This window comes from Kitasatospora sp. NPDC058170, assembly GCF_042883905.1.
In the GTDB taxonomy this organism is placed as follows: Bacteria; Actinomycetota; Actinomycetes; order Streptomycetales; family Streptomycetaceae; genus Kitasatospora.
The window spans coordinates 49,735-106,474 of record NZ_JBHVUV010000012.1 but is presented as its reverse complement, the minus strand read 5'-3'; the positions used below and the strand labels follow the sequence as shown (position 1 = coordinate 106,474).

The window sequence follows — 56,740 nt, the reverse complement described above, 5'->3', positions numbered from 1 at the left end:
GTCCTATCGGGAGTGTGCCCGCCAGCCTGTGACGAGACGTCGTCAACGTCATACCCGCTCCGCGCGGTCGGGGGTGAGCCGGCGTGGAACATGCTGGTCCCGGATGTTCAGCCGTCTCTGCCCCGCACTGTCGGGGGTGCGAGCTTGGACGAACGAATCTCGCTGAGTCGGCATCAACACTCTTCACAGGACGAGGGCCGACGGTCACGAGGCTGTTCTTGAGGCCGAGACCTCGCCTCGCTCGTTCGGACCAGGTTGGACTGGTCTCAACGTGTGCGAATGCGCGATGAATCGATCACGGCGATCTGCTGGGTAACGGTGCCGTCGGGGTTGTAGCACTTGCGGTACGCAGTCGCCTGGCCGCTCTCCGGGGACTCGACGACAAACTGGTCCGCCACTTGGCGTCCGGTGTCGACAGCTCGTTGTCGGAGTTCCTGACAGATGCTGAGGGCCTGACTCAGTGTCGACCGATCGACGACGGGCCACGTTGCGCGCCCTTGGTGCCGCCGCGTCGGCCGCCATTCCCGTGTCCCATCGGACAGCTCACCACGCGGTACCAGCTGGTCGACCTCCTCGCGAAAGTCGCGGCGTCGACGCTCCGACTCGCACTGACCCTTGTGATGGCGCTTGGCGTGATCGTCGCCGTAGCGCTCCGCCTCGTCGTCCCGGGTGCCCAGAAAGCTCCTGTCCCGCGCTGCTCGGATCCAGCGGGATACCGAGGTGTGATCCGGGAGGTGGCCCCAATGCTCTGCAACGGTCCGGCTCGGCGGAAGCCCGAGCCGAAGAGCCTCCCGGTAGACCGCAGCCACGGCTGCGAGGTGCATGTCCGTACTACCTGGTCGACCGGAAGTCGACGGCTCTGGGCCATCGGCCGATTCTCGTGCGAGGACAAAGCCTGCCGTACCCAACGTCGGGAACCTGCTGGTGCCACTGGCCAACCGCATGAACCCGCCTATGGGAAAGATCTCCAGGAGGGCCGGCTCGACGAACGCGGTCCAGCCCGCGGGGTGGTCCAGGTTCGGCGCGATCTTGATCCAGGAGAAAGGGCGTCCCAAGTCGCCAGCCTGGATTTGCCACTGCCGCCAGCCATGAAGATCTCTGACTGTTGTGACCGGCCAACTCACCTCCATCTCCCCGGACGGCGGGAACGACGGCATCCCGGGAAGGGACCGGCCGTTGAGGTCGGGCGCTGGTGTACGGCACGGCGCAAGGATCGGTGTGCGACGCGTTGCCCGGGTCAATATGTGTCCGTGCTCTCGTGCTGCCGCTACCCATCGCGCCGCAGTGCTTGGTGAGCAGTTCCAGACCGATTGGATGGCTGGCCCTGTCTGGGTGCCGGCTCGAACCGCTTCGTTGTACACGGCAGCGACGGCTCGGCGATGTTCGGCTGTACCCTTCTTCGACCTGGCCAACAGCCCTGCGATTGACAACGCAGCCGGTGCTCCGAACAGCCGGGCGAAAACGGCGACTCGAAAGACCCCTGTCAGTCCCTTGCTGAAGGCGTCCTCGCTCAGGGACCCCGCCGGGTTGGCGGTCACAGTAACTGCGGCAGGCCGCACCAGCCCCGAGGCGGTTCCCCGTAGCCCGATGTCGAATCGGCGCCCGAGCCGCGGCGCAGCAACGGAAACCGACCCGAACTCACAGCCGGGCCCGGTGTCGGTTTCGTCCACCCGGATCTCCATCGCACGTCCCTAACTGTCATCTGTCACGAATCGGGGATATCCCCGGGCGCGAGGAGCCCTAGATGCTGGTTGGGCAGCCCGGTTCAGGGCTGACCTTCCGCCGGGTCACCGCAGGGTAGACCCATCACGCCGATCGGAGCCCCGGAATGCCCGAGTTCACCGGTGCCGTCTGTTCAGGATCGTCCTGCGACTGCTGCGCGGCTCGCCGAGCCCGCCTTCGCCGTATCGTTGTTCGCGGGCTCGTGTTCGCGGAAGCGGCGGGAGTGGTTACGGCACTGCTCCTCGCTGTGATCGCAGTCGTCAACCTGCTCCACGAGGACGCGGTCGGTGCTGTCCCGTGGGCCGTTGTGGCCGGCCCTCCACTAGCTCTCGCCGCAGCCGCGGAAAGGGCGAGGAAGAACGCCGTCGAGCACAGGGCTCAGGCGGCCAGCTGACTGCCGGTACCCATCGATGTCATACCTTGCTCTCGCATCGGGGACCGCACCCCACCCTTGGCCGCCTGGAGCGCGGGCAGCAGGTCGTCTCGGGTCATCCCGAGTCCTGGATAGACGTGGACCAGGCCTCCGTGTGGCCACCTCAGCGGTGCTGCCGGGTAGTCAGCTCGAATGTCGTCCGATGCCGCGGCCCCGACGCTGGCCTCGACGTAGTCGGCGAGGTCCGGCTGGCCGAGCTGTGTCACAAGGTTGCGCAGGAACAGGGTGCACGTCGCCGGGTCGACGGCATCCACATCGTCGGAGTCCAGGGTCAGGCCGATCCGCTGGTCGGCGTCCTCGTCGAAGAAGAGTCGAAGAAGAACTGGCCGAGCACCTCCGGGACACGGCCCACGGTCCACGCGAAGTCGCGGGTGTACAGGTGGACGCAGGGCAGCACGGTAGTGAACAGGTCGCGCAGCGGCTTGTCCATGTCGGTCGCCGTGCGGGTTGTCGGGCATGGCGCGCTGTGAGGGCAGGGGCAGCATCTGGGGGGTCAGCGGTGCCTCGGGCCGGGCGTGGTCGTGGTCCAGGCGAGCCGGGTGCCGGCGTCGGTGGGGGCGGCTTGGACGGTCCTCGGGGCGGTGCAGGCTCGGGCAGCCGCGGCCCGTTGAAGGTCGCCCGGGGTGGGAACCGGTGGGGTGATCGGCGTGATCGAGGCCGTTCGTCGGCTGAAGGGGCTGAGTTCGCTGCGGTAGCGCGCGATGGGGGCGGGGTCGAGCATGGCGGCGGATGCGGCGTCGAGAATCCGGGACGGTGTGCCGCTGCTGAACCGTCCGTACCAGCCCGTCCTGGACACGGTGCCGATGGTGTACCGGCCGTCCTGGCCCGCCTGTTCGGCGTCCTCGCGGGCGAGCGGGCGCAGGCTGTAGGTGACCTTGGCCAGGGTGTCGGGTGAGTGCAGGGTGAGCTGTCCGGTATCGACTTCGTGGGCGGTCCAGCCGGCTGCGGCGTAGGGTGCGATCCACTCCAGCGGGCCGGCGGTGCGCTCGGTGAGCCGTGCGTCCTCGCCTGGCCGGTAGAGGTCGGCGAGTTTCGTGGTGACGGCGGTGACGATCTCGGTCGGCGTGTCATCGGAGAAGCTCGCCACCCAGTGGGGATCGGCGAAGGGCCCCGGGGCGACGGCGAGCTGCCACAGGGTGTCCCAGTCCCGCTCCGGGATGAACCCGATACGGATCCGACCGTCGGCGGTGGTCAGGTAGAAGTTGCCGTGCTCGTCGTTGTGGGCCCGGGTGTCCGGTAGGTCGAGGAGCGGTCGGAGGGCGAAGTCTCCGGTGTAGCGGCTGCCTGCCAGGTAGACGGGGTGGACGTGGGTGTCTCCGTCGGTTTCGGTAGCCGCAGCCTGGGTGGTGGAGGTCAGATGGTTCTCCGTACTGGTCGGGGGCGGAGCCTTGGCGGTGGGCGGGGCCGGCCCCTACTCGGAGGCGCGGCAGAACCGGTGGTGGTCGTGTTGGTGGTCGTCCGCCGAGCGCAGTCACGGGTGCGGTGCTGGTGCCCGGTTCGGTACGACCGGCAGAAGAGCAGTGGTGCCCTCCCGCTCTGACACCGGCTCGGTCAGGACGCCGTCTCGCCTGTCTGCTGCCCGGCTCGGTGGAGCTTGCCCGCCAGTCGAGTTCGCCGACCGGCGACTCGTAGAAGGCGGTGCTCCAGCGCGGTCCGGTCGTCGCCTCGTGGCCCAGCTCGATCCTGGCGGTGAGCTGTTCGTGGACAGCGACCGAGGTCTCGTCGTTCGGACGGTAGCGCTGCCAGCCGGGGCAGCCCTGGAAGAACTCGGCAAAGCCCGCATCGGGGTCGGCCGGGACCAGCCAGGTGTCCCGAGGTGACGGTGGCGAGGGTCTCAGGGGCCAGGACCCGGCTTCCGGGAGGGCCGGGCCTCCGAGATGTGGTCATCGCTCACGGACGGGCCTGCGGACGGCGGCGGGCCACCGGGTGGGTGCGCAGGAGGGAGCGGTGGAGCATGGGGATCTGGGAGGCGCGGCGCTCGTAGCGGCCGGGTTCGGTGACGGTGCGCACCGCGGCGAGGAGGACGGCGGTCGGGGTGTAGCGGCTGAACTCGGCTCGCCACCAGTCGCCCTGGTGGCCGCGGGCCCCGGCGCGGAGGGTGAAGACGGTGTCGAGCGGGTCGCTGCCGGGGCCTTCGACGAATCGGTGGACGCGCACGGCGGCGGTACCGTCGGGGCTGTCGAGGGTGAGGGTGGTGCGCAGGTCGCCGACGCGGATCCAGTGGTGGGTGCGAGCGGTTTCGGCGTCGAGGGCGTCGACGGTGCCGACGGCCGGGTGGTCGTGTCCCCAGAGCTGCCTGTCGCGCTCGGCGTCGGTGCTCTGGGCGAGGGCGTAGGCGAGGCGGCGGGCCGCGGCCGTCACGACCTCGGCCGGGGTGCGGGCGTCGAACGTGGCGTGCCATTCGAGCTGGCCAGCGGGGCGGCTCAGGGAAGCCATCGTCCAGCGGGGCGTTCCGGCGTCCAGGTCGAGGGTCAGCAGGACCGGGTGCTGCTGGTGCGCGGCGACGAGCTGGTTGTCGACCGGCGTCAGCGTCCAGTCCTCGCGTCCCTTGGCGAACGTGTGCAGGGCGTGCGGGGCGTCGCCAGGGCCGGCGAGGTATCCCGGGTGGACAACCATCGGCATGTCGTGGGCGGGCGGCGGCGTCATGAGTGGCTCCAGAGGGCGGGGTGGGGGCGGCCCCGGTGTTCCGAGGCCGCCCGGGGTGCGGGTTCTACAGCAGGCCGGCGGCGCGTTCGGCCTTGAGGAGCGCGGCGATCTTGCGTGCCCGCTCAGTGCCGACGAGGATGCCGCGGGCGCGCACGCCGTCGGCCAGGGCCGTGGCCGAGGTGCACCCGGTCTCGGCAACGACCTCGCGGGCTGCGGCGATCAGGGTCTCCAGAGGCACGTTCGCACGGTCGCCGTGAGGGCAGTCGGCCCCCTCCGGTGCGAATGCGCAGGTGGGGTGCTCGTCGAGCGGGTGGCAGGCTGCGGCGATGAGGTGGGCGGGCGTTGCCGCGTCGAAGCGGGCGTGCCAGCGGTGTCCGTCGTCGTGCAGGCCCCACAGCCGCCACCCCGTTCTGGCGAGGTAGGTGCGGTCCAGGCCGACGGCCCGGGGGCAGCCGCACCAGGCGGGCGACGTCGCGCCGGGGCAGTGCCTGACCGAGGCCAGGAGGTCGTCCGGGTCCTCGACGGCCGGGCCGACGAGGGCGCGCTGCTGGTCGTAGCGGTCGGGCTACGCGAGGTCATGGGCGAGTGCGCACATCAGCGAGCCGATGACGGCGTCGGGGGCGGTGTCGTCGAAGCGGGCGCGCCACAGCGGCTCGCCGGTCGGCCCGTCGTAGGCAGCGACGGTGACGGCGCTGTCCCAGGCGGGTGTCGACGGGAAGTGCAGCCGCACCCGCTGGCAGGGGCTGGCGAACACCTCTCCGCCGTCCGGGAGCTGGTGCAGGCTCCAGCCGTCGAAGCAGTCCTCGTCCGGGGCTTCGGGCTCGGCGGCGGGCATGGCGCGGCAGTTGCTGGGCAGGTCGGCTCCAAGATCGGTATGGGGCGGTGCGCGGAGGAGCGGGGCGGGCTACGCGGGCTGCGCGGCGGCTTCCGCGGCAGCGAGCCTGGCCTCGGCGAGGCGCTGCTCGGCGATGTCGGCGTAGCGGTCGGTGAGTTCCACGCCGAGGAAGGAGCGGCCTTCGAGGAGGGCGGCGACCCCGGTGGAGCCGGATCCGGCGGTGAAGTCGAGGATCCGGCCGCCGGGCGGGCAGATCTGCACCAGCTCGCGCATCATCGCGACGGGCTTCTGAGTGATGTGCTGGCGCTTGGATCCGCTGGGCTGGCTGCCCTCCAGCAGGCCCTTGAGGTAGACCGGGTTGCGGTCGCCGTCCATCGCGCCCTTGGAGCCCCAGACCACGAACTCCGTATTCTGGGTGAAGCGCCCCTTCTGCGGGCGGGCGGCCGGCTTGTACCAGGGCACGATGCCGCGCCACAGCCAGCCGCCGGCCTGCATCGCGTCGGTGGTAGTCGGCAGTTGCCTCCAATCGGTGAAGATGCAGGCGGTGGCGCCGTCGACGCTGATCCGGTAGGCCTCGGCGAGCAGCTGGGACAGCCAGAAGCCGTACGACCGCTGGTCCTTGTTCTCGCCGGGGAAGTCCGGCAGGACCTTTTTGCTGCCCGCGGTCGTGTACTTGTCGCGGGCGGACCGGCCGACGCGCTCCTGGGTGGTGCGGCCGCCGCTGTTGTAGGGCGGGTCGCAGATCACGCAGTCGGCCGTGCCGCTCGGCAGCTCGGTCAGACGGGTCAGGGCATCGCCCCGGTAGAGGGTGTAGTCGGGCAAGGAACCTCGCAAGATGGGGGCCAATAGGCGACGCCATGGCCTTTCGGCGGCGCACAGAAAGGCCCGCGACGTGGTACGCCGGCGGGCCTGGAGAGACCATAGGTGCCGCAATATCTCCCGTGCAAGGAATTCACGGATACTCGCGAGTATCCGTGAATTCCTTGCACGGGAGATATGCGGGCCCTTAGCGTGTTCACCGACGACGAGAGCGCCTTGACCAGCACTGATGGAAGCGGGAACTTCCGCCGGTTACTGCGGGCGCCTATCTCTCGGTGTTATTCGACCCTCTCACCGCTGCGCCGGGACGCCTTTGGACGAGCCGCCCGCGCACCACATGATCGGAGTTCCACGTGACGGGAATCAACCTGTCCTTCTGCTCTTTCGCCCGCTCGCCGGGCACCGGCCGAAAGGGTGCGGCCGACCGGCGGGCCGCTTGAAGAAGGTCGCCGCCGGTCTCGGCGTCGCCGTTCTCCTGACCCCGTTCGCGCTGATCCTTCCCCTGGCGATCGTCACCGCCAAGGACGCCTCCGCCTCGTGCTCGGCTTCGGGCAGTCCACAGGCTGTGGATGCGGCGGCGGTCGAGGCGACTGTCAAGCAGATCCTGGGCGGCCAGGTCGGGCCGACCGCTCCGGTGCCGGGCCTGGACCTGCCGAGCGTGCAGATCCCGATGGCCAAGCAGATCGTCGCCTCCGGCGTGGCCCTGCAGGTCCCTTCCCGGGGCCAGGTGATCGCGCTGGCCACCGCCATGCAGGAGTCGCGGCTGCGGAACCTGAACGGCGGCGACCGCGACTCGCTCGGCCTCTTCCAGCAACGCCCGTCCCAGGGCTGGGGATCAACCGAGCAGATCATGGACCCGGTGTACGCGAGCACGTCCTTCTACAAAGCACTGCTCAAGGTGAAGGGCTGGCAAGAGATGCCGCTCACCGTCGCCGCGCAGGAGGTGCAACGCAGCGGATTCCCCGACGCCTACGCGCAGTGGGAAACGCTGGCCATCGCCCTGCAGCAGGCGGTCGGCGCTTCGATCGGCGCCCCGGCCACAGGCACCGCGCCCGCCGGCAGTGCCGGGTCGTGCACACCGCCGAGTACGGACACCGACTGGGGCTTGATCCCGGCGGGCGCTCTGCCGCCCGGCTACCAGATCCCCACCGATATGCCGCCAGCCGTCCAGTCCGCGATCCGCTGGGCGCTGGGCCAGTTGGGCACGCCGTACCAGTGGGGCGGGCTGTGCACCGACAGCCACGGCGCGGACCCGATGGGCCGCTGCGACTGCTCCAGCCTGATGCAGCAGGCGTACAAGGTCGGCGGTGCCGCCCTCGCCCGCGTCACCTACGACCAGGTCAAGCAGGGCTCCGTGGTCACGCTCGGCAACCTGCGGGCCGGGGACCTGCTGTTCACCGTGCCCGGCCCCAAGGGGCCCGAGCACGTGGGCATGTACATCGGTTCCGGCCTGGTCGTGCACGCCCCGCACACGGGTGACGTGGTGCGGATCGCCCAGTTCAGTGCGTGGAAATCCGGCGTGACCGACATCCGCCGCATCGTCCCCTGACCTTTCGCCTCCCCCCTTTTCTCTCGCGCCGCGACGGCGCCGCTCCGCGCTCTCGCGCGCCCAAAACGCCTTCTGGAGAACCCGTTTGTCGTCGCTCATCCTTGCCGCCGAGGCGGTCTCTCACCTCGCCTACGACCCGGGTGTCGCCCCGGCAGAGGGCGGCCTGCCAGGCCTCACGGTCCTCAAGCAGGTCGTGTCCTCGATCAACCTGTTCGCTGTAATCGCGACCGTCGGCGCGATGTGCGTCGCCGGCGTCGTCTGGGCCTGGGGCCACCACAGCGGCAGCCACGGAGCCGAACAGAAGGGCAAGCAGGGCGCGATGGTCGCCGGGGGAGTCGCCCTGCTCCTCGGCGCCGCCAACGGCCTGGTCGCCTTCTTCTCGGCGCTCGGGACGCAGGTCAAGTAAGTGTCCAAGCCCCTTTCCACCAGCGGCGGTTCGCCCTTGCGACACCGGCTGCTGATCGGACTGGGCGTGCTCCTGGTCGTCGGCCTGCTGGCCGGGCTCCTCGCCCGGCTGGCAGGCGGCGGTCACACCGCCCCTCCCCCGGCCAGCCCCTCCTCTACAGCCCGCCCTAATCCCACACCCACCTCACCGGTCGGACCGCCGGACACCCTGCCCGCGGAAGCGGGCCCCACCGTCGCCCGGCCGCCGCACAGCACCAGCCCGACCGACTTCGCCGCGGCGTTCGCCCAGACGCTGTGGACCTACGACGCCCGCGCGGTCACCCAGCAGGGCTTCGTCTCCGGCCTGCGGCTGTGGCTCACCCCAGAAATCGAGTACGCCGACGGCGCCAGCGTCGAGGGCCAGGTGCCGGACCCGGTGCTGTGGTCCCGGCTGCGCGACAACGCCCAGACCTCCACGGCCCGCGACGTCGAGGCCCACGTTCCGGCGACGTACGCCCAGGCCATCGCGAATGACCCGACCGCCCTCACCAGGGCGTACATCTACGCCGTCACCGTCACCGGCAAGGTCGACATCGCCTGGAGCGATGGCGGCCGGGGCGCCGAGGCCCGCGCGCTGACCCTCGCCGTCCAGTGCCCCCCGGGCAAGGACTGCGCGCTCGCCGCCATCGCCCCCGCCGTCTACCCCTGACCCCCGTCCCGCTCTACCGCTAGGAGGACACCATCGGATTCTGTGATCTTCCGGGTGCGGGGTTGTTGTGCGACACCGTCGTCGGCGGCGTGTCCGACTCCATCACGTCCAGCATCGGCAACTGGATCGCCAAGTCGGCCGGCGACCTCGCGAAATCGGCCGTCGACCTCGCCAGCCGAGCCGTCGATCAGACCACCAACGTCGACCTCGGCGCCGACTGGTTCCGCACCAACTACGCCCTCATCCTGCCCATCGCCCTGACCATGATCGTGATGACCTTCACGCTCCAGCTGGTGAGGGCCGCCTGGAGACGGGACGGCCAGGCCCTCGGGCAGGCCGTCACCGCCACCATCAGCTCGGTGTTCTTCGCGATGTGCGCGATCTCCTTCACCAGCGTCGCGCTGGTGGTCGTCGACGCACTGTCGCGCGGGCTGTTCACCATCGCCAACTCCTCGATGGACGACGCAGTGCGGCGCCTCGTCAAGGTCAGCATGATCACCATCACGACCCCGCTGGGCTGGGCCATACCGTCCCTGGTCGCGCTCGGCTGCGCCGTCGGCGCGATCCTCTACTGGGGCATGATGATCTTCCGCAAGGTGTCGATCCTCGTACTGGTGATCCTCGCGCCGTTCGCTGCTGCGGGCGGCCCGTGGGAGCCGACCCGCGACTGGAAGCGCCGCTGGGTGGAGGCGACCGCCACGGTCGTGTTCTCCAAGCTCGTGATGACGATCATCATGCTGGTCGGCGTGTCCGCCCTCGGGAAGTCCGACACCAAGGACGGCATACAGGCGCTCAGCGACATCATCGCCGGCCTGGTCGTCATGGCCCTGGTCCTCCTGTCGCCCTTCATGATCTACAAGTTCGTCCACTGGGCCGGCGACGGTCAGTCGCACGACCTCCACCGCTCGACCGCCGCCGGCCTGCAGGTCGCGAGCGCCGCAGCCAAGAAGGGCGGACAGATGGCCATGGGCGCGGGCGGTGGAGCCGCGGCCGGAGCCGGTGCCGCTGGATCAACTCCGCAGGGCCCGTCCCAGGTCCCCGGCATGCAGTCCGGCGCTTCCGGCTCCGGCAGCGGCGCCGCACCGCAGGGCCCTGGAGCAGTCGCACTCGCCAAGACCGCACCCACCTCGTTCAAGTACGGGCAGCAGCGCAGCGGCGACGGCGACGGCGGCGTTCCGCTGACCAGCCGCTCCGACCGCGCCGACGGTGACCAGGGCCGCCCGCTCGTCACCCGTGCCGGATCCCCCGGCGCCTCCGCACCTTCCGGCGGCTCGACAGCTGCGGCGTCCCACGCGGCGGCCGGCTCCCCTGCCCTGAAGACCTCGGGCACGGCAGCCCCGGCCCCCTCCGCCGCGGCACCCGCCGCTCCCGCCTCCGCCGGTCCGGCTTTCGATCCGGTGATCGCTCCGGCTCCCGACCGTGCCACCACGGGCGCGGCCTCCGGTACCGGTCAGCGCTTTACGTTCCCCCAGCGCCCGCCTTCCCCCTGACGGCCCGGCGGCTCAGCCCGCCCCGCGTTTCCGCCTCGCGCCCCACATGCAGAAACGTTTCTGCATGCTCCTCCCGGTGAGCCCTGCCGGGAGGAGCAGGGGCCGGCTCCCCGCCCCCGCACCCCGAGAGCATCCCCTGACGCCCAGCGAGACACCCGCCACGATCAAGTTCCCCTCCCGCTCCCGCCGGGGCGTCCTCCTCGGCCTCACCCTCTCCCAGCTCGTTGCCACCGCCTTCGGCGGTGCCCTCCTGCTCGCCGTCCTGATGACCGTCGGCATCCTCGGCGCCCTCGCCCTGGCCCCGCTGTGGGTGCTGCTCGCCGTCGCCGTCGTCTTCCGAATACGCGGCCGGTCCCTCGCCGAGTGGGCGCCGATCGGCCTGCGCTACTGGCTGCGCCGCACCCGCGGGCAGCTGATCTGGCTGGCCCGGCCCTCCACCCGGCCAACCGTCGAGGGCCTGCTGCACCTGCCCGGCACCGCCGCCTCGCTGCGCGCGGTCACCTCGCCCGACGGGCGGCTCGGCGCCGTCCACGACCAGCAGCAGGGAACGCTCACCGCGGTCACCCGCGTCTCTTCCAGGGCGTTCGCGCTGCTCGACCCGGCCACTCAGTCCAACAACGTCCGAGGCTGGGGCCGGGCGCTCGCCGCCCTGTCCCGCTCCGGGCAGATCGCCCGCATCCAGGTCCTGGAGCGCACCGTCCCCGACAGCGGCGACGCCCTGCAGCGGTACTGGCTGGAGCACGGCCTGCCCAACACCCCGGTCGCCGGCCCGATCTACGCCGACCTGCTCGCAGCCGCCAGCCCCGCCGCGGCCCCCCACGAGGCCTACATCGCCATCGCCCTCGACCTGCGCGAGGCTCGCCGTCTGATCAACCAGGCCGGCGGCGGACTCGCCGGTGCGTTCGCCGTCCTGGCCCAGCTCACCGCCTCGCTCGACCAGTCCGTGCGCGGCGCGGGCCTGGTGCCCGGCGGCTGGCTCACCGCCGGCGAGATCGCCGCCGTCGTGCGCACCGCCTACGACCCCGCTGTCCTCGGCGCCCTGGAACGCTGGTCCGACTCCGGCCGCCCGGAAGCCGACGTCGCCGCCGCCGGCCCCGTCATCCTCGTCGAGGAACCCGAGAAGATCCGCACCGACAGCGCGCACCACGCCGTCTTCTGGATCGAGCAGTGGCCCCGCACCGAGACGAGCGCCGGCTTCCTCCACCAGCTCCTCTACTCCTCGGGCGTGCGGCGCACCCTCTCCCTGCACTACACGCCCCAGCAGATCGACGCCGCCCTCAAGGACGTCCAGCGCAAGAAGGCCACCATCGTGGCCGACGCCGCCGAGCGTGTGCGCCGCGGCCAGGTCGACTCCGAGACCGACACCGTCGAGTACGCCGACGTCAAGGCGCGCGAGCTCCAGCTGATCGCTGGGCACGCCGACGTCGCCATGACCGGCCTGCTCGTGGTGTCCGCCGACGACGCCGAGCAGCTCAGCGCCGCCTGCGCCCAGGTCGAGACCGCCGCCGTCGCCGCCCTGATCGACCTGCGCCGCCTCACCCTCCAGCAGGCCGAGGCTTTCACCGCCGCCGCCCTCCCACTGGCCCGCCTCTGACCGCCGAAGGGCACCCCATGCACGACGAGCCGAACCTGATCGGGTTCGCCACCACCGCCCTCGCCTGCCACCGCGACACCGAGCTGACCAGCGACCAGCCACTGATGCGCGTCGAACTAGACGCCCTGCACGAGCACGCCGTCACGCTGCACGTCCTCCTCGACCAGGCCACGGTCCGCACCCGCGCCCACGCAGCCGCCGAGGGCGACCAGCTCCACAACGCCAGGATCCGGATGTGGCAGGTCAGCGAGTACCTGCACGCCGCCTACCACGCCGCCCCCCACGCCGACGGACGCGCGCCCACCCGCGAGGCCTGCGCGCTCCGCCTCCCCGAAGGCGCTCCCGACCTCACCATCTGCCAGCGCCACCTCAAGGCCTCCGCCCGTGTGCGGCAGATCAGCACCCCCACCGACCTGATCCGCCGCTGAGCCCGGAGAGACCGCCCGCCCTTGACCAAAAGCACCAGCGCCAGCGCCCTGTTCACGCCCAGCCGCAGCGACCGGGCCCGCCGCCGCCAGGCCCGCCGCGACCTCGCCGCCGCCCACCGCGAGGCCCGCCTCGCCAACCAGCCCCGCCGACGCACCGCGACCCAGGTCGACGAACTCGACGCCCGCCCCGTCTACCCGTCCTCAGGCCGCCCGGGCCCCACCTCCGCCCGCGGCGGCAAGCTCAAGCTCCCCGCCCACCGCATGACCACCGCGACCGCGAGCGGAGCGTTCCCCTTCCTCGCCGAGGGCGGCCTCGGCGCCGGCGGGATGTACATCGGCCGCGACGTCCACGCCGAAGCGGGCTTCTCGTTCGACCCGTTCGAGCTGTACGGCCGCATCGAAGGGTTCACGAATCCGAACCTGTTGCTCGCCGGCGTCATCGGCATGGGCAAGAGCGCACTCGCCAAATCCCTTGCCCTGCGCAGCATCGCCCACGGCTACAAGATCTACATACCCTGCGACCCCAAGGGCGAGTGGACCCCGGTGGCCGAGGCTCTCGGCGGGCGGACCATCGCGCTCGGCCCCGGCATGATCGGCCGGCTCAACCCGCTCGACGCCCCTGCGGCGCCTGCCGGTGCCGACCCGGCCGAGTGGGCGGCCGAGGTCCGCAAGCGCCGCCTCCTGCTCCTCGCCTCGCTGGCCCGCACCGTGCTGCACCGCGACCTGGTGCCGATGGAGCACACCGCTCTCGACGTCGCGCTGGACGCGGTCGTCGCCGAAGCCCACCGCACCGACCGGGTGCCGCTGCTCGGCGACGTCGCCGCCATGCTCGGCAACTCCCGACGCCTCGACGACGCCCTCGGAGACCCCGCCCGACGCCTCGGCGCCGCTGCCGAAGACCTCGCGCACGCCCTGCGCCGTCTCGTCCAGGGAGACTTGGCCGGGATCTTCGACGCCCCGTCGACCGTCGAGTTCGATCCGACAGCGCCGATGCTCAGCATCGACCTCTCCAGCCTCGGCGCAGCCGGCGACGACACCGGCCTGATCCTCGCCATGACCTGCGCCTCCGCATGGATGGAAGCCGCCCTCTCCGACCCTGGCGGCGGACGCCGCTGGGTCGTCTACGACGAGGCGTGGCGCCTGATGCGCCACCTGCCGCTGCTGGAGCGCATGCAGCAGCAGTGGAAGCTCAGCCGAGGCCTGGGCATCGCCAACCTCCTAGTGATCCACCGCCTGTCGGACCTGCTGTCCGCCGGCGACGCCGGATCCCGGGGCCGCGCCCTCGCGGAGGGCCTCCTCAGCGACTGCGCCACCCGCATCATCTACCGCCAGGAACCCGACCAGCTCGCCGCCACCGCGAGCCTGCTCGGCCTGACCGGCGTCGAGACCCAGGCCATCGCCGCCCTCACCCGCGGCCGTGGCCTCTACAAGATCGCAGGAAGGTCCTTCGTGGTCCAACATCTTCTGCATCCCGCCGAGCGCGAACTGTTCGACACCGACGCCAGGATGCAGGCCGGGCCACGCGAACCAGCCAGCGTCACTGCGTGACAGCAAAGCTCCCACGCAGCGGTCGACGACCGGCCAGCCCCATCAACTCTAGGACACCACAATCGAGTTCCACCCCACCGCCAACACCTTCCCGATGCTCGATGACGAGGAGCTTCTCTCCCTCGCCGAAGAGATCAAGGCCAAGGGTCAGTACAACCCGATCATGCTCGACACCAACGGTCGACTCCTCGACGGCCGCAACCGCCTCAAGGCCTGCGAGATCGCCGGCGTAGAGCCCCGATTCGCCACCTACGAGGGCCCGGACCCGGCCGACTTCGCACTGCAGATCAACATCCGTAGGCGCAACCTGACCAAGGGACAGGTCGCCATGGTCACCGCGAGGAACTGTTCAGCGACTGAACAGGACGGCCGTTCTGCGGGTGAACGGTCCGCTCGTTCAATCGCTGAACGGACCGGCGTCTCGCTTGGCCGGATCGGTCAGGCACTGACCGTCCTCCGCCACGCCCCCGACCTGGTGGATCAGGTCGTCAGCGGTGCCGTCGGCCTGGACGAGGCGTACAAGGCCGCTCGGGAGGCCAAGGCCCAGGCGGACTCCGTGGAGAACCAGCTCGCCCGGCTCCGCTCGGAGGACCCCGAGCTGGCGGATCGGGTCGTCGAGGGCGACTTGAGCCTGCCCGCCGCGTGGGCCGAGCGCAAGGAACGCGCCGAGGAGGAAATCCGCAGGCGCAAGGTCGCCACCCATTTCCTGTGCGAGGTGGTTCCGCCGCTCGCGCAGGCACGCGGCACCGACACCGTGGCGCTCTACGACCCGCAGTTCATGCTGACCGGCCGGGCGATCACCGGCGAGGTGATCGAGCAGGCCATGGCGGCGCTCACCGAGATGGCCCAGGCGTGGCGGAAGCGTGATGCCGCATGAACGCCGACGCCGAACTCCCGCTGTGGGAGATCGTCGACGAGGCCGCCCACGCCGTCACCGACGAGAGCGGTCGCTTCCGCAAGGGCGACCTCGAAACCGAGGTCCGCCAGCGCCTCGCCGCCACCGACCTCGAAGCCCACGTCCAGGCCGCTGCCCTCGACAAGCTCGTGCACGGCCTGGTCCGCGGTTGGGGTGAGCGCCGCAGCCCCAACCCCAGGCGGAAGTCCGGGATGTTCCACCCCGAGGGCGTGCTGAAGCTGGGCTCGGGGGTCTGGGTGTGGATGAACCTTGCCACGCCCACAGACCTTCTGGAATGGGGTCGGCTCTCCACCCGTAACCTCGCTCGCGTCGCTCGCGCCGAGGCCGACCGGCAGGACTACGTCGCCGAGCGCCTCGACGCCTTCCGCCAGCACGGCGACCTGCTCCTCGGCCAGCTGGAACGGATCGTCTTCGGCTACGTCCACGACCCGAACTCCAGCCCCGACGCCGAGTAGACCCCCGTCACACCCCGCCCGACCGGACCACCCGCATCGGAGGCCTGTGCCCTCACCCACCATCACCTTCGCCGCCGACCCCGCCGGCGGCACCCTCGCCGCCGAGCCGGTCGACCGGCCCAGCCGTCAGTGGCTGGAGCAGGCCGGACTCGTGCGCGACGACGCGACCGGGCTGCACCGGCCCCGTCGGGACACCTCGCCGTCGGTCGTACCGCGCCTCGTCATCGACGCCACGCGGCTGCTCACCGCAGCCGGCTACGACGTTCTCCGCCTCTACAGCGAGGCCGAGCAGCGGCAGGCCGTCGCCGAGCCCGCGACCGATGCGCCGTCCTTGACGCGCGTGCCGGGGACGATCTGGGTCCACGCCGTGGCTGCAGACGTGGCGGCCGGGCGTCTCGTGGTCCACGCGCGACTGAGCGAAGCCGCCGGTCCCACCCGCCTACTGGCGAGCTACCCGGCCGACGGCACCGCGGCGGTGCTCACCACCGAGGGCACCCGCTTCTTCGACGTCACCACCTACGACGACCTCGATGCGGCAGCGGTCGTCCTCGGGCACGAGCCGATCCTGCCGGCCCCTGCGTCGGACGCCCCTCGGACGGACGCCGCGACCGCCCGGTCCGCCGCGGCGGCCCCGCCCAAGCGCGATGCCCTGCCCGGCGAGGCGCCAGCCCTCACCGCGGAACCCCGCGCCACCAGGACGCGCCAGTGAGCGCCGAGCCGTCGTACCTGCCGCTGCCCGCACCGAACAAGGCCCCGACTCGCACAACCGCCGCAGTCGGTAGCAGGCCCGCCTCGTTCCGACGTCCGGAGACCATCTGTCCACACGCTCCGTCATCGCCCGCCCCACAACGAGCGGCTACCGCGGGATCTACTGCCACAACGACGGCCAGCCCAGCCACCAACTCCCGCTGATCCTGGGCGCGTTCCAATACCGCTTCGGTCAGGACGCCGACGCCCTCACCCGTCACCTCGTCGACGACGTCCCGGTCGGATGGTCCGCGCTCGGCGCGGAGCTGCTGGACGGCGCACCGGAAGAGCTGCGCACCGCCCCCGGCGTCAGCCGGTGGCCCGGCCGCCAGTACAGCGCCGAGCCAAGGACGGACGGCCGGGTGGAGCCCCGGGCGGTCATCACCGAGCGCACCAGCGGAAGGCTCGACTGGGCGTACCTGCTCCACGCCCACGGTGTCGAGGTGATCGGGCTCCAGGACCACCGGCGAGGCCCTGTCGTGCCGTGGTCCACGGACCCGCGCGGCCAGTTCACCGACGCCCCCGCCACCTGGCGCCTGGACGCACCCCTGCCGATCCTCTCCCGTCCCGGCCCGGCCGCTGCCGTCTCCGCCCGCTCGACCTCCGCCCGCGTCCGGTCCGCGCCGGCCCCGGCGGCGGGAATGCCTGCCGCGTCACTCCTCGCAGCGCCTGCTTCGCCAGGCCGCGGGCTGTGAACGAGCCCGCCACCTGCATCCGCCCGTACCACTGCCTGAAGGGAACCCTTTGCCCGTACCGCCGTCCCTGACCCGCCTCGACTCCCGGGTGGAGGCCGCCCTCGGCGCCAGCATCGCGGAGCTGCACGCCGACCCGGCGCACCCCGGCGCCGCCGAGGCTCGGGTACTGGATGCCCACCGCACGCTAACGAAGGCGGAGACCACGGTCGCGTTCGAGCGAATGCGGCTGCTGATCTGCGCGGACCGACAGCGTCGGGTCGACGACCGGCTCCTCGCGGACCTCGGCGTCCAGTTGGAGGTCCTGGAGGACGCCGCTGCCGCCCGCGACCAGGCCGAGGCCGATCTGCTGGAGCACCTCCAGACTCTGCAGCGCTGCAACGCACCGAGGTCTCCGGCCGCGCCGGGGCGGAGCCGATGACGGGCCTCGTGGCACCGCAGCCGCTTCGCTTCGGTTGGAACTACGACCTGGGCGAGTTCGTCCTGGCTCCGCGTTACCCCAGGCCGGCCGTTACGCGGGTCCTGGCCGATGCCGGCTTCCACCTGCGGGCCGAGCCGTTCGGTGCCTGGCACATGGGCACCTCGGTGCCCATGTGCGACCAGAGCGCCGCCGCGCAATCCGCGATCGGTCGCCTGATCGCCGAGGGCGTCGAGGTACGCAACTGGCACGAGCCTCAGCAGGGTTCGACCGACGTGCTGCGGCACTACGGCTGGCTGAACTCCGAGGTTCCGTTCCCCGACGCCGAAGAGACCGCCCGCCGGGCCCGGAGCGAGGCCGGCACCCGGCTGGGCCGCGTCCGTCTGAGCTCCGACTCGCGAGCCGTCACCGAGCAGATCGCCTGGGGCGAGGTCGAGGTGGAGGCCCGGCGCACGTTCGACGACGAATGGATGATCGGCGCCGACCGCGACGCCGGGCGCTACCTGGAACTGCGCCATCACCGGCCCACCGGGGCACTGTCGATCACCGGGGACGCGTCGGAGGCGTACGCCGGCCATCTCCGCCGGGAGTTCCGGCTGCTGATCCTGCGCGAGACCCGTCCGCCGACGGCAGCCCGCATGCGCGCCGCCCTCGCTGCCGGCCGCGTGCCCGGCAGCCGGCAGGCACCGGTGGCGCCGGCCCCTGCACCCGCCACCGCGGTCCCCGCCCGCCGACGGTGATCCCCCACCCCCAACCCACAAGCGAGGAATCCATGGCCGACATCACCTTCGGCAGCGGCGCCGACGGCGCCATCACCGTTCGACTCGGCCCCCGTGCGCCCGACGCGGCACACCGGCTCCTGGAGCAGAACGGCGCCCTCGCGCTCCAGGACGACCGCGGGGTGTACGAGTTCCGCGGCGACGACGCAGTCTCCCGCGCCGCCCAGGCGGCGTACCTGCTGGACGCCGGCGAGCTGACCGTCGAAACGGGCGCCCGGGAGGACCCCGTCCGCGCGGCAACGTTCGGCGCCGACGTGGTCTTCGCACGCCACCCGACCGAGGGGATCGTCGCCGCCACCGCCACCGACGCCACCGAGGGCCTGGTGCCCGACGTCCTGCGGCAGGTCGGGTGGCGCTACGACGGGTCCGCCCCGGACCGCGACATCTACCTGCCGCCGACCGGAGCCGGAGACCGCCAGTCGCTGATCGCCGCGGCCCGGGCAAGCCTGGTTCTGCAGGGCCTCGGCCTGCAGGTCGCCACCGTCGGCCTCGCCACGCCCCCCGCCTCCGCCGACCGCCTGGCCGAGGCCGCCGAGGACCTGGCCCTCGAACAGGTCAACCTGCGTACCCTCACCGACAGCCGGGACGTCGCCGACCTGCTGGACACCGCGCTCGACCCGAAGTCCGGGGCGCTGCCCAACCTCTCCCAGCTGCTCGCCGACATGAGCACGTTCATCTACCAGCTCCCCGCCGAGCAGGGCGAACTGCTCGCCGCCCACGCCGACATCGCCCTCAGCCAGGCGACAGCCCTGTCCGGCACCCTGCACGACCTGCAAGCCGGCCTCGCCGACCTGGGCTCCGTCGTCGAAGCGCCGATCGCGACCGCGCGCAGCGTGCGGGCGACCGCCGCGAGCGCCGTCACCGCCCGCGGCCTTGGCACCGGCGCCATCATCCAGGCGGCCCCGTCCGCGCAGGCGATCTCCACCGCCCCCACGCACGCCGCCAGCATCTAGGAGCCCCGCATCACCGACCGCCCCGTCGTCCAGATCACCCGCCACCCCGAGCACGGCGTCGCCGTCACCGGTCTCGAACACGCCACCTACCGCCAGCGGCGCCTGCTGGCCGACTACGGCTTCACCCCGCTCGCGGGCACCAGCGGCGACCTCGCGTTCACCGGCCGGACCGACAACCTGCTGCTCCACGCACGCCAGACCGTGGCAGCCCTACGCTCCACCGGCGCGGACGTCCGCCCGGACCAGGCGTTCGAGTACGACGCCCACCCCGGCTACCCGTCCCCCTCCTCGGCCGCCGCAGCGTCGGGCGCGAAGATCGTCACCGGTCCCGTCTCCCCCGCACCCGACGCCCCGCTCGTCACCGGTCCCGCTGCGTCGGCCCGGGCCGACGTCACGGTGGGCACCCACCCCGAGCACGGCATCACCGCCACCAACAACACCGCCGACCCCGCCGCCGCCAAGCCCCTCGCAGCTGCCGGCTTCTATCGTGTCCCCGGCCACCCGACGCTGCTCTCCCTCACCAAGCAGCAGGCCAACGGCCCCGAGCGGGCCATGGACACCGTGGCCCGGCTGCGCGCGGCCGGCCTGAGCGTCGCGGCCGACCTGCCGTACGACCCGGACCGCTCGCCGGACACCGCCGCGGATCAGTTCCGCACTCACCTGATCAAGGTCACCGCGCCCTCCCGCTCCCGGCCGCTCCCGGCCGAGGACGACCCGTTCGCCACCCGGATCATCCCCGCCCCCGACCTGAGCCCCGCCGGGCGGACAGAACCGGGCACCGGGCAGGACCCGTTCGCCACCCGCCTGCACCCGGCCCCCGCGGCATCCGGCAGCCGGATGGGCGCCCTGCTGAACAACCGGCAGAACACCCTGGCCACGATCGAGGAGATCCTCACGGGCCTCGCCCAGCAGCTGCGCGACGACCCGCAGGCCCTGGACCCCGAGCAGGTCTCCGCCGTGCTGGAGAGCGCCCAGACCACCCTCGGCGGCGTCCGCAAGGACCTGGAGACCATCTCCGCCGCCTCCCCGGCACGAACTCGCACCGCCGCCCCCGCCTCCCAGCCGCCGGTCGAGGCGAACCTCGGCGCCCGTGCCAAGGCCGCCCGCGCCACCAGCCTCCAGCTCGGCCGCGTCGGCGCTGCCCAGCCCGTCGCGGCCGCCGCGCAGCCGGTCGACCCGCGCCACGCCTACAGCATCCACGCCCGCTGAACCCTGCGAAGGAGCCTTCCCCTCTTGGCCGTGAAGACCCGATGGCCCGTCACCCACTCATGCGGACACGAGGTCGAGCACGACCTGTCCGCCCGCCCGGCCGACCGGCGGGCAGGCTACGCCCGCTGGCTCGCCGGCCGCGATTGCACGGACTGCTGGCGCGCCGAACGCGAGAGCGACGGCGCGGACCGCGCCGCGTGGATCGCCGCCCGCCGCGCCGAGGAGCAGCAGGCCGCCGCCGTGTGGGCCGAGCAGTACCGCATGCCGCCGCTGACCGGGCCGCAGACGATCCTCGCCTGGGGCGAGCGCTCGCGCCACCAGCTCGTCACCACCGCCTACCAGGCGCTCGTCGTCGAGGGGCCGCTCACGGAGGGCGGTTGGGAGGAGGTCGAGAACCGTGCCCGCACGGTGGACCGCGCCGGGTGGTGGATCGACCAGCGCGAGGCCGCGCCCGGTGACCTGCCCGAGCTGCTGGAGGCCGCCACCGACGCGGACCGCAGCACCGAGAACCCGTATTAGGCGAGGCCCCGACCGTGTCCCCCACCCCCGCCACCGCCCGCCCCTGCCCGCCGGACGACGCCGAGAGCGCCCGCACCGCCGCGCAGGCCGTACGGCGCCTGGGCGACTCCCTCGCCGACAGCAGCCTGCCCACCGACATCGCCAGGCCCCTCGCGCTGCTGGAGCCCCTCCTCGCCGAGGTCGAGGAGACCCTGCGACTCGCCGCCGAAAGCACCGCCGGCGGCGGCACCCGCGCCGCCCGGCAGACAGCCGAGCAGCTCGGACAGGCCGGCGCCACCGCGGTCCTGCTTCGCCTGCACCTGGAGCAGATCAGCACCCGCCTGGCCGGCTACGGCCTCGCCTTCCCGGCGGAGCCCGCCTCGCTCTCGCCCCGGGCGGCAGCCGCACACGGCCGCCTCGCGCAGGCCGCCGCCCGGCCCGTCCACCCGGGCGCGCCGACGCCGCCGGCCACCGCCATGGCACCCGCTGCCCGGGCCACTGCCCGTTGAGCGAGCCGGTCCGCATCGCACCGGGCTCCTTCGGCGCCGCCGAGGCGACCGGCGCCGACCAGCGGGCCCGTGCCTTACTCGCCAGGCTCGGCTTCGCCCCGCCGCGCAAGGCCGAGCACCCTCTCGCCCTGCAGAGCACGGACGGCCCGCTCGTGCTGCGCGCGTTGGTGGGCGAAGGCGCGCGGCTGCTGGAGCGCGCCGGCTACCGGGTCGAGGTCGACCCCGACCTGCGGCTGAACCCCGCCGGCGAGCAGGCCCTGGAGGTCCTGGCCGAGATCGCCGCCCGCCTGAGGGAGCTGACCGCCCTCGTCGAGTCCATGGACGACGTGCGCGACCTCGCCGACGTCGGCGCGCAGATGGTCACCGGCCCGTACAGCACGACGGACGCGCTGCACGCCCTGTTCACCGCCGGGGCCCGGGCTTCCCTGCGCTCCGACGGCTCCCTGCACGAACGGGCCGACATGCAGGCCTGGCATCTGGACGGCGCCGCCGCCGCACGCGCCATCGCCACAGCGGCAGCTGCCACCGGATATCCCGCGCTCGCCGCGCGGACCCGCTCGCCCGCAGCCCGCGCGTCCACCGCCCGGCCCGTCACCCCGGCCGCACCCACCGAACCCGCCCCCAGTCCACGAAGGACCCGCGCTTGAGCAAGCCCACGACCGTCACCTCCTACGCCCAACGGCTGCGGGCGCTGGCCGACCAGCTGGACTCCCAGCAGCGCAGTCCCAGCCAGGCCCTGCTCCAGACCCTCCTCGCCGACAAGGGCCTGCTGGCGCTCACCTCCTCCATGGCCGCCACCGTCCGCGCCGATCTCGACGGCTTCGAGCACACCCACCGCTCCGACCCCGCAGCCGAGGACCTGTACGAACTCGGCCACCTGGTCGCCGACGCCGTGGAGGCCATCGACGACGCACTGGGGAAGTCCGGCCCCCACCTATCGGCCGCGCTGACGCTTCTCGCCCAGGACTCCAGCCCGGCCGAAGCCGCGGCCAGCCGCCACGCCATCGAGCAGGCCCTGTGGACCGGACCCGCACCGGCCGACGGCGAACGGGTCTACCTGTTCTGGCCGGACAGCTCCACCCACGTCCCGGTCCCGGCCCTCGCCACCCCCAGCGCCGGTTACGTCGACCCGTACGGCAACGCACTGTTCACCCGCGGCGACGCCGAGCAGATCGTCGCCGACCTGCTCAAGGACGACTGCGGGATGACCGCCGCGTTCGAGGCCGACGGAACCCTGCAGTTCTCCTGGCCCAAGGAGTACGACGGCGAAGGCGGGCAGGAGCAGGTCGCCGCCGACGCGCGGGGCCTGTACGCCATCGGCGGACACTGGCCGTGGAACTACCGCAGGCCCCTCGCCTCCGACCTGAGTACCCGCGCGCTGGCTGCTCGGGTGGCCACCCGCCCATCCACGGCGCCGTCCGCGACCTCCCCCGACCCGGCGCACCACCCCGTTCCGCAGGCCGCCGCGGGCAAGGCGCGCTGACCGCCCCCGAAGGAGACCATGCCCCCCACGACCCAGCCGTCCCCGGCAGTCCGGGCCGCCGAGGCGCTGCGGCTCGTCTGCGAGCAGCTGCGCGACGCCTCCGGCCCCGCCGAGGTCGCCGACCTGGTCGAGGCGATCACCCGCGACGGCGGCACCCTCGAAGCTCTCTCCGACGCCCTGGCCACCGCCAGCCGGTGGGTCAAGGACGCGCCCGGCGGCAACTACCTGTGGCAGCCGCTCGCCCTCGCCGCCGACGAGATCTGGCAGGCCGGTACCGACATCACCGACACACCCGAGCGCCTGCGCTCCGTGGCCGGCCGCCCCGCCCGGATCCGATCGAGCGCCGCGCGGCCCGTGGCCCCGCCGGCACCGGCCCCGCCCCAGCCGCCCGGCACAGGGCCCGCCCCGCGCAGGCGCTGAACCACCCGCCCCTGGAGAAACGTTTCCCCTGATCCCGTCCATCACCCGCTACGCCAGCACCCGCGACCTGCTCGTCGCCGCCCAGCACCACGCCGTGCGCCTGCCGGGCAGTCCCCGGGTCACCGTCCTCGACGCCTGACAGCCGATCGCCGGACTGCCTGCTCCCGGCAGCGCGGAACTGGACTCCCTCGCAGCCGAGTTGGACGCCCACCTGCGCACCCGGCGGCCCGAGCGGGACCTGCGGCCGGGCCGCAGCCGGGACGTGTGGCACTGCACCGTCCGCGCCCATCCCGACAGTGCCCCGCTCCCGGACGAACGGTGGGCCTCGACCGTCCGCCGGATCCTGGCCGCCACCGGCATCGCGCCCGTCGACGATCCTGCGGCCTGCCGGTGGATCGCCCTGCGGATCGGCGACCACGAGGCCCGCATCGTCGCCCCGCTGATGCGCGCCGACGGCTCGGCCCCGCGCCTGGAGCGCGACCTGTCCCTGGCCCACGCGGCCTGCCAGCTCGCCTCGTTCGACCGCGCCGGCCGGCTGCGCGCCTCCACCGCCCGCACCGCGCCCGCCCAGACACGTCCGGCGTCCGCCCTGCGCAGCAGCGCCGCGACGTGGGGCAGCCCGGTTGCCCCGGCGGCCCCGCACCGCTGAGCGTCCTCCCCCGTTCCCCGGCCCCGGTCCCCGGCGCGTGAGCACACCGCGCCCGGCGCCCGGCCGTCTCCCGCCCCGCGCACGCGGCCCCTGAGTGCCTGCGATCCCGCGCGCCCGGGCCATCCCCGCAAGGACGACCCTGCCCCCCGCTTCCTCCCCCAAGTCACCCTCCGCATCCCCCGGCACCGACGCCCTCCTCTACGCCCTGATCGGTGCCGGCCTCCTCCTCATCGCCTTCGGCTCGATCGCCTGGGCCCTCGGCAACACCACCACCCTCTTCTTCGGGCAAGGCCCGTGGGCGGTCTACCAGCCGGTCACGGCCGCCCTCCACCCCCAGCGGCTGTGGCCGGGACTCGGGCCCGTCACCCTGCTCGTCGGCGCCCGCGTCCTACCCGCCGCCGTCACCCTCGGCGTCGCCGCCGTGGGCCTGCGGATCTACCTGAAGGTCCGCAAGAAGAGCAACGGCCTGGCCACCAGCCGCGACCTCGCCGTCCTCCTGCCCAAGGAGATCACCACCAAGGCGCGGAGCCTGCGCCCCAGCCTCGCCTCCGCCAAGCCCGGCACGATCCACCCAGAGGACACCGGCATCCTGCTCGGCACCCTGGGCGAGAAGGGCCCCGAGGTGCGCACCTCGTGGGAGGACGTCGCCGTCGCCATCATGGCGCCGCGCTCCGGCAAGACAACCAGCCTCGCGGTCCCCTCGATCCTCAACGCCCCCGGCCCGGTCCTGCTCACCAGCAACAAGGCGGCGGGCGACGCCTACACCGTCACCCTGGACGCCCGCGCCGAGACCGGCCGGGTATGGGCGATGGACCCCCAGCAGATCGCCCACACCGAGCAGGCGATGTGGTGGGACCCGCTCGCCGACGCCGGCGACCTCCCCGGTGCCCGGCGCCTGGCCGGCCACTTCGTCACAGCCTCCGTCGACGAGGGCGAGCAGGGCGACTTCTGGAGCACCGCCGCCGCCAACACGCTCACCGCGCTGTTTCTCGCGGCCGGCGCGGACAAGCGCCCGATCACCGACGTCCTCGCCTGGCTCGCGCAGCCCGCCGACCGGACCCCAATCGACATCCTCAAGACCAACCAACTGTCGGCGATTGCAGCCCAGCTGCAGGGGACCGTGAGCGGCGCGGTCGAGACCCGCGACGGCATCTTCGAGACCGCGCGCCAGTACGCCGCATGCCTGCTCGACCCGAAGATCGCCGCCTGGGTCACCCCCAACAGCGACCTGCCGGAGTTCAGGCCCGCCGACTTCGTCACCCACACTGACACCCTCTACCTGCTCAGCAAGGACGGCGGCGGCAGCGCGTCCGCGCTGATCGCCGCCGCGGCCGACAGCGTGATGCGCACCGCAGTCATCCAGGCCGAACGCGACGGCGGACGCCTCGACCCCCCGCTGCTCTGCATCCTGGACGAGGCCGCGAACGTGTGCAAGATCGGCGATTTGCCCGATCTGTACTCGCACCTGGGCTCCCGTGGGGTCATCCCGATCACGATCCTGCAGTCCTACCGGCAAGGCCAACGGGTGTGGGGCGAGGTCGGCATGGACGCGCTCTGGTCCGCCGCCACAATCAAGCTCGTCGGCTCCGGCATCGACGACGCCGACTTCGCCGACAAGCTCTCCAGGCTCGTCGGCGAGCACGACGTCGAGACCGTGTCCCACTCCACCAGTGAGTCCGGGCGCTCCACCTCCGTGTCGATGCGCCAGGAGCGGATCCTGCCCACCAACCAGATCCGCGCGCTCGCGAAGGGCTCCGCGCTGCTGTTCGCCACCGGGGTCAAACCGGCGCTGATCCAGTTGCGGCCCTGGTACAAGGAGGCGGGCACCGACAGGATCGGCAAGGCCTCTGCCCGGCAGACCGCTGCGATCACCGAGCGTGCCCGCGCCAAGGCGGTAGCCGCATGAGCCTCCACCTCACGCCCATCCGCGACCGCGAGGCCGCCCGCTCCGTCCGTCGGCGCCATCACCGAACACCGCGGGGACGGGTGTTCGCCGTGGCCGGCGCCAACGACGACGGGAGGGTTCGCGCTGTCGCCGTCGCCCACCGGCCGACCGCCGGGCAGCTCGACGACGGCACCACGCTGGAGACCACCTTCGCCGATGTCGGCGTCGGTGCCCCGGTCGAGGACCTCCTGCTGTACACCGCCTGCCGCCATGCCGCCGATTCCCTCGGCTACACCCGACTCGTCACCTACACCGATGACGACGAGAGCGCCGCGCCCGCCCAACGCGCAGGATGGCGAGCCACCGCTCGTCGCAGAGCGCGGCCGGGCGTAGGGCCCGATGCCGCCTCGCTGTGGCAGGCGCCGTGACCGAAACCGGCACCGCGCCCACCGTACGCACCCTGTCCCTGGGCGCCGGAGTGCAGTCGACCACCCTGCTGCTCCTGTCCGCGCTCGACGAGCTGCCGAAGCTGGATTTCCGTCCAGCCCCCACCGGAGACATCTTGAACGCCCACATAGCCCCGCGCGCCGCAAGGCGCGCGGCCCAACACCGCAGACCAGCCCGCCCAGGGCGGCGTCGTTCGAGCGATTGTCCGTCTTGATTCCGGTTCAGGCAGCTGACGTGGCTGCGAGGTTCGGGGATTGGTCTGGAACGGGGGCAGGCACAGTCTCCGGGTGATCATGAGGTGTTGAGTCCCTGATCACCCGGAGACTGTGCCTGCCCGATCATCATCGCCCCTCGGAGCCCCGAACCGCGAACCGTCCAGCCCCACCGCCCCGGCCGAAGCCACCGTGCGCCGGATCCTGCAGCGCGTTGACGGCAACGCCCTCGACGCTGCGATCGGGGCCTGGCTCGCCGCCCGTGATCCCGACCGTCCGCCGCCAGACCAGGAGCCGGGCCGGCGTGCCCGCGGCTCGCTGGCCGTGGACGGCAAGACCGTTCGGGGCGCCCGTCGTGCCGACGGCACCCAGGTCCACCTGCTGGCCGCGATGACCGGTACCGGCCTGGTCGCCGCCCAGCGCGAGGTCGGCTCCAAAACGAACGAAATCACCGTCTTCAAGCCGGTGCTCGCCGGGCTCGACCCGACCGACACCGCGGTCACATTCGACGCCCTGCACTCCCAGACAGCCCACGCCCGCTTCCTGGTCGAGGAGAAGAAGGCCCACTACATCGCCGTGATCAAGGGGAACCAGCCGCTGCTGCACCAACACCTGAAGCAGCTACCCTGGCGGGACGTTCCGCTACTGGACAAGACCCGCACCACCGAGCACGGCCGTGACGAAATCCGCCGCCTCAAGACCTGCACCGTCACTCGTGGTGTCGGCTTCCCGCACGCCGCCCAAGCCGTGCAGATCGTGCGCCGCCGCCGCACCGTCACCATCGGCAAGGTCACTTTGGAGCGTGTCTACGCGGTCACCGACCTGGCGGCGGAGCAGGCCGACGCTCCCGAGATCGCGCACCGCGTGCGCGAGCACGGGGGTATCGAGAAAAAGATCCACCACGTGCGCGACACCACCTTCGCCGAGGACGCCTCACGCGTGCGGACCGGAACCGCACCCAGGGCCATGGCGGCACTGCGCAACCTGGCCATCGGCACCCTCCGCCTCACCAGCTGCGACAACATCGCCGCAGGCGTGCGCAAGGCGACCGAGATGCCACCCGACCGCTGGCCACCCTCGGCATCACGTGATCAAACCGGACGGATCGCCAGAACGACGCCGCCCTGGGGTGCAACCCACCTCACTCGTTGACGTTGTGGCTTCTCTTCGCGGCTGGCGTCGACAATCCGAGTTCGGCCAAGCGCTGACGCGTTGCCGCGGTGGCGACTGCCCTATCGGCAGCACTTAGGTCCTGATCAAGCTTTCGGGCAGTGTTCCGAGCCACCAGAAGCGCGCCCTCCGAGATGGCAGCCTTGGACGCATCAGGGAAAGCATGGATCAAGAGTGCCCGGGCGGCCCGGGTAAGGGAATCGCCTTCGCGTATCGCAACGCTCCACTTCATCCCTGATCACCTTTTGTAACAGTTAGCGCGCGGGTGCTTACTTGCGGCAAGCATCACCCGACGCCCCCGGGGTGCCGAGGATACATTGATATCCGCCGGGCCGGCAGGTGCATCCTCCATCCGGGCATAACAAACCAGACACGAATTAAAAAGCTGCACATAGGAAATTGCGGCCTTCGCGGCATACGCACCCCGATCCGAGGCCCCGTATACTGCACTTGTGTGCCATGCATTATAGAAGAGCTTCTTCCAGCACCTTTGGGACCTTACTGAATCATCTCCGTGCGCCCGACAGAACTCCCTCAGCGCAGCATCATCCTCCTCGGATTGCCCAACATAATTAGATATATGGCAAGAGTTTCCCTTATCTTTGATAATTAGTCGATAGTCCGACCTATTAAACATCCTCCTCAAGGTCTCCGCTGCGGTGAGACCGACTGCGCCGCCGATCAATGCCGGGATGGCGACCCAGCCGACAATTCGCATTGCGACGGCAAGCCCCTGATATGGGCGCTCGGCTGGACTCGGGACCGAGACGGGGGTCGGCTGCGCCGCAAACAGAGAAACCTTCTGTATTGCATCGGGCGCCGGGGAGGACGAAGAACTAGGGCTGGCATACGGATTCTCCAGGCCAGTCATGAACTGTGTTGCGTCATCGAATGAAATTGCAATACCCACCGCGACAAACAGGAGCGAGGCAGTCAACAGCGGGATAGCGGACCAACGAAAAATCCAATGAGGGATAGGCCGATGATAAAACTGAGCAAAATACCGCCCTGGCTTTCGCCAGAACGACTCTTCAGGTGGCCATAATTTGGGCGACCCCTCAAGTGGCCATAATATAGCCATCGCACATCCACCTTTCAAGCAGCCCGCAATGCAGGCATCACACATCTACAATAAGTCGCCGCACGGCTAGCGGCAATTCAAACCACCCCAGGCGTGATCCCGGTGTCGATTTTCGGCAACCGAAAGAACAACTTACAGCGGGTCCTATGTGGTGATCAGGTCGTTTGATTGGGCATGGGGAGTGGTGGGTTGCACCCCAGGGCGGCGTCGTTCTGGCGATCCGTCCGGTTTGATCACGTGATGCCGAGGGTGGCCAGCGGTCGGGTGGCATCTCGGTCGCCTTGCGCACGCCTGCGGCGATGTTGTCGCAGCTGGTGAGGCGGAGGGTGCCGATGGCCAGGTTGCGCAGTGCCGCCATGGCCCTGGGTGCGGTTCCGGTCCGCACGCGTGAGGCGTCCTCGGCGAAGATGGAGCAGTCCAGCGCCCTGCCCACCGACGTGCTCGACGCCCTCGCCGACGCCCTTGAGCTCGCGGATTGGTACACCAGCGACTACGAGACGCTGGACGCCGCCGATGTCGGCCTCGCCTCCCACCGACGCCGCACCTACTTCGTCGCCGGACGCCACCAGATGGTGAGTCTGCGCACCGCCCAACCCAGCGACCTGACACCCGCCCGCACCGCCGCACAGGCCCTCGGCTGGCAGAAGGGCGTGCGGGTAAATACCCGCGGGAACCGCGCGACGCCCGGCGGCAACGAGTGGAGCGCGGACGAGACCGCCACCACCATCACCGGACGCAGCCGCAGCTGGTACTGGGCCGGCAACCCGCAGCGCCGGATCACCACCGGCGAGGCCTCCCTGCTCGTCGTATGCCCGCCGGCCACCCCTGGGACGGCTCGGATACCGCCCGGTTCCGGCAGATCGGCGACGTCGTCGCCCCCACCGAGGCCGCACGCGTCCTCGGCCCGCTCCTCGGCCGGCCATGGCGCGAGGCGGTGCGCGGCTACCTGGAGGACCTGTACGGACCGCGGTCACAGGCCCGCGCTGCCTCCGCCAATCCGCGCCCTGTCTCCCGCCGCGCCGCAGCATCCCTCTCCTCCTCGCCGACCCTGCCCGGGCTTGACGACCTGCCCGCACCGGCCGGGTCCGCAACGCCCGCCCCAGACCCCCGACCGGTGCCGCGGTCCCGCTGACTCTCGCCACCGGCAGTCGGCAGTCGGCAAATCCCATCGTCTATTCCCCCTATCCGACCAGGAGGCCCATGGAAGACATCGCGCAGGCCCTACGGGATTGGACGCCCGACGATCCCATCAGCGCAGCAACGATGAGGTGGCTGACGATGATGCCCGACATCTACACCGTCGTCGCCAGTCACCAAAGCCCCGATCGTACGGAGCAGTTCATCGTGGCGGCCGATCGCAGTGCCGCGTCCGCGATGACTGGCACCGACCGCGCCACCGCCGTCCACCTCCGGCTCGACCCCGACGCGCGGACCTGCCACCTCCGGATGGACTCGGCTGTGACTTACGCCTGGGCCGGCCACTGGCTCGTCCAGCGCGGCGCGGACCCGCGCGCCCTCGCCGCCTACCGGACCGTCCCGGCCGACCCGTACAACCTCGGCCCCGAGGAGGAGTTCAACGGTCTGCTGGACGGCGGCGACTACGTGTTCACCCGCCCCGGCGACGGCACCACCCTGCGTATCGAGAACCGGATCCGCCGATCCGGCTCGCGCTACGTCCTCCTCGGCCGGCAGATGGCCTACTCGTACGGCTTCAGCGGCGGCGAGCGCGAGGCCAACTGGGCGCTGCTGCTCGACCGCCACCCCCTCGCGACCGGGCGCCGGTTCCTGCTCCAGTTGGAGACCATCCACCTGCGCAGCGCGACCTACAGCATCGCCGAGGGCGGCTTCCCCACGAAACAGGAGGCGGAAGGCGTCCTCCGCCGGATCGACCCACGCGCCGTCGCCCCGATGCCCGCCACCGACCCTGTCACGGGCCTCGCGCCGGCCCGGCAACCTGTCCCTCCGAGGACGGCCGGCCAGGCGTTCCGGCCCCTGCCCCCGACCGGCCCGGCACGGGGACGGTGACTGGCAACGCCCCCCGCCCGCTGCAAGCCCTCCCCTCCCCGCCCGGAGGTGACGCGATGAACCCGCAGATGGAGGCCGAGCAGGCGGCTCTCGGAGCGATCCTCCTGGCGCCGGACCGGCTCCGGGACGTGGCCGACTGGCTGCAGCCGCAGCACTTCTACCGGCCCGCGCACGCCGCCCTGTTCGAGGTTCTGCTCGCGCAGTTCGCGGCCGGGCAGGCCGGGATCCCCTCGGACACCGACGGGGCCAGGTCCGCGTGGGCAACGCAGGCGATGGCCTCGGCGGCCGAGGTCAGCCCCGGCTTCACGCCCGGGTACGGGCACACGCTGATCGCGGCGTGCCCCGTGCCCGGCCACGCCGCCGCGTATGGGCGGATGGTGCTGGAGACTGCGGTCCGCAGACAGGTGCACGAGCACGCCCACCGGCTGCTGGCCGCCGCCCGCACCGGCGCCGTCGACGGCACGCTCCGCCTCACCGGCGACCTGCGGGCCGCCATCGGTCAACTCGCCGACGCCTGGGGGTCGCTGGACGAGAGCCCGCGGCCCCTTCCCGGTCCGTGGCCGCTCGAACTCCCCCCACCCGCCGTCGAGGAAACGCTGCGGCAGGAGGCGTCCCTGCTCGCGTCCCTGACCGCCCTCCCGCGCGAGGTCCGGGACATCTCCCCCTGGCTGCACCCGGCGGACTTCCTGGACCGCGGCCACCGCGCCGTCTACCGGGCCGTCGCCGCATTGGCCCACCGCAGCGAGCCGATCGACCCGCTGACCGTCCTGTGGGAGATCCAGCACCACGGAGACCTGGCCTCGGGCGCGACCACCGCCGACGCCGTGCGCGCCGTCACCCGGGCCGGATTCAGCGGCGATCCGGGCTACTGGGCCGAACAAGTCCTCCAGGCCTCCGTCCTGCGCTCTGCCATCACCTCGGCGGGCACGGTGCGCATGCTGTCCCTCGACACCTCGCTGCCCGCCGCCCGTCTCCTCGGATCGGCCCTGCGCACCCTGCGCGGCACCGAGGCGGTGCAGAAGCGCTGGCGTGCCGCCACCGGCACCGCAGGCGTCGACGGGAACCCCGTCGGCGAACCCGGCGAGCCGGAGCACCGCCGCGACGCCGCCCGCGCCCGCTCACTCGCCCCCGTCCCCGACACCAGTCCGACCGGCCCTGCGTCGCCCGCGCAGCATGCGGCCTGCGCCCGCGCGCCCATCCGCAGCAGCCACTGAACCGCTGACCACCCTCTCCCAACCGAAGGACCCCCGATGCCCACCCCCGTCCGGCCGCCCAGCCCCGCCTCCACCCGGCTGCGGGCCGCCGCCACCACCATCGACGAGCTCACCACCACCCTCCCCGGCGCCTACCGCAAGCAGGGACCGCCCTCGGTGGCAGAACTCCGGGAGCACGCGGCGCAGATCGGCGAACAGCACCAGGTGCTGCTGGGGACCGCCGCCGCTCTGACCAGCGCCCCGGACGCCGACACCGCGCAGCGAGCCCTCGCCCTCGCCCTGGCCGACGCCGGCGCCCGCGTCGGCGAGGCCCTCGCCACCGTCGGCCGGGCCGGCGCGATGGCCGCCCGGCTCTACGAGGTCGACGGCCTCGACGGCCCACGGGCCGAAGACGTGCGCGAGCGGGCAGGACGCGAGTTGAACCTCGCCCTGTCGCGGACCCGGCTCGCCCTGGAGGACGCCAGCGAAGGCCTGCGGCGCGAAGCCCGCTCGGGACGCGACGGCGCCGCGCTGCCTCCCGGCCGCCTCCGAGCCGCCGTCGCCCGCAGCACCGCGGCCCACCCGGCAGCCGCGTTCATCACCGCCCCGCACCCGGCTCCGACGCCCGCCGTCCTGCCGACCGCCGCCGGACCCCGCCGCTGACGCCGCCCTCACCTCCGGAGCCTTCCATCGCCCCACCCACGACCCCCGGGTTCGACACCGAGCGGGTCATGCTCGCGAACGTCATGGCCCATGTCGCCGAGGCCCTCAACGGCGCCAACACCGCGCCCGGCCACCCCGGCGTGCCCGCCCCCGGGGCCCTGACCGACGCGGCCGAGCACATGCTCACCGTGCTGCGGCACTGCTCCACCCGGGCCCAGGCCCTCCGGGCCGGGCCTGCCGACCCGGCCCGGGCCACGGCCGCCCGCGGCTTCCAGGCCGCCCGGGCCCACCGCCACCTCGCCCACGCGCTCGACGCCGCCGTCGCCCTCGAATGCGGCCCCGAGGACCAGGGCACCGGCCGCACACCCGACGTACGCGAGGACGCGCTCGGCTACCAGGTGCTGAACTCGACGGCCCTGGCCCAGAGCGCCCTGGTTACCGGCTGGCGGCAGACCACCGAGACCCGCGCCGAACTCCCCTCCCCGGCGCAGCGGCAGGCGTCCACCGCTGCCAGCCCGAGGCGCCCGGTCTCCGCGCCGCCCGCCGCCGTTGCGGGCGTTGTCGCGCAGACGGGCGGGCGCCGGCGATGAGCGACATCAGCGCCGACGACGTCCAACGCCTCGCGGATCTCGCCACGAACCTCGCTCAGATTCGCCGCGACCTGCGGCACACCGCCAAGGCCCCGCCCGCCAAGGTTCCGGACCTGCTGGCCCGGGACATCGGCGCGCTCGCCGACTACGTGGCCGTGGCCTGCCTGCTGCGCCCAGTTGTCTCACCGCACTGGGCCCGCCGTGGCGAACGTCGGTGAGGCCTGGGGGCCCACGTTCGCCGCCACCCGGGCAAGCCCGGTTCTGCACAGGCTCACCGAGCTCCTCGACCAGGCCTGCGACCTCGCGAACCAGGTCCGTCCCGGTGGCGAGACCCGCTCGCACTTCTACGCCCCGGGCCTGGATACCCACGTGGCCCAGCAGTTCGCCGAGGTCGACGGCATCCTCGCCCACACCATCAGCACGATCCGCCGCTTCCGCACGGACCTGGCCCAGGTCCGCAAACGCGAACTCGCCCGCGAGCAGGAGGCGCTGGCGGACCCGGACGGCAAGGCCGCGCGCTTCCTCGCCACGCGTGCCGAGTACCGGAAGCAGCCCTTGGTCATCGTGCCGTCCGGGTTCGCCGAGGAAGCCGCTGCCACCGCCGAGGCGACGTCCCGCCGTTCCGGTGCCATCCGGATCGTCTCGCGGTCCCCCGCCGCCGCGACGGCTCCCTCCGCCCCGCGCTGACCCCTGTCCACCCCCGATGATCGGAGTGCCCTGATCGACACCGACCCGTCGGCGGTGATGCGCTCCCTGGCCGACCGGCTGGAGACCGTGAACCGCACGCTGCTGCCCTCGGCGACCAGCCACCCCGCCGAGACGGCGTGGCCCATGACCCACCTGGTGGCCATCGCCGCCGACGCCAGTGACGAGGTCCTGTTCCGCACCGCTGACCCCGGCGCCGACCGGGCGGCGCTCGCCGCGTTCGCCGCCGCCGTGGCCGGCACCGCCCAGGCCCTGGCCGTCGTCGCCGACTCCGCGAAGCGGCTGTTGACCGCACCGCCCGCCGCTGCATCCCCGGCCGAGGCCGACCACGCCCACTCCGTCGCGCGCGCACTCGTCACGACCACCGCGCGGGAGCTCAGCTCGGCCGCCGACCGCGTGTCCACCGAACCGGTGGCCGCCGTCACCGACCTGTCGAGCCACCGCGGCGCGCAGGCAGGCGCGGCGCTGGCCCGCTCCCGCATCGTCAGCGTCCGACCCGCCAGCCCGGACTCCCGCGGCGACGCCGCCCCCGCAGCGCCCGTCATCCCGCTGCGCCGCAACCGCTGAACCTGGAGCGCTTCCTGCCCGCCCTCGCTGACCGCCCCGACCTGATCCTCCTGGCCGACTCCATGGACGACGCCGCGGCCTCCTGGTCCCAGCCCCAGGAGGCCGGCCACCTCCCCCCTGTAGGGCTCGTGGTCCTGCAACTGATCACGCTGTGCACGATCCGCACCGCGCTCCTGCAGGCCGCTGCCGAACAGCCCGCCCCGTACGCCGCCCCGGAGGACGCCGCCGCCGCCCGACGCGGCACGCTGGCCACCGCCCGCTCCTCCTCGTCGTCCGCCCTCGCCGACCACCGCCTCTGCGAGGTGATGGAACTGGTCCTCGCCGCGCAGGGGCAGTCGGCGACGGAGATCGCCGTCGACCACGCCAAGTGGCTCTACCGGGATGCCGCGAAGGCCCTCTCCTCGGCCTCCATCCACCTGCGCCAGCACATCCAGCCACCGCGCGCCGCCCGCACCCGCCCGGCACCGGCCGCAGCCGCGGCCCCGGACAAGCGCGGCACCGCGGCCCGGCTGCGGACCTCCTTGCGCGTTCCGTTCCGCAAGGACCGTGTCCCGAATCCAGCACCTGCCGCCCCGCACGCCGTGCCCCCGGCACCGCGGCGGCACTGACCTCCCCCACACACCTCCTACCGGAGCCCTCCCCTGCCCACCTCCTCCCTCTCCGTCGAAGAGCAGTCCGCCCTGCTCCACACCGTCGCCACCGCTCTCGCCCACGCCGCCCAGTGCCTCGCGACGAGCACTGCCCACCGCGACCCGCTCGCCGCCGCAGGCACGACCGCCCGGAAGCTCCGATGACGGGGCCGGGCGGCATACGGATCGGTTCCCTGTGCTCGGGCTACGGCGGACTCGACCTCGGCGTCCAGTCCGTCCTCGGCGGCACGATCGCCTGGCACGCCGATCCCGCCCCGGCCGCCGCCGCGATCCTCGACCACCACTGGCCCGAGGTGCCGAATCTGGGCGACATCACAGCGGTGGACTTCCGCACCGTCGAGCCGGTGTGCGTGCTTGTCGCCGGCTTCCCGTGCACCGACGTCTCCGTCGCCGGCACCAGAGCGGGGCTTGCCGAAGGCACCCGCTCTGGCCTGTGGCACACCATCGCCCGCGCCATCTCAACTCTCAAACCGTGTTTGGTGGTTCTTGAAAACGTCCGCGGATTGCTCTCCACTTCCGCCTCCTCGCCAGCCCATGGCGGTATGGAACCCTGCGCGTGGTGTCTGGGAGACACCGGCGATCAACATCATCTGCGGGCACTCGGTGCCGTACTCGCAGACCTGGCCACCGCAGGGTTCGATGCGCAATGGCAGGTTCTACGAGCCTCCGACGTCGGAGCGCCCCACCGCAGGGAGCGGGTCTTCATCGCCGCCTGGCCTGCCGCCCCCCAGCGCGAGGGACTTCAAGGGCCCGGACCCCGGCAGGGAGGACCTCGGGCATGTGATCACGCTGCTGCTCACCCCGACCTCCAACCTCGGCACGATCGGCGGCTCCCAACACCCGGACCGGCGCAAAGCCGGCGGCCACGGGCCAAACCTGAGCGACCTGGTGGAGCACCTGCTGCCGACGCCTCGGGCCAGCGACGGCACGAAGGGCGGTCCGAACCAACGCGGGAGCAAGGGCGATCTGACCCTGCCGTTCGCCGCGGCGAGACTGCAACCGGCGCCGACTGCTCAGCACGGGACGGTGCGGGGGCGCCGGAACACCGATACCCCGAGCCAACTGCCGGGGCAGACACGGCTGCCGATGGGCAACGACGCGGATCCACAGGGCTGAGCCGCTGGGGCGCCTATGCCCCGGCCATCGCCCGGTGGGAGCGCGCCACTCACCCGGCACCCGATCCAGTCGATTCCAAAGGGCGCCTCTCGCCCGCATTCGTGGAATGGGTTATGGGCCTCAAAAAAGGGTGGGTGACACAGATCACAGGCCTTTCCAGGTCGGCCCAGCTCACCGCCCTGGGAAATGGAGTCGTTCCCCAACAAGCTGCACTGGCAGCCGAGTTGCTGGTCACAGGAATTCCACTATGCGGGGATCACCAATTCCATTCCGACTGAATTCTCGACGCCCATACACCACCCGATATCTCCCGCACAAGGAGTTGGTCGGCGGGCAGAGTCTTGCCCATCGACGAACCCACCGACCTTCCCGGAGCCGCCGTTGACGCCCCCCAACCCTGCCGATCTACCCGAACGCCCCGCGGTCACCCCGGAGACCCTCGCCGAGTGGCGGGCCACCCTGGCCCGGCTCCAGGCCGAACGGGACTCGCTCGCCGTGGTCGCCGACCGGCTCTCCGAGGAGTACGAGCCGCAGGAGGCCGACGAGGTGCCCGCCGACGAGGCTCCCGACGACGACCCGGACACCGGCCCTCTGACGATCCTGGCCTTCGACGACGACGCGCTCGCCGCCGAAGTCGCCACGATGGCGCCCTGGGTCGACCACATCCTCCTCGCCGTGTACGGACAGGAGATCACCTCCGGCCGGCCGTGGTGCACCCGCTGGCCCGAGCACGACGAGGCTCTCGCCCGCATCCACCACTGCTGGCTGGCCTGGCAGGAGCTGACGGACGCCCGCTCCGGCGCCACGGGTCCGAGCGTGTGGCAGCGCGACCACCTGGAGCCGCTGCTGCTCAAACTCCGCAGCCCCGACGGGCCGTTCGCGGCGTGTACCACCAACCCCGACCACCTGAGCCACCGCCTGCTGCCCGCACCCGTCTTCACCGACCCCGACGCCCTGCCGCAGCCGGGACCGATCCGCCCGCCCGCCTAGACCAAGGACCCACACCCGTGACTGCCGCCGCGATCCTCGAATTCGACGCCCACCCGGCGGCGCTCACCGGCCTCGGCAGCCTCCCCGTCGCTCTCCATGACGTCGTCGTCCACCACCTGCGCCGCCTGGTGACCTGCCAGCAGCGCGGACCAGTCCTCGGGCGGCGCGGCCTGTGGGCCCTGACGGGGTGCCGGAAGGTCTACCTCGACGCCGACCGGTGCTGGCGCCTGGCCTACCAGGAGCGCCCGCCTACCCCGGCCTCCGGTTCCGGCGGCGGCATCTACCTCGTGGCCGCCGGCCCCCGCAGCGGTCATCAGGTCTACAACACGGCGGCCCGCCGCCTGCAACTCCTCGGTGCCGCAAGCCCCGCGGCCTGACACCCCCGCGCCTGCCCGTCGCACGACCCATCACCGCGAAGGACCACGCATGCCCGCCTCCACCTCTGTCGTACTCACTCGCCCCCAGGCCCAGCGGCTGCAGAACGCCCTGTCGATCCTCGGCCCGCAGAACACGATCGCCGTGTTGCGCCGCCTCAAGCGCAGCGGCGACACCCTCTCGGTCGCCGAACTCGCCGAGCAGACGCCGTGGATGAGCGAGGGCCAGCTCGCCTCCCGGCTGTCGGCAATGGAGGAGGACGGGTTGCTCACCCGTAGCAACGAGGCGGCGGGCACCGCCGTCACACTCACCCGCGCCGGCCGCGAGGCCCTGTTCATCCAGATCCCGTTCACCCAGTGGGCCTCCGCCCACCAGCAGGCCCCGCAGGTCGGCACGGGCCTGGGCGCGTACACCGAGCAGGCGCTGGCCACGCTCAACCGCACCAACAGCGTGGCCACGGTCATGGCGCTGATGGCGGAGGGCGAGCCGGTTTACCCCTCCGAGATCCTCGACACCACGCTGCCTGCAGGCATCGACCCCAGCAACCTCTACCAGCGTCTCGCACAGCTGGAAGAGGCCGGGATCGTCGAGCGCACCGGTACTGTGCGCAACTACCTCTACGGGCTCGCCCCGGCCGGACAGGCGCTGTCCGAACCCCTGAAGGCCCTGACCAAGTGGGCGCAGCGCCACATCCCGCCCGCGGACCGCAGCTCCTGGCCCGCGCACAGCACCAGCACCCGCGTCCACGCGCCCGCCGAGCTGGCCCCGAAGGCCGCGCCCGCCCGGTCGGCGGCGGGCACGCCCGCGCCGATCCACGGGGCGGCGGTGTCTGCGTCCCCGGCCGAGCGGGCATCGGTCCGCGCCCAGGCCGCCTCTCTGCGCTCCGTCGCCGCGGCGCTCGTCTTCAGTCACGAGCCGGCCCCGCAGCCCGCGCCGCCCACCCCCGTCGCCAACTCCACCGCCGCCCAGCTGCGCTGAGGACTCGCATGGAATCCGTCTCGCTCCCCGCTCCCGCGGACAGCGCGGCCCGCAAGCGCCGCGCCGCAACCGCCAAGGGCGCCCCTCCCGGCACCAGGCCTTTCGTCCGGCCGGACTGGCAGCGCGGACACCTCGTCGGCGTCCGACCCGCCTACCTGGCGCTCGCCACCTCCACTCCCACCGCGTCCGCCCGCCGTGTCCTGCGCGACGCGCAATGGGACCCGATGCCTGCGGACGGGGCTGTGGGCTTCACCCGGGGCGGCATCCAGATCGCGCTCGCCACCACCGAGGCGTTCCAGCAGCAGGACGTGCTCCATGCCGAAGGGCCGGACTGGCGGGTGGTCCTGAGTGCCGCAGCGCCCGACGAGGTCACCGCCGCCGTCGCCGAGGCCCTGGTCGAGGCCGCCCAGGTCGCGGTGGACGGTGCACCCGACCGCGCGGATGTCGACGGTGCCATCGACGACCTCGCCGAAGCCCGCTGGATCGGCACCGATTCCTGGCACGGTACCGACATCGTGCGGATGGTCTCCCCCGACCGTCTCGCGGAGGTCCTGTGCATGCCCGGCGCCAGTGCGTGGCTGGTCACGGTCGGCATGGACGGCGAGGGCTGGGAGGCGGCGATGGCGGGCGATTGCCCGGACATCCTCGTCGAGGCGGTCGTCGGCTTCCTGGCCTCCGAGTCCCCCGTCCGACGGCACGTCGGCGACCTTTCCGCCGGGATGCGCCGCCACCTCGACATCGGCCCGGACCCCGACCGGGCCTCCCTCGGTGTCTCCCCCGCGGCCCGGGCCGCCGGGCCCTGCGCCCCCGTCGTCGCACCCGCCACCGCCCAGCCGACCGTCCGGAGAAGCCGTTGACCACTGCCGACCAGCGCGAGGCGAACGCCCTGCTCACCGCCGACCTCGCGGAGGAGTCCGAGCAGGTGCAGGCCCTGGCGCGCACCCTCGACCTGCCGCACCGCGCCGAGGATCCGGCGCTGCTGCTGAGCCGCAACCTCCTGCACGTCCTGGTGCACCGGCCACCGTCGCGGCCTCCGCCGCGGCCGTGGTCGACGCCGGCGAGCCGCCGGCCGCGGCGCACCGCACCGCCCTGTCGCAGATCGAGTCCGCCCTGCAGTCGCTGCTCTCCGCCGGCGGGTCGATGACCACCGTCCTCGACCAGCTCGCCGACCGCGACAGCGGCATCACCGACACCGCCGGGCTCGTCCAGGCCGGGCGCCTGCGGGCCGCCGCCCTGCTCACCAGCGCCGCCGCCCACCTCGGCGCCGCCGCTGCCGCGCTGCGCCAGGCCCCCGGCAGCTGAGCCACCGCCCGCCGATCCGCCCGTCAGGAGACACCTCCTCCCCCATGCCCCTCTCCCCCGTCCGTTCCTCCCGCCCGGGGATGCGCGACGTTCTCGCCCGACCGCACGTCGCCGCCATGCTCGCCGGCACCCTGGTGGGCCGCCTGCCTGCCGCCATGGCGCCGATCGCCCTGCTGCTCGCCGTCCGGGCCGCAGGCGGCCCGGTCCTCCTCGGCGGAGCGCTCGCCGCCCTCTACGGCCTTGCCGCCGCCATCGGCCAGCCCCTGCTGGGACGGCTCGTCGACCGCACCCTGCTGGCCCTCGTCGCCGCCACCTCCGCCGCCGTCTCCGGCGCCGCGTTCACGGCCCTGGCGCTGATCGGCTGCGCCGACCATCCGGTGGCCGCCGCCGCACTCGCCGTCCTCGCCGGCGCCGCGACCCCGCCGCTGGAGGCCGGACTGCGCGCCCTGTGGCCGCGACTGGTCCCCGACCCCCGCGCCCAGCACGCCGCCTACACGCTGGACTCCGTCAGCCAGGAGAGCGTGTTCGTAACCGGCCCGCTCCTCGCCACCGGCCTGTGCCAACTCCTTTCGCCCGCCGCTGCGCTGGCCGCGTGCGCACTGGCCGGAGCAGCCGGGACCCTGGCCGTCGCTCTCCGGGACCCGGCCCGCTGGGCGCCGAACGGGCGGCGCGCCGGCCACTGGGCGGGCCCGCTCCGCTCACGGGGCCTGCTTCTCCTGCTCGCCTCCATGACGCTGCTCGGCGTGAACCTGGGCGCGTTCAACGTGCTGGCCGTCGCTCTCGCCGACCGGCACGCAAGCGGCTGGCTCGCCGGACTGCTGCCCGCCGCCCTCGCCGTCGGCAGCCTGCTCGGCGGCCTCGCCTACGCCCGCTCGCCCTGGTCGATGCCGCTCGCGCGGCAACTGCTCTGCGCCGCGGGCGGGTACGCGATTCTCTTCGCGCCCCTGGCGTTCACCACGCTGTCGGCCGCGGTGGTCGCTCTGAGCGCCTGCCCCGGCCTCTACCTCTCGCCGCTGCTGGCGAACTCGTTCATCCTCTCCGAGCGCCTCGCCCCACCGGGCACCGCCACGGAGGCCGCCGCCTGGATGATCGCGGTCATCGGCGTCGGCCAGGCCCTGGGCACCGCGCTCGCAGGGCGCCTCGCCGAACACGGCACCGCCGCGGTCGCCGCCGTCCCGGTCCTCGCCGCCGCCCTCGCCGCGGCCGCCCTCCTCGCCCGCAACGACCTGCTCGCCCCCGCCAACACCCCACGGGAGAAGACCGCTTGACCCACCGCACCACCACCCGCACCCGCATCGTGTGGGACTGGAACGGCACCGTCCGCGACGACCTCGCCGACCACGTCGCCGCGCTCAACGCCACCCTGCCCGCCCTCGGCGGCCGGCCCGTCAGCGCCGACACCTACCGGGCCAAGCACCGGGTGCCGATCCGCGCGTTCTACGACGAGCTGCTGGGCCGCACGATCACCGACGCCGAGTGGCAGTCCAACGACTCCGCGTTCCTGACCGTGCTGGACGCCCGCCCGGTACGGCTGCGCACCGGCGTCCGGCAGCTGATGATGCGTCTTCGCGCCCGCGGCATCGGCCAGTCCCTGCTGTCCCTCGCCCCGCACGACCGGCTGGAGCGCGAGGTCCACCACGTCGGTATCGGCGCGCTGATGGACCGCGTCGACGGCCGCCACGGCCCCTCGGTCACCAGCAAGGCGCCGGCCCTGGCCGCGCACCTACGCGCGCTCGGGCCCGGCGTCGACCCGGCCGGGGTGGTAGTGATTGGCGACAGCTGCGACGACGCCGCCGCGGCCCGCGCCGTGGGGGCCGTCCCCGTACTGCACACCGGAGGTCTGCACAGCGCGGAGCGGCTGGCCGCCGACGGCGCACCGCTCGTGGACACACTGGAGGAGGCCGTCGAGATCGGCCTGGCCGTCGTGTCCGAGCGTGTCGGGGCGCGCGCGTGACCCGGCCGGGCGAACCCGCCCCCGCCGTATCGGCCGCAGAACCGACGGCGGTCGGAACCGCCCTGGTCCTGAAGGCACTCGGGGTCGACCGCCTGGTCTCGATACCCGGCTGGCACGACGACGAGGACACCCCGCTCGGCCGCTCCGCCGGCGAGGTCCGCAGCACCGCCCGGCGCCTGGACCACGTCCAGCAGAACATGGTCGCCCTGGCCACCGGCATCCGCCGCGACATGCAGCGTGTCGTCGACGGCAAGGACGTCGACCTGCCGCAGACCCACGGCCTGATCGGCAGCAGCGCCCTGCCGCTCGACCTGCTCTGCGCCCGGCGCGCCGAGCTCTACCAGCACCAGGATACCCTCACCCAACTCCACAAGATCCTCGTCGCCGGCCCACCCCCCGCGCCGCCCGTCCAGCCGGAAGGGCCAGCCACCGCCCGTGTCGCCGAGGCGCCGCTGCGCCCCGCCAAGCTCAACGAGGCGCAGCGCAAGGCCCTGGACGCCGTCGCCCGGGGCCGGGTCTACCTCCGTTCGAGCAGCGTTCGCGGCGACGCGAGCGTCACGACGTCCGAGCCCGTCAGCGCCGTCTCGGTCACTGCCCTGATCAAGCGCAAGCTCGTCGAGGCCGACACCCGCACCAGCCTCTACCAGGGGCAGAAGCTGCGCCTGACCCCTGCTGGCACCCGCCTCCATGCCGCAGTCGTCGGTGCCGCCAGTCGGCAGGCCTCCCCGGTCGCCGCCGCGCAGCGCGAGGCCCCGGTGCCGGTGGCCGGCATCCAGCAGTTCCCAAGGGTAGGGCGATGAGCACCGCTGCGCCCCGCGGCCCGGCGCCCGCCCGCCATGTCGACGGCAGACCCGCCTTCGCCGGCCGGCTCATCGTCCTGGAACGCCTGGGCATCGACACCTACGGGCTGGAAGATCGCCACCCCGAGCCCGGTGAACTGCGCAGCCTGGCACGGGCCCTCGCACGTCACGCACAGCGTGTGGACGACGCCGACGACGAACTGCGCCGCGCTGCCGACCTCGTGATCAGACGCGTGACCCGCAGTCTGAACGGCGACCACCGCGACGTCGAGTCCTGGGGCCTGCTGCGCAATCTCGGCAACGACATCGAGACGCGTGCCGCCCGCTACCACCTCGCCGTCGAACAGCTCGGCATGGCCGTCTTCCTCTACCGGCAGGCGGCCGAACGCCCCGACACCACGGCCGACCACGCGCGCCGCGAGGCCGCGCTGTCGCGCACCGGCGCCGCCCCCGCCGTCTACCACCCGCCTGCGCGGCTGCCAGCTTCCGGCCCACCCGCACCCACCACCGGCGCAGTGCGCCACTGAGCGCGCACCGCCCGCACCGAGGAGGATCCACCCGTTGGGCACCTGGGGCATCGGCCCGTTCGACAGCGACCACGCCGAGCAGTTCGGGGACGAGGTCGACCACGCCCTCCCCGACGAGCGGCACACCGTCATCGAGGCGCGTCTTACCCGCTACCTCGCCGGCGGCCAGGGCTACCACCTGCGGGACGAGGCCATCGCGGCGGCCTTCCTCGTCGCCGCCCAGTACCCGGGCGGTGCGGACGCCGTCTCCTCCGGCTACCGCCCGAAGCAGCCGATCCCCGACCTGCCGCAGCACCTGCGTCCGATGGCGGCCCGTGCCCTGGACCGCGTGCTCGGCGACGTGCAGTTCGACATGGACGCGTGGAACCGTGCCGGGCAGCGGGAGGTCGGCGAGCAGTGGCTGGACGGCCTGAAGCGCCTGCGGACCGTCCTCGACCCGGACACCCCGTACACCGTCGCCTACACGCCGGGCCCGCTCCTGCGGCACGAGATCGGGACCGGCAGGGCCCTCCGGGATCTCGGAGTCGACCGGCTGCGCGCGCTTCCAGGCTACGGCGACGACGGCGCCGCCGGACAGCTCGTGCAACGGATCGTCGAGGCCGCCCGCAGCTGGACCAGGCGCACAAGGACGTGCAGACCGCCGCGGACCTCTCGCTCCAGGCCCTGGACGCCATGCGCAGCCAGCTCCACGTTGTGGCGCTCGGCGCCAGCGGCGAGTTCCACCCGCGCGACGTTCCCGCCTATTCGGTCTCCCCGGCGCTCGGCCCGGCCATGGCCCAACGTGCCGACCGCCACCGCCACCTGACCGCCCTGCTCGACCTGTACCAGGCGACGACCGCTCCGGCGGACGAGAGCCTGCGGGCCACCGCCTCCCGCACACGCGCCACCGCCGCCGCCGCCGCGGCAGAAGGCCTCTCCGCCGCTTCCCCGCCGCCCCCGACGGCCGAACCCCGAGCAGCACGAAGCCGATGAGCCCGACACCGCGACCAGTCGCTGCGGCCCGGCTTTGCCCCATCCGGCCTCCGGCCGGCCCAATCCTTGGAGACCACCTGGCCAGCAAGCCCACTCACCACGCCCGGCAGGCCCTGCAACTGCTGGCGCCGCCCGGCACCGTCCGGGTCCTGCTCGCAGTGAACTACCATGAGGACCCCGGTGCCCGGGCCGCTGGCCCGCCCGCCACGGACAGCATGGACGACACCGAAGTCCACCGGCACCTGCGGCGGCTGCAGGACGCACGGCTGCTCGCCCCCACCGGTGACTACGACATCAGCCGGCAGTCCACCACCACGGCTGCCCGCGAGCTGTGGCCGGTCTGGCTCTCGGCCCTCCGAGTCTCCTACGCCGCCGCCCCCGAACTCGCGCAGGATCATGTCGGGATCACCGTCGAGCGGGCGCTGGAGATCGGCGGTCATCCGGCCGTCCTGGACGCGGTCTCCACCATGCAGCGGATCCCGGTCCCGCTCAGGGGAGCTTCCCACGGCGTCGCCCGCCTGCTGGACACCTTCAGCCGGACGAAGCGGGACGGGGAGCAGCCCGACAACCGGACATCGGTCGAGTTCCTCGGGCACCTGACCGACCTGCACACCGCCCTCGGCGGCTGGCACCGGACCTACTTCCCCGCCGACCGGGTGTCTGCCTCCACTGCGCGGAGCCTCTCTCCGGCCACCGAACACCCCTTGCCGCCGTCGAGCAGCTCCCCTGCTCCCGGGAGGGCTCAGTCCCGACGCACCGGCCGGTGAAGGGGCCCGAGCCCGGCGGAGCTGACTTCGGCTTGGCGGGCCTGGAGGCGGCCGGTGTCGACGACATGGCGAACGCCCGGATCCTGCTCGCCAGCGACCTCGTCTTCGCCCAGGAGCACGAGCCCGGCCTCGCCGCGAGCAACTTCCTGGGCGCCGGCCCGCACAGTGTCCTAGCCGCCCGGATCACCCGCGACCAGCAGGCCGGCACCTACACCGTGCGCCTGCACCGCGCCGACGACGCCTGGGAGGCCCTGGCCTGGCTGCGAGCCCGGGTAGCAGACCCGCCGACCACGACCGCCAGACGCTCCGCTGCCCTCGCCCGCAGCTGGCGCACCGCCCAGGCCCCACTGGCGGCAGCGCCCCGTGCCGCGACCGACCAGCCCCGGACCCCCGTCCGGCGGCGCTGACCCCATCACCGGAAGACCCCCGCCATCCCGACACACCCCAGCAGCACTGCAGCCCACTTCGGCACCGGCGACCTGGAACCCGGCGACTCGGCCAGCGAGCACACCGCCGACCATCTCTCCGTCATCGCCACCGAGCTGATCACCCTGTCCGACCAGCACACCGCTGACCGGACCACCAGCTTCTACGTCGCGTTCGACACCGCCAGCGTGTGGCAGGCCGTCCCGGGCCTCGCGTCGCTGCGGGCCGTCCACGTCGAACGCGACCGGACCACCGGCGTGTTCACCATCGAATCCGCCTCCTTCCCGCTGGTGGCGATGGCTCAGAGCTGGCTCGTCGGCCGCGGGGCCGCCCCCGAAAGGTTCACCTCCCTCACCCCCATCGGGCCCGCCGACCGGGAGACCCGGCGCGTCGAGACCCTGCTGCGCGAGACCGGCCCGGAGCGCTTCACCGTCCACGACGACTACACGTACACCACCGAGCCGTACGACATCTGGGTCATCGCCACCGACACCCGCACCGACGACCCGCAGCTGCCGGTACGGGTCTTCCACGAGCGGCGCCAGGTCGACGACGACACGTACACCCTGCGCGAAGGCCGATTCCCCACCGTCGAAGCCGCCCGCACCTGGACCCGGGACCCCGACGCGCCGCTCCCGCAGCCGCGCACCTCACCGAGCGCCCGCGCGGCAGCAGCCGCGCGCGGCGGCACCCATGCCGCTCCGGGGACCGTCGTCGGGACCGCACCCGGCCCCCTCGCACCCCGTCCCAGTACCGCACCCGCAACTCCCCCGCCACGACCCGCCCGGAAGGCCACACCCTGACCACTTCCCCCACCGCAGCGCCCGGACAGGGACTTGCCGCGTTCACCGAGGCACTCGCAGACCGTCTGCCCGACCGGTGGACGCCGTCCGCCACCCCGCTCACCACGAACGACGCCCGTAACCACGTCCACGCCAGGCTGTGGGACCTCGCCCACGCCTCCTGGGCTCTCCAGACCTTCGTCTACGACCGCGCCGGGCTCCTGCGCGGCCCTGGCGGGCGCGAACTGCTCGTCCTGCCCCGGCCCCACCCGCACGCCGGGCAGTACATCGTCGCCGCTCTGCTGCCCGAGGCCCTCGGTTCCTCCTACGACCACGAGGACTCGACGCCCCACGGCATCGCGGTCGACCCGGACCCCGCCCGCGCGGCCTCCGCCGTCACCGACCGCCTCCTGCCCCGCTACGACCAGGCGATCCGGCAACTGCTCGCAGGTATCGACTCCACTGCGGGCCTGCCCTTTACCAGTCACGGCACCGACTCCCCCGTCCTGCGCCACGCCGTGCGTACCCTGCTGCTCGTCGCCGAACTACGCCTCGCGGACGAGTCGTACGACGTGGTGGAGGCCCTGGCCGGTGGCGGCGAGTACGTCTGCGACCGTGTCGAACTCGACTACGAAATGGCGCCGCTGGTCGAGGCCGCCGCCGTGCAAGCCGTCCTCTCCGCCGCAGGACTTCGCGCCGGTTCGCTGTTCGACCCCGGTATCCCCGCCCTGCTGCGCCAGTTGTCGGCCCGGTCCCCGGCCGATCAGTACGACGTGCTCCGCCGTGCCGCAGAGTCCCTCGCCGAGCCTGCGTCCTCCCCGAGACTCGGAGCCGCCCGCGCTCGCACCCGGATCCTCGCCACGAGCCCGTCAGCGGCCGCGCCGCCTGCGCGGCCGACGGCACCCGCTTCCCGTACCTCCGTGCCCGGCCGCTGACCGCCGGGTCGATCACCAGAAAGCCCCGCGTGCCCACTGCCCCCGCCGACCATGTTCTCGTCCGCCCGCTCCACCTGGCGGGCCGCGGCACCCCCGACTTCGGCCTCAACCTCGTCACCCACTTCGGCTGGCGCGTCCCCCCGCCCATGGACGATGACGAGGTCCTGCTCGCCAGCCCCGACGGCCAGGCCCATCTCGCCTGGCGACCGGCGACGGGTCAGTGGGACGTCACCGTGCCGAGCCGCCACTGGACCCGATCCGGGTGGACGGCCACGTTCGACGACCATGCACCGTCCGAGATCGCCGCGGCGGTCCTCTACGCCCTCGCGCACGCCCTGCAGCACCAGCCCCAGGAGGTCCTGTACGCCATGCCCGGCCCGGACGCCGCACTCGGCGTCCTGGGCCGGGCCGGCTGGGTACCGCAGCACCGGGACGGCCACGAGGTCCTGCTGGCCCCCGACCGCCTCGGTGCGCTCACCCGCCCTCTCAGCTCCGACGACGCCCCCACCGTGCTGACCGGCGCGGCCGAGCGGGGCACCTGGACTGTCACCTTCAGCTCCCGCACCCCCGCTGTCCTCCTGCAGACCGCCGCCGCCACTCTGCTGCGGCCAGCCGTCCGGTCTCTCGACGAACTGCCCACCGCGCACAGGGTTCGGGTCTCGGCCGACCCGGCGCCGCTGTGGACCGCGCACCGCGCTCTCGTCTCGCCACGCCGCCTGGCGGGCGCCGGCAGCGGGTCGACACCCCTTCCAGCAGCCTCCGCGCTGTGGCACCGGACCCGGCCGGGGCGGGTGGAGAGCTCCTGCGGACGGGGACTCGTCACTACCGCTCCCGGCCAGAACCTGAAGGTGTCCGCAGGCCCGCAGGGGCCGAGCCACCGGCTGGCCTGGACCACGGAGTTCAGCGGCGCCGTGCCGTCCGAGATCACCACCGCGTGGCTGCGGGACCTAACCGACTCGCTGACCGCCGACATCGACCTCGGCACCGACGCCACGTTCGTTCCCGGCCCCGGCATGAGCGTCGGCGACGCGATCGAACCACTGACCGCAGCCGGGTGGATCGCCCACGCCGACGACGCCGACCTGCATCTGGTGGCGCCCGACGGGCACGCCACCGCCCGTATCACCCACGGCCTCCTCACGCCCGTGACCACCGTCTCCGACGCGCTGGCGCACACCACCCACTGGGGAGCGTCCATCGACGTCACCGGTGCGCCGGGCCACCGCTGGCGTGTCGGCCTGTCCTCGCTGACACCCCTGCACCTCGTACGGGCCGCGGCGCTCGCCGTCACCGACCCGGACCCGGTCGTCCGCCGTCCCGACCGGATCCCGGCCCAGTTCCTCGGCGCCGTGCATGTCGGCCCACCCGACGCCGCGCGGTCGCCGGCCGCCCTGGCCGCCCGCAGCCGCTGCCGCGGCCCTGCGCAGCAAGGCACCACCGCCGCGCCCCACCGAGGCGACCACCGCGGCCCCTACGCTCCCACTGGGGCACGGCGCCGGCCCCGTTGAGCGACAACTCGCACCTCCAGCGTTCCCACATCAACGACACCGCCCTCCAGGAGGATCCCCTGACCGACCCAGCCCCCGACCCGTCCTCCCCGCGCCACCCGTTGAACGCCTCGCGGGAGTACCACGTCGCCCCGCGCCACCTCGCCCCCGGCTCGGGCGTACCCGACACCGCGCTGCAACGCCTCGCCACCGCCCGGTGGCTCCACGGTGGCGACGATGTCGCCAACGTCTACCTCGCCAGTCCCGACCTGCGCATCCGTTTCGGATTCCTCCCCGAGACCCCGGGCCCGCTGTGGAAGGCCACCGCGGCTGGCGACCCGTTCCATGGCGAGGCCGCATGGCTCGTCACGATGAGCGACCGCACGCCGGCCGAGATCGTGGCCGACTTCGCCAGCGCTCTCGTCGGCGTGCACGCAGAAGGCCCGGCGGCCTACCTGACGGACAACCATCCGGTCGCCTTCGACGAGACCCTCGTCGCCGCGGGCTGGAACACCGTCGAGGACGAGCGGCTTCCCTACGCGTTCTCGCAGTCCCCCGACGGCTACGCCGAGGTCCACCACATCCCTGGCGACCTGGACCGTGCGAGCGAACTGTCCGGTGCCACAGCCCGCTGGATCGTCAACGGCGGTACAGACGAGCAACGCTGGTGGATCACCGCGTCATCCGCCACCCCGACGCGCTTGGTCGCCGGCCTCTACGGCGCCGTCGTCAACCCGGCCCCGATCCGCCGCGAGGGCAACGATCTCAGGCATGTACCGGCGTGCGCCACCGTGACCCCGGTCGCTCCCGTACGCGGCAGCAGCCGTGCACTGGCAGCCCACGCCGGCTCCCCCCTGATCCGCTCGGCCCGACCCTCCGTCTCGGCCCAGTCCGGCCCGGCCTTCGTCCGCGGCGGGATCCGCCAGGCGGTCTCGCGGTAGGTGAGCCGGGCGTCCTGTCGCCGGACGCGATCGCAGTACTCCGACGACTTCGCCTCCCCGCCGAGTAGGGCGACCGCCCTCCGACCGGGTCACCGTCCCGGTGGATCAGAGCAGAGAGAAGGTGTCGAGCTTCCACTCGTCGATCAGGCAGTCCCCCGGCTCAAGGCCGGACAGCGCAGCGGCGAGGTCCCAGAACATCGAGGTCGGGAAGCTGCCGGCGACCACCACATCACCTTGGAGATCGTCCAGCCCGTCGCCCCTTGAATCGCTGCGCGTCAAGGACGCCGACAGGTTGCCCTCGAAGGCTCCGCGGACGGTGAACTCCACGAACCGGCCCCACTGGGCGCGCCGCCATAGGCCGATGCCTCTGCCTCCCTCGCGCCTCACCCCAAGACTTGGTTGGAGCCGGGCGGCGGTGGTGGGGAGGCGGCAGGGGGCTCAATCTTCGGCAGCTCCGGCAAGGAAACCGGGGCCGTTGGAGGCAGAGGTGGCGTGGTCCATTTTAGGTTTTAGCTCGCCCCCCTGGCATAGCGTTCTTGAATCCTGTTCAGCCAGTGGGTAATTCGTAAGGGGTGGTATTGCTTGGGAAGTGAGACTGTTTCGGAAAGTGGCACGGAGGACTGTTGGAGTGCGTTCTGGGACATAGTTGCGGCCCTCATCGCTGCTCGGCGTAATGCGGAGGTCGGAATTGTGGAAGCCGAGGGTTCATCATGACCGCCGGGACACGTCGTCGTGCGGTGATCTACATCCGGGTGAGTGTGGCTCGGGAGGAGATGATCAGTCCGGAGTTGCAGGAGCATCAGTGTCGGGGGTTGGTAGACCGGGAGGGGCTGATGCTGGTGCGGGCTCCGCTGATGGATCTGGGGAAGTCGGGGCGGGGGTTCAGTGATCGTCAGATCGCGGAGATCGTGGGGATGGCGGAGCGTGGCGAGTTCGAGGTCCTGGTGTTGTGGGTGTGGTCGCGGTTCGGGCGCAACACGCTGGAGTCGTTGAAGAACCTGGACCAGTTGACGGAGCTGGGAGTGGAGGTCCGGGCGGCGAAGGAGGACTTCGACGGGCGGACGGTGATCGGGCGGTTCGCGATCCGACAGATGCTGAACATCGCAGAGCTGTTCTCGGACCAGTTGTCGGAGACGTGGAAGGAGACGGTGGCTAGCCGGCGTCGACGGGGGCTGCCGCATGCGAATCAGGGCCGGTTCGGGTATTACCGGTGTGACACGTGTCCGCCGAAGAGGCGCGGGGTGGCGTTGGAGACGTGCCAGGACTGCCGGGTGGGTGTGCTGAAAGTCGATCCGGTGTTCGGTCCGCTGCTGGCGGATGCGTTCGAACGGGCGGCCGCTGGGGACAATCTGGGGTATGTGGTGCGGGAGTGGCATGCGGCGGGGGTGGTGGATCCGGTGACGGGTCTGCCGGTGTCGGTGGGGCGGTTGTACGACGTGCTGGATTCGGGGTTCGGGCTGGGGTTCGTGCGGTACCGGCTGCCGAAGCAGTTGTACAAGTTGGTGCCGGACCGTGACGGGGTGCCGCAGAAGAGACGGAATCGGTCGCGGAGGCCGGAGGAGTTCGGGCTCTATCTTCCGGGGCAGCATGAGCCGGTCATCGGGGACCGGGCGCGTTGTGAGGACGTATGGGACCGGTACACGGCCCGGCGGGGGAAGGCGCCGAAGCGTGCGGCAATCGAGGACCGGCACGAGGCGCGATACTCGGTGAGCGGACTGATGCGGTGCCCGCCCTGCGGGGTGTCGATGCAGCCGCTGCTGCGGGCGAAGAAGAAGCGCCGACCGCCGGTCTGCGGCCGGCCGCATCCGCATGACGTGACCTGGCGCTGCCGTACCCATGCGGAGTTCGGGACCTGCCCGGAGTCGGGTTACGGCAACCTCGAACACGTCGAGGAGCACATCGTGACCTGGCTCGAACAACAGGCCGCTCCGCCGCCGGACCTAGAGCAACGCATCGCACGAGCCCACCGGCCGGTCCCGGTATCGCTGCCGGTGCGAGCCAGCGCCGCAAGCGTGCTTGCCGAACTCGATCGCCAGGAGGACAACCTCGCGAACGCCGTGTCGGTTGGTGCGATCAGCATCGAGGCGGCCCGGCGCAAACAGGAGAAGATCACCGCGAGGCGCCTGGAGACCCAGGAGAGGCTGACGGAAGAGCACATGTCCGCCGAGGTCCACGGGGCGGGGCAGAAGGTGCCCTCGGCGAGTTTTCTCGGGATCCGCGCCGAATGGGAGCTCGCCAGCCCCGACCAGCGGAACCGGCTGCTGCGGACGGTGGTGAAGCAGGTGCTGGTCCGGCGGGGGCGCGGAACCCCGTCGGCGGACAAGTACGAGATCGTTCCCGCGCGGGCGGCGTAGGCGATCGAGCGATCTGACGGGCGGTAGTGCGGTGCGGCGGAGGCGCCAGGCGATCGCGCGAGACGCGGATCTTGTCCATGACCGGCTCGAACTGGGTGCAGTCGGCGTGCTGCCCCGGTGTGATGACCAGCGAGAGGATTCGGCAGTGGCCGTCCGCGCTCAGGTGGATCTTGGTCGTGAAACCGCCGCGCGAGCGGCCAAGCGCCTCGCCTGCAGCTCCGCCGCCACCCGCCGGCCGTTCGACCGCGGCCCGGCCAGTGCGGCCTGCGCCTGGTGCAGACGGCGGGGTGCTCCGGGCGCCTGCGGCGCGGTGGTGCGCGCGTACGACCGTCGAGTCGACCGAGATGTCCCAGCCGATGGTCCCAGCGGCGTCCTCCTGGGCCTGGACCCGCTCCAGGAGCATCTTGCCAGGTACCGTCCGCCGACCAGCGCCGGTGCCGCTCGTGCACCGTCTTCCACGGCCCGTACCGCTCGGGGAGATCCCGCCACGGAACACCGGTGCGGATCCGGTGCAGCACCCCGTTCACCACCTGCCGGTGATCCCGCCACCGCCCGCACCGTCCGCTGCTCACCGGCAGCAGCGGCTCGACTCGTGCCCACTGGGCATCGGCCAGATCGACCCTGTATTCCACAGCACTGCCAACGCCCCGGGCCCGTTCCCCGGGCGGCGAGTCGGAGGGGAGAGTCGCCACCACGCAGGGGGCCAGGCGGCACGATTCTGTTGAAGCCCGGACCCGGGCGGGTGTGCTCCTCTATCGTCGGACGGCATGGGGACGGTGGGGGCTGACGGGTGGGGGCACGGGGTGCCGTTCGCGGGGGTGCCGCCGGTGTTCGACGACCGCACCCGGGACGCGTGCGTGGTGGTGCCGGGCATCATGGGCAGCGTCCTGGAGGACACCGCGACGGGCCGCCCGCTGTGGGGCGCCGATCTCGCGGCGCTCACCGGCACGCTGAGCGGCGAGGCCCTGTTCGCCGCCCTGCACGCGAACGTCCAGGAGCAGGCCGCCAACGCCGACACCGCCCGGCGGGCGCCGCTGACCCGCATCCGCGCCACCGGACTGCTGGCCAGGCCGTGGTGGCTTCCCGTCTTCCAGGGCCTGGACCCCTACAGCAAGACGTCTGAACTCCTTGAGAAGGTCACGCTGGCGCGGGAGGCGGTGGCGCCCTTCCCTTACGACTGGCGCTTGGCGGTCTCCTACAACGGCGCGCTACTGGCCCGTGCGGCCCGTGCGCATCTGGAACGGTGGCGGGAGCGGGTGGTGGCGGTGCCCGGGTGGCGGGCGGCCGGCGGGGCGCGGCCGCGGCTGGTGTTCGTGGCGCACTCGATGGGCGGGCTGGTGGTGCGGGCCGCGTTGGAGCAGGACCCGGAACTCGCGGCCGACACCAGGGCGGTGGTCACCGTCGGGACTCCGTTCCTGGGCTCGGCGAAGTCCGTGCTGGCGCTGAACCTCCTGCATGCCAGGGCGAAGCCGGACCGGCTGGTGCGGCGGGTGCAGGCGATGGCGGCGACCCTGCCCGGTGTCCACGACCTGCTGCCCGGCTACCGCTGCCTGGACCGCGGTCTGGACGTCGAGCGCCTCACCCCGGGCGACGTGGCCCGGTTCGGCGGCGACCGGGACTTGGCCGCCCGCTCCTTGACCGAGCATGCCCGCCACCGCGCGAGCGGGTTTGTCCTGCCGGGGCACCGGGCCCTCGTAGGCGAGGCCCAGCCGACCGTGCAGACCCTGGAGGAAGAACGCGCCGACCTCTCGGTCGTGGCGGGCCGCCGCTACGCCTTCGACGTCGGCGACGACGGTGAACTCGTCCGCGACCCGGCCACCGGCATCCCCGCCCGCCGCGACGTCTCCGGCGACAGCACCGTCCACATGCCCTCCGCCCGCTCCGGCACCGACGCCGTTACCTACGTGTTCGGCCAGCACGGCACCCTGATGCGCCACGACGAGGTGCTGCGGCAGATCCGCCGCATCACCCTGGAACGGCCGCAGGGCCCCCACCTCGGCGACGGCACCGGCCACGGGCCCGGCCTGGAGACCCCCCACCTCGGCGGGACACTCGGACAACCGCTCACCCTCACCGCCACCGGCCTCGACTCCCCCGCCGGCGTCACCTTGAGCGTGCGCTCCGCGACCACCGGCCGCCCAGGCCACCCCCTGACCCTGCGCCGCGACCTTGACCGCAGCGACGGAGCCCTGTCGGCCCGGTTCACCGCGGACGCCCCGGACCTGTACCGGGTCACCCTGGACACCGGCCGACACACACCCCTCACCCAACTCGTCCTCGTCACCCCGCCCGACGCCTGAACCCGGTAGTCCACCCATGACCACTCACCACTCGGACACCCCGCCCGACCCGCTTCCCGCCGACGTCGGCTACGCGACAGCCGATCCCGGCGAAGGCGTGGGCGTCGAGCTGTTCCCGGTCAACTTCACCGCCTACCAGCACGACCTCCTGCCCGACCTGGACACCGAGGCACACGTGCGGGCGATCGCCGAACTGCTCGCCCCCTACGGTCTGCACGTCAACCGGTGGGCAGTTCCGGAGAAGGATCGGGACCGGCAGGCGGTCGAGGAACGGCTCGGCGACTGGAAACGCCTCAACGCCTCCCACCGCGGCAACACGGTGCTCTACTGGGTCGGCCACGGCAGCGCCGACCACCTTGCCCACCACCGCACCCCGGCCCCTATCGACGACGGCGTCCACCCGGAGGAAGTCGCCCGCGCCATCGGCCGTCGCCGCCTGCATCCCGACGCGGAGGACGGCTGGACGATCGTCGTCCTCGACGCGTGCTTCTCCCAGGACTTCGCCCGCAAGGTGCACAGCACCCTCATCACCGAGTACCGCGGCGCCGACCGGTTCCTGCTGCTGTCCACCGCCGCCGAGGGCCACGCCGAACTCGGCGACTTCACCCGCGCCCTGGAACACGCCCTGACCATCACCTTCCTCGGGCAGAAGACCATCGGCCTCGCCGAACTCGGTAGCCAGCTCGCCCGCGACCTCCGCGGGTACCGCGCCGCCGATACCATCGACGACCACCGCGACAGGCTGGTCCGCACGGTGCCCGATGTCGCCTCCGCAGTCTCCGCATCCCTCGACCAGATCGCCGAACTCCGGGCCGTCATCGACCGACTGCCCGCCGACGAACAACGCCACTTCCTCCCCAAGGCATCCGGCGCCGAACTCGGCGAACTCGCCTGGTACTTCCACGGCCGCACCGAGGAAATCGACAAGATCCTGCACTGGCTGGCCACCGCCACCAGCGGCGCCCTCGTTGTCACCGGCCCCGCCGGCTCCGGCAAATCGGCCCTCATCGGCCACGTCCTCCAGCACACCAACCCACGGCTGCGCGACGTCCTTGTCCGCCACCACCACCTGAAGCCCCTACCGCTCGAAGTGCCGTGCCCGGAAAACCCGTTCGACCTCACCGTCCACCTCTCCGGACTCACCCTCACCCGCACCGTCCAACTCGTCGCCCAGACAGCCGACCTTCCCGACCTCGCCCGGGAATCGGCCGACGGCCAACCGTCCGCCGACCTCGCCGCCCGGCTCCTCGAACGACTCCGCAACCGGCACGAACCACTGACCCTGCTCTTCGACGCGCTCGACGAGGCCGAACAACCCCTCGCCCTCGCCGACACCCTCCTGCGCCACCTCGCCGCCCTCCCCCGTGTCCGCATCGTCGTCGGCACCCGCCGCTCCACCCACGAAGGCCCCGACCAACCAGCCCCCGACGACACCGACATCCTCGACGCCCTGCACCCCCGTTCCGACGGAACCGACCTGCAGTACGTGGAAGTGACGCAGAGCCAGGACGCGCTCGCCGGGTACCTGGGCGCCAAACTCCACGCCGCACGGCAGCGGGGCGCCCTGGACACCGACCAAGCAACCATCGAGGCCGCCGTCCGCCAGCTCGTTGCCGACCACCAACAGCAGGGCGGCACCGAGCCCCAGCAGTTCCTCTACGTCCGCCTCGCCGCCCACGAATTCCTCAACGACCCCGCGCTCCTGACCGACCCCACCCCCCTGATCGGCCGCACCCACCGCCAGCTCTTCACCCGAGCCCTGGAACGCCTCCACCGCACCGACCCCCGCTACACCCCCCTCCTACGGGCCCTCGGCCTCGCCCAAGGCCGCGGCCTGCCCGACCAGGACGGCATCTGGGCCACCGCCGCAGACGCCCTCACACCCGATGGCGCGGTCACCCCCGGCGGCAGCATCCCCGGCCTGGTCCGCGACGCCGCCCCCTACCTCGCCCTCGACCAGGAGCACGGCCAGAGCGTCTACCGCCTCGCCCACCACACTTTCACCGAACACTTCACCACCGCCCCCGACACCCCCTCCGCCCACGCAGCTGTCACCACCGCTCTGGCCCGCCATGCCCGCCGCGCCCTCGAAACCCGGCCCCCGAGCGGCGGCACCACCCCGCGGCCCGAGGACGTCAGCCCCTACACCCGCCACCACCTCATCACCCACGCACGCCTCGGCCACACCGCCGGAGCCCTACACCTCCTCGCCGACCACCCCGACGTCCTCGACACCCTCGACCTTGCCGGCATCATCACCACTCCCCTTCACCGCCGCCTGCACCCGAACACAATCCCGCCCGCCATTGCCGGAACCGTGCTCCTCCAGAACCACGTCCGGCAGACCGACTCCGACCAACAGGACCACGACACGATCGGCTGGCGCCGGTGGTGGCGCCGACTCGGCACCACCTATATCCAAGGCACCCCACCCCCCGCCGAACCCCACACCCACCACCCCGCAACATGGCCCCCAGCACTGACCTCCGGCACAGTTCGCCGTCGACCACTCCATCTCCAACTCGCAGGCCACACCGGCTGGGTGAACGCGGTGGCGGTGTTCACTGCGCCCGACGGCACCCCCCGCCTCGCCACCGGCAGCAGCGACAGGACGGTGCGAATCTGGGACCCCGCCACCGGCACCCAGGTGGGCGAACCCCT

The 56,740-nt window shown here is 72.5% G+C and carries 63 protein-coding genes and 4 pseudogenes; 55 read left to right on the top strand and 12 right to left on the bottom strand.

Annotated elements, in window-relative coordinates:
• Positions 1-266: 266 nt before the first annotated feature.
• Positions 267-824 (bottom strand): hypothetical protein, encoded by a 558-nt coding sequence (locus ACFVVX_RS15610; RefSeq protein ID WP_387945600.1) that lies wholly within the window; start codon positions 822-824, stop codon positions 267-269.
• Between the two features lie 1,100 nt (positions 825-1,924).
• On the opposite strand from ACFVVX_RS15610, the gene ACFVVX_RS15605 reads away from it, so the two are divergent.
• Positions 1,925-2,116, top strand: a complete 192-nt coding sequence (locus ACFVVX_RS15605; protein WP_387945598.1) for a hypothetical protein — start codon at positions 1,925-1,927, stop codon at positions 2,114-2,116.
• A 310-nt stretch (positions 2,117-2,426) separates the two neighbouring features.
• Here ACFVVX_RS15605 and ACFVVX_RS15600 read toward each other — a convergent pair whose 3' ends face one another.
• From ACFVVX_RS15600 to ACFVVX_RS15570, 7 genes and pseudogenes are all read right to left on the bottom strand, one after another.
• A complete protein-coding gene (locus ACFVVX_RS15600) occupies positions 2,427-2,585 on the bottom strand; it encodes a hypothetical protein (protein WP_387945596.1) in 159 nt (52 codons plus the stop codon).
• A 63-nt stretch (positions 2,586-2,648) separates the two neighbouring features.
• Complete coding sequence (locus tag ACFVVX_RS15595; protein ID WP_387945830.1) at positions 2,649-3,329, bottom strand: DUF317 domain-containing protein; 681 nt, start codon at positions 3,327-3,329, stop codon at positions 2,649-2,651.
• Between the two features lie 716 nt (positions 3,330-4,045).
• Positions 4,046-4,801, bottom strand: coding sequence for a DUF317 domain-containing protein (locus tag ACFVVX_RS15590; RefSeq protein WP_387945594.1), 756 nt, complete (start codon positions 4,799-4,801; stop codon positions 4,046-4,048).
• 64 nt (positions 4,802-4,865) lie between these two features.
• Positions 4,866-5,039: a hypothetical protein gene (locus ACFVVX_RS15585; RefSeq protein WP_387945592.1), complete on the bottom strand. Its 174-nt coding sequence runs from the start codon at positions 5,037-5,039 to the stop codon at positions 4,866-4,868.
• A gap of 66 nt (positions 5,040-5,105) precedes the next feature.
• Positions 5,106-5,303, bottom strand: a pseudogene (locus ACFVVX_RS15580) (DUF317 domain-containing protein); the annotation flags it as partial.
• Between the two features lie 63 nt (positions 5,304-5,366).
• Positions 5,367-5,636, bottom strand: coding sequence for a DUF317 domain-containing protein (locus ACFVVX_RS15575; protein ID WP_387945590.1), 270 nt, complete (start codon positions 5,634-5,636; stop codon positions 5,367-5,369).
• Between the two features lie 69 nt (positions 5,637-5,705).
• Entirely contained in the window at positions 5,706-6,458 is a 753-nt protein-coding gene (locus ACFVVX_RS15570; protein WP_387945588.1) for a DNA-methyltransferase, read from the bottom strand.
• A 433-nt stretch (positions 6,459-6,891) separates the two neighbouring features.
• On the opposite strand from ACFVVX_RS15570, the gene ACFVVX_RS15565 reads away from it, so the two are divergent.
• The 24 genes from ACFVVX_RS15565 to ACFVVX_RS15450 all read left to right on the top strand — a co-directional run bounded on the left by ACFVVX_RS15565 (position 6,892) and on the right by ACFVVX_RS15450 (position 27,581).
• A complete protein-coding gene (locus tag ACFVVX_RS15565) occupies positions 6,892-8,004 on the top strand; it encodes a C40 family peptidase (protein WP_387945828.1) in 1,113 nt (370 codons plus the stop codon).
• A gap of 85 nt (positions 8,005-8,089) precedes the next feature.
• Positions 8,090-8,410: a DUF6112 family protein gene (locus tag ACFVVX_RS15560; RefSeq protein WP_255752602.1), complete on the top strand. Its 321-nt coding sequence runs from the start codon at positions 8,090-8,092 to the stop codon at positions 8,408-8,410.
• On the top strand, positions 8,411-9,097 hold the full coding sequence (locus tag ACFVVX_RS15555; RefSeq protein ID WP_387945585.1) for a hypothetical protein: 687 nt from the start codon (positions 8,411-8,413) through the stop codon (positions 9,095-9,097).
• An 89-nt stretch (positions 9,098-9,186) separates the two neighbouring features.
• Entirely contained in the window at positions 9,187-10,587 is a 1,401-nt protein-coding gene (locus tag ACFVVX_RS15550; RefSeq protein WP_387945583.1) for a conjugal transfer protein TrbL family protein, read from the top strand.
• 136 nt (positions 10,588-10,723) lie between these two features.
• Positions 10,724-12,181 carry an SCO6880 family protein gene (locus ACFVVX_RS15545; protein WP_387945826.1) on the top strand — a complete coding sequence of 486 codons (1,458 nt, stop codon included), beginning with the start codon at positions 10,724-10,726 and terminating at the stop codon, positions 12,179-12,181.
• Positions 12,182-12,198: 17 nt separating this feature from the next.
• Positions 12,199-12,609, top strand: coding sequence for a DUF6238 family protein (locus tag ACFVVX_RS15540; protein ID WP_387945581.1), 411 nt, complete (start codon positions 12,199-12,201; stop codon positions 12,607-12,609).
• Positions 12,610-12,630: 21 nt separating this feature from the next.
• Positions 12,631-14,157, top strand: a complete 1,527-nt coding sequence (locus ACFVVX_RS15535; RefSeq protein ID WP_387945579.1) for an ATP-binding protein — start codon at positions 12,631-12,633, stop codon at positions 14,155-14,157.
• A gap of 94 nt (positions 14,158-14,251) precedes the next feature.
• The gene (locus tag ACFVVX_RS15530) at positions 14,252-15,034 is read left to right on the top strand and encodes a ParB N-terminal domain-containing protein (protein ID WP_387945577.1); all 783 of its coding nucleotides are present in this window, start codon (positions 14,252-14,254) and stop codon (positions 15,032-15,034) included.
• Positions 15,031-15,528, top strand: a complete 498-nt coding sequence (locus ACFVVX_RS15525) for a hypothetical protein (RefSeq protein WP_387945575.1) — start codon at positions 15,031-15,033, stop codon at positions 15,526-15,528. Before ACFVVX_RS15530 ends, ACFVVX_RS15525 begins: the two co-directional genes overlap by 4 nt.
• Positions 15,529-15,574: 46 nt before the next feature.
• Positions 15,575-16,237: a hypothetical protein gene (locus ACFVVX_RS15520; protein ID WP_387945573.1), complete on the top strand. Its 663-nt coding sequence runs from the start codon at positions 15,575-15,577 to the stop codon at positions 16,235-16,237.
• A 400-nt stretch (positions 16,238-16,637) separates the two neighbouring features.
• The gene (locus tag ACFVVX_RS15515) at positions 16,638-16,970 is read left to right on the top strand and encodes a hypothetical protein (RefSeq protein WP_387945571.1); all 333 of its coding nucleotides are present in this window, start codon (positions 16,638-16,640) and stop codon (positions 16,968-16,970) included.
• Between the two features lie 49 nt (positions 16,971-17,019).
• Positions 17,020-17,388, top strand: coding sequence for a hypothetical protein (locus tag ACFVVX_RS15510; RefSeq protein WP_387945569.1), 369 nt, complete (start codon positions 17,020-17,022; stop codon positions 17,386-17,388).
• Positions 17,385-18,125 (top strand): hypothetical protein, encoded by a 741-nt coding sequence (locus tag ACFVVX_RS15505; protein ID WP_387945567.1) that lies wholly within the window; start codon positions 17,385-17,387, stop codon positions 18,123-18,125. The genes ACFVVX_RS15510 and ACFVVX_RS15505 overlap by 4 nt, the downstream gene beginning before the upstream one ends.
• Positions 18,126-18,157: 32 nt before the next feature.
• Positions 18,158-19,117: a hypothetical protein gene (locus ACFVVX_RS15500; RefSeq protein WP_387945565.1), complete on the top strand. Its 960-nt coding sequence runs from the start codon at positions 18,158-18,160 to the stop codon at positions 19,115-19,117.
• A 201-nt stretch (positions 19,118-19,318) separates the two neighbouring features.
• Positions 19,319-20,326: a hypothetical protein gene (locus tag ACFVVX_RS15495; protein ID WP_387945563.1), complete on the top strand. Its 1,008-nt coding sequence runs from the start codon at positions 19,319-19,321 to the stop codon at positions 20,324-20,326.
• Between the two features lie 24 nt (positions 20,327-20,350).
• A complete protein-coding gene (locus ACFVVX_RS15490) occupies positions 20,351-20,845 on the top strand; it encodes a hypothetical protein (protein ID WP_387945561.1) in 495 nt (164 codons plus the stop codon).
• A gap of 14 nt (positions 20,846-20,859) precedes the next feature.
• Entirely contained in the window at positions 20,860-21,333 is a 474-nt protein-coding gene (locus ACFVVX_RS15485) for a hypothetical protein (protein WP_387945559.1), read from the top strand.
• The gene (locus ACFVVX_RS15480) at positions 21,330-21,980 is read left to right on the top strand and encodes a hypothetical protein (RefSeq protein ID WP_387945557.1); all 651 of its coding nucleotides are present in this window, start codon (positions 21,330-21,332) and stop codon (positions 21,978-21,980) included. Before ACFVVX_RS15485 ends, ACFVVX_RS15480 begins: the two co-directional genes overlap by 4 nt.
• Positions 21,977-22,816, top strand: a complete 840-nt coding sequence (locus ACFVVX_RS15475) for a hypothetical protein (protein WP_387945555.1) — start codon at positions 21,977-21,979, stop codon at positions 22,814-22,816. Before ACFVVX_RS15480 ends, ACFVVX_RS15475 begins: the two co-directional genes overlap by 4 nt.
• A gap of 18 nt (positions 22,817-22,834) precedes the next feature.
• Positions 22,835-23,236, top strand: coding sequence for a hypothetical protein (locus ACFVVX_RS15470; protein WP_387945553.1), 402 nt, complete (start codon positions 22,835-22,837; stop codon positions 23,234-23,236).
• 199 nt (positions 23,237-23,435) lie between these two features.
• Positions 23,436-23,885, top strand: coding sequence for a hypothetical protein (locus ACFVVX_RS15465; RefSeq protein WP_387945551.1), 450 nt, complete (start codon positions 23,436-23,438; stop codon positions 23,883-23,885).
• 103 nt (positions 23,886-23,988) lie between these two features.
• Positions 23,989-25,791: a type IV secretory system conjugative DNA transfer family protein gene (locus ACFVVX_RS15460; RefSeq protein ID WP_387945824.1), complete on the top strand. Its 1,803-nt coding sequence runs from the start codon at positions 23,989-23,991 to the stop codon at positions 25,789-25,791.
• Positions 25,788-26,198: an XF1762 family protein gene (locus ACFVVX_RS15455; protein WP_387945549.1), complete on the top strand. Its 411-nt coding sequence runs from the start codon at positions 25,788-25,790 to the stop codon at positions 26,196-26,198. Before ACFVVX_RS15460 ends, ACFVVX_RS15455 begins: the two co-directional genes overlap by 4 nt.
• 423 nt (positions 26,199-26,621) lie before the next feature.
• A complete protein-coding gene (locus ACFVVX_RS15450) occupies positions 26,622-27,581 on the top strand; it encodes an ISAs1 family transposase (RefSeq protein WP_387945547.1) in 960 nt (319 codons plus the stop codon).
• A gap of 256 nt (positions 27,582-27,837) precedes the next feature.
• On the opposite strand, the gene ACFVVX_RS15445 is transcribed toward ACFVVX_RS15450, so the two are convergent.
• The gene (locus ACFVVX_RS15445) at positions 27,838-28,470 is read right to left on the bottom strand and encodes a DUF6313 family protein (protein ID WP_387945822.1); all 633 of its coding nucleotides are present in this window, start codon (positions 28,468-28,470) and stop codon (positions 27,838-27,840) included.
• Between the two features lie 1,018 nt (positions 28,471-29,488).
• Between ACFVVX_RS15445 and ACFVVX_RS15440 the strand changes: the two genes are divergently transcribed.
• From ACFVVX_RS15440 to ACFVVX_RS15310, 27 genes and pseudogenes are all read left to right on the top strand, one after another.
• On the top strand, positions 29,489-29,812 hold the full coding sequence (locus ACFVVX_RS15440; RefSeq protein WP_387945545.1) for a hypothetical protein: 324 nt from the start codon (positions 29,489-29,491) through the stop codon (positions 29,810-29,812).
• 146 nt (positions 29,813-29,958) lie between these two features.
• Complete coding sequence (locus ACFVVX_RS15435) at positions 29,959-30,705, top strand: hypothetical protein (RefSeq protein ID WP_387945543.1); 747 nt, start codon at positions 29,959-29,961, stop codon at positions 30,703-30,705.
• A gap of 56 nt (positions 30,706-30,761) precedes the next feature.
• Positions 30,762-31,919 carry a DnaB-like helicase N-terminal domain-containing protein gene (locus ACFVVX_RS15430; RefSeq protein WP_387945541.1) on the top strand — a complete coding sequence of 386 codons (1,158 nt, stop codon included), beginning with the start codon at positions 30,762-30,764 and terminating at the stop codon, positions 31,917-31,919.
• A gap of 36 nt (positions 31,920-31,955) precedes the next feature.
• Complete coding sequence (locus tag ACFVVX_RS15425) at positions 31,956-32,561, top strand: hypothetical protein (RefSeq protein WP_387945539.1); 606 nt, start codon at positions 31,956-31,958, stop codon at positions 32,559-32,561.
• A gap of 68 nt (positions 32,562-32,629) precedes the next feature.
• The gene (locus tag ACFVVX_RS15420) at positions 32,630-33,151 is read left to right on the top strand and encodes a hypothetical protein (protein WP_387945537.1); all 522 of its coding nucleotides are present in this window, start codon (positions 32,630-32,632) and stop codon (positions 33,149-33,151) included.
• Positions 33,148-33,369 carry a hypothetical protein gene (locus ACFVVX_RS15415; RefSeq protein WP_387945535.1) on the top strand — a complete coding sequence of 74 codons (222 nt, stop codon included), beginning with the start codon at positions 33,148-33,150 and terminating at the stop codon, positions 33,367-33,369. The genes ACFVVX_RS15420 and ACFVVX_RS15415 overlap by 4 nt, the downstream gene beginning before the upstream one ends.
• On the top strand, positions 33,353-33,838 hold the full coding sequence (locus ACFVVX_RS15410; protein WP_387945533.1) for a hypothetical protein: 486 nt from the start codon (positions 33,353-33,355) through the stop codon (positions 33,836-33,838). Before ACFVVX_RS15415 ends, ACFVVX_RS15410 begins: the two co-directional genes overlap by 17 nt.
• A gap of 57 nt (positions 33,839-33,895) precedes the next feature.
• Positions 33,896-34,423 (top strand): hypothetical protein, encoded by a 528-nt coding sequence (locus ACFVVX_RS15405; protein WP_387945531.1) that lies wholly within the window; start codon positions 33,896-33,898, stop codon positions 34,421-34,423.
• 62 nt (positions 34,424-34,485) lie between these two features.
• Positions 34,486-35,031, top strand: a complete 546-nt coding sequence (locus ACFVVX_RS15400) for a hypothetical protein (protein ID WP_387945529.1) — start codon at positions 34,486-34,488, stop codon at positions 35,029-35,031.
• Positions 35,032-35,213: 182 nt separating this feature from the next.
• Positions 35,214-35,726 (top strand): annotated as a pseudogene (locus tag ACFVVX_RS15395) (DNA cytosine methyltransferase); the annotation flags it as partial.
• 127 nt (positions 35,727-35,853) lie between these two features.
• Positions 35,854-36,189 (top strand): hypothetical protein, encoded by a 336-nt coding sequence (locus ACFVVX_RS15390; RefSeq protein WP_387945840.1) that lies wholly within the window; start codon positions 35,854-35,856, stop codon positions 36,187-36,189.
• A gap of 381 nt (positions 36,190-36,570) precedes the next feature.
• The gene (locus ACFVVX_RS15385) at positions 36,571-37,179 is read left to right on the top strand and encodes a DUF4913 domain-containing protein (RefSeq protein WP_387945527.1); all 609 of its coding nucleotides are present in this window, start codon (positions 36,571-36,573) and stop codon (positions 37,177-37,179) included.
• A gap of 17 nt (positions 37,180-37,196) precedes the next feature.
• Positions 37,197-37,556, top strand: a complete 360-nt coding sequence (locus ACFVVX_RS15380; protein ID WP_387945525.1) for a hypothetical protein — start codon at positions 37,197-37,199, stop codon at positions 37,554-37,556.
• Positions 37,557-37,605: 49 nt separating this feature from the next.
• The gene (locus tag ACFVVX_RS15375; RefSeq protein ID WP_387945523.1) at positions 37,606-38,532 is read left to right on the top strand and encodes a helix-turn-helix domain-containing protein; all 927 of its coding nucleotides are present in this window, start codon (positions 37,606-37,608) and stop codon (positions 38,530-38,532) included.
• Positions 38,533-38,540: 8 nt separating this feature from the next.
• Positions 38,541-39,389 carry a hypothetical protein gene (locus ACFVVX_RS15370; protein ID WP_387945521.1) on the top strand — a complete coding sequence of 283 codons (849 nt, stop codon included), beginning with the start codon at positions 38,541-38,543 and terminating at the stop codon, positions 39,387-39,389.
• Positions 39,390-39,576: 187 nt separating this feature from the next.
• Positions 39,577-39,834 (top strand): hypothetical protein, encoded by a 258-nt coding sequence (locus tag ACFVVX_RS15365; protein ID WP_387945519.1) that lies wholly within the window; start codon positions 39,577-39,579, stop codon positions 39,832-39,834.
• A 44-nt stretch (positions 39,835-39,878) separates the two neighbouring features.
• Positions 39,879-41,102, top strand: a complete 1,224-nt coding sequence (locus tag ACFVVX_RS15360; protein WP_387945517.1) for an MFS transporter — start codon at positions 39,879-39,881, stop codon at positions 41,100-41,102.
• On the top strand, positions 41,099-41,788 hold the full coding sequence (locus tag ACFVVX_RS15355; RefSeq protein WP_387945515.1) for an HAD family hydrolase: 690 nt from the start codon (positions 41,099-41,101) through the stop codon (positions 41,786-41,788). Before ACFVVX_RS15360 ends, ACFVVX_RS15355 begins: the two co-directional genes overlap by 4 nt.
• The gene (locus tag ACFVVX_RS15350) at positions 41,785-42,588 is read left to right on the top strand and encodes a hypothetical protein (RefSeq protein ID WP_387945513.1); all 804 of its coding nucleotides are present in this window, start codon (positions 41,785-41,787) and stop codon (positions 42,586-42,588) included. Before ACFVVX_RS15355 ends, ACFVVX_RS15350 begins: the two co-directional genes overlap by 4 nt.
• Entirely contained in the window at positions 42,585-43,115 is a 531-nt protein-coding gene (locus ACFVVX_RS15345; RefSeq protein ID WP_387945511.1) for a hypothetical protein, read from the top strand. Before ACFVVX_RS15350 ends, ACFVVX_RS15345 begins: the two co-directional genes overlap by 4 nt.
• Before the next feature lie 34 nt (positions 43,116-43,149).
• Positions 43,150-43,920, top strand: coding sequence for a DUF4259 domain-containing protein (locus ACFVVX_RS15340; protein WP_387945509.1), 771 nt, complete (start codon positions 43,150-43,152; stop codon positions 43,918-43,920).
• Between the two features lie 382 nt (positions 43,921-44,302).
• On the top strand, positions 44,303-44,854 hold the full coding sequence (locus tag ACFVVX_RS15335; RefSeq protein ID WP_387945507.1) for a hypothetical protein: 552 nt from the start codon (positions 44,303-44,305) through the stop codon (positions 44,852-44,854).
• Positions 44,855-44,886: 32 nt separating this feature from the next.
• Complete coding sequence (locus ACFVVX_RS15330; RefSeq protein WP_387945505.1) at positions 44,887-45,261, top strand: hypothetical protein; 375 nt, start codon at positions 44,887-44,889, stop codon at positions 45,259-45,261.
• Positions 45,262-45,468: 207 nt separating this feature from the next.
• Positions 45,469-46,083: a hypothetical protein gene (locus tag ACFVVX_RS15325; protein WP_387945503.1), complete on the top strand. Its 615-nt coding sequence runs from the start codon at positions 45,469-45,471 to the stop codon at positions 46,081-46,083.
• Positions 46,084-46,580: 497 nt separating this feature from the next.
• Positions 46,581-46,997: a hypothetical protein gene (locus tag ACFVVX_RS15320; RefSeq protein ID WP_387945501.1), complete on the top strand. Its 417-nt coding sequence runs from the start codon at positions 46,581-46,583 to the stop codon at positions 46,995-46,997.
• Between the two features lie 29 nt (positions 46,998-47,026).
• The gene (locus ACFVVX_RS15315) at positions 47,027-48,505 is read left to right on the top strand and encodes a DUF317 domain-containing protein (protein WP_387945499.1); all 1,479 of its coding nucleotides are present in this window, start codon (positions 47,027-47,029) and stop codon (positions 48,503-48,505) included.
• On the top strand, positions 48,502-49,425 hold the full coding sequence (locus ACFVVX_RS15310) for a DUF317 domain-containing protein (RefSeq protein ID WP_387945497.1): 924 nt from the start codon (positions 48,502-48,504) through the stop codon (positions 49,423-49,425). Before ACFVVX_RS15315 ends, ACFVVX_RS15310 begins: the two co-directional genes overlap by 4 nt.
• 105 nt (positions 49,426-49,530) lie before the next feature.
• Here the strand turns inward: ACFVVX_RS15310 and ACFVVX_RS15305 are convergent, their stop codons facing one another.
• Positions 49,531-49,752 (bottom strand): hypothetical protein, encoded by a 222-nt coding sequence (locus tag ACFVVX_RS15305; RefSeq protein WP_387945495.1) that lies wholly within the window; start codon positions 49,750-49,752, stop codon positions 49,531-49,533.
• A gap of 383 nt (positions 49,753-50,135) precedes the next feature.
• Between ACFVVX_RS15305 and ACFVVX_RS15300 the strand changes: the two genes are divergently transcribed.
• Entirely contained in the window at positions 50,136-51,779 is a 1,644-nt protein-coding gene (locus ACFVVX_RS15300; RefSeq protein WP_387945493.1) for a recombinase family protein, read from the top strand.
• Between the two features lie 73 nt (positions 51,780-51,852).
• Here ACFVVX_RS15300 and ACFVVX_RS15295 read toward each other — a convergent pair.
• Together ACFVVX_RS15295 and ACFVVX_RS15290 are read right to left on the bottom strand one after the other, a co-directional pair.
• Positions 51,853-52,182 (bottom strand): annotated as a pseudogene (locus tag ACFVVX_RS15295) (IS5/IS1182 family transposase); the annotation flags it as partial.
• A gap of 10 nt (positions 52,183-52,192) precedes the next feature.
• Positions 52,193-52,411 (bottom strand): annotated as a pseudogene (locus ACFVVX_RS15290) (transposase); the annotation flags it as partial.
• A gap of 135 nt (positions 52,412-52,546) precedes the next feature.
• Here ACFVVX_RS15290 and ACFVVX_RS15285 point away from each other — a divergent pair.
• Both ACFVVX_RS15285 and ACFVVX_RS15280 read left to right on the top strand, forming a co-directional pair.
• A complete protein-coding gene (locus ACFVVX_RS15285) occupies positions 52,547-54,079 on the top strand; it encodes an esterase/lipase family protein (protein ID WP_387945491.1) in 1,533 nt (510 codons plus the stop codon).
• Positions 54,080-54,095: 16 nt separating this feature from the next.
• Positions 54,096-56,740, top strand: a 2,645-nt coding sequence (locus tag ACFVVX_RS15280) for an AAA family ATPase (RefSeq protein ID WP_387945489.1), incomplete at its 3' end; no start/stop codon positions are given.

Bases quoted from the DNA above. Each gene is read 5' to 3' on its own strand.
- ACFVVX_RS15610 (WP_387945600.1), bottom strand. From the start codon at position 824: ATGCACCTCGCAGCCGTGGCTGCGGTCTACCGGGAGGCTCTTCGGCTC.
- ACFVVX_RS15600 (WP_387945596.1), bottom strand. From the start codon at position 2,585: ATGGACAAGCCGCTGCGCGACCTGTTCACTACCGTGCTGCCCTGCGTC.
- ACFVVX_RS15590 (WP_387945594.1), bottom strand. From the start codon at position 4,801: ATGACGCCGCCGCCCGCCCACGACATGCCGATGGTTGTCCACCCGGGA.
- ACFVVX_RS15575 (WP_387945590.1), bottom strand. From the start codon at position 5,636: ATGCCCGCCGCCGAGCCCGAAGCCCCGGACGAGGACTGCTTCGACGGC.
- ACFVVX_RS15540 (WP_387945581.1), top strand. From the start codon at position 12,199: ATGCACGACGAGCCGAACCTGATCGGGTTCGCCACCACCGCCCTCGCC.
- ACFVVX_RS15530 (WP_387945577.1), top strand. From the start codon at position 14,252: ATGCTCGATGACGAGGAGCTTCTCTCCCTCGCCGAAGAGATCAAGGCC.
- ACFVVX_RS15525 (WP_387945575.1), top strand. From the start codon at position 15,031: ATGAACGCCGACGCCGAACTCCCGCTGTGGGAGATCGTCGACGAGGCC.
- ACFVVX_RS15505 (WP_387945567.1), top strand. From the start codon at position 17,385: ATGACGGGCCTCGTGGCACCGCAGCCGCTTCGCTTCGGTTGGAACTAC.
- ACFVVX_RS15500 (WP_387945565.1), top strand. From the start codon at position 18,158: ATGGCCGACATCACCTTCGGCAGCGGCGCCGACGGCGCCATCACCGTT.
- ACFVVX_RS15470 (WP_387945553.1), top strand. From the start codon at position 22,835: ATGCCCCCCACGACCCAGCCGTCCCCGGCAGTCCGGGCCGCCGAGGCG.
- ACFVVX_RS15455 (WP_387945549.1), top strand. From the start codon at position 25,788: ATGAGCCTCCACCTCACGCCCATCCGCGACCGCGAGGCCGCCCGCTCC.
- ACFVVX_RS15445 (WP_387945822.1), bottom strand. From the start codon at position 28,470: ATGACTGGCCTGGAGAATCCGTATGCCAGCCCTAGTTCTTCGTCCTCC.
- ACFVVX_RS15440 (WP_387945545.1), top strand. From the start codon at position 29,489: ATGCCCGCCGGCCACCCCTGGGACGGCTCGGATACCGCCCGGTTCCGG.
- ACFVVX_RS15435 (WP_387945543.1), top strand. From the start codon at position 29,959: ATGATGCCCGACATCTACACCGTCGTCGCCAGTCACCAAAGCCCCGAT.
- ACFVVX_RS15430 (WP_387945541.1), top strand. From the start codon at position 30,762: ATGAACCCGCAGATGGAGGCCGAGCAGGCGGCTCTCGGAGCGATCCTC.
- ACFVVX_RS15425 (WP_387945539.1), top strand. From the start codon at position 31,956: ATGCCCACCCCCGTCCGGCCGCCCAGCCCCGCCTCCACCCGGCTGCGG.
- ACFVVX_RS15420 (WP_387945537.1), top strand. From the start codon at position 32,630: ATGCTCGCGAACGTCATGGCCCATGTCGCCGAGGCCCTCAACGGCGCC.
- ACFVVX_RS15415 (WP_387945535.1), top strand. From the start codon at position 33,148: ATGAGCGACATCAGCGCCGACGACGTCCAACGCCTCGCGGATCTCGCC.
- ACFVVX_RS15405 (WP_387945531.1), top strand. From the start codon at position 33,896: ATGCGCTCCCTGGCCGACCGGCTGGAGACCGTGAACCGCACGCTGCTG.
- ACFVVX_RS15400 (WP_387945529.1), top strand. From the start codon at position 34,486: ATGGACGACGCCGCGGCCTCCTGGTCCCAGCCCCAGGAGGCCGGCCAC.
- ACFVVX_RS15375 (WP_387945523.1), top strand. From the start codon at position 37,606: ATGCCCGCCTCCACCTCTGTCGTACTCACTCGCCCCCAGGCCCAGCGG.
- ACFVVX_RS15370 (WP_387945521.1), top strand. From the start codon at position 38,541: ATGGAATCCGTCTCGCTCCCCGCTCCCGCGGACAGCGCGGCCCGCAAG.
- ACFVVX_RS15360 (WP_387945517.1), top strand. From the start codon at position 39,879: ATGCCCCTCTCCCCCGTCCGTTCCTCCCGCCCGGGGATGCGCGACGTT.
- ACFVVX_RS15345 (WP_387945511.1), top strand. From the start codon at position 42,585: ATGAGCACCGCTGCGCCCCGCGGCCCGGCGCCCGCCCGCCATGTCGAC.
- ACFVVX_RS15335 (WP_387945507.1), top strand. From the start codon at position 44,303: ATGGACGACACCGAAGTCCACCGGCACCTGCGGCGGCTGCAGGACGCA.
- ACFVVX_RS15300 (WP_387945493.1), top strand. From the start codon at position 50,136: ATGACCGCCGGGACACGTCGTCGTGCGGTGATCTACATCCGGGTGAGT.
- ACFVVX_RS15285 (WP_387945491.1), top strand. From the start codon at position 52,547: ATGGGGACGGTGGGGGCTGACGGGTGGGGGCACGGGGTGCCGTTCGCG.